Genomic DNA, 57,671 nt, shown 5'->3' with positions numbered 1-57,671 from the left:
AAGCGGTTTCATCTGCCAGCCAAAGCAGCGTTCCGAGGAGGTCTTCAGGCTCACCGAAACGGCGCATAGGGGTGTGGGCAATAATCTTGGCCGAACGCTCGGTAAGCGAGCCGTCCTCGTTGGTGAGCAATTGTCGGTTCTGCTCTGTCAGGAAAAATCCGGGGGCAATGGCATTCACCCGAATGCCAGATTCGGCTAGATGTACGGCCAGCCACTGGGTGAAGTTGTTGATGGCGGCTTTGGCAGCGCTGTAAGCGGGAACCTTGGTCATTGGGCTGGGAGCGCTCATGGAGGATATGTTAAGGACCACAGCGCCAGGTCGTCCGATCATGCCTTTGGAAAAAACCTGTGTTGGGATTAAAGTCCCGATAAAATTTAAATCAAGCACATTGCGGAAGCCAGGTACACTGAGATCAAAAAAGGTAGTGATTCCAGACTGGTTCAGATCTTCAGGATGAAATGTCTCCAAACTCGTATTCGCACTGGGGTGGTTGCCGCCTGCTCCATTGATCAGAATATCGCACGGACCGAGCAGACGACGGACCGTCTCCTCAGCCTGCTTCACGCTTTCAACATCGGTCACATCGCAGGCAACAGCGATGGATTCTCCACCACTCTCACAAATTTCCTTGGCTATCAATTCGCCCTTATCAGCAGTACGGTTCAAAATAGCGACCTTGGTACCCTGGCGGGCAAGTTCCTTGGCCATGGAGCTGCACAACACGCCGGAGCCGCCGGTTACCACAACTGTTTTTCCAGACAAAGCCGGATGCAGGGGAAGACTAGTCAATTTACATTCCTCTTTTCGTTGGAAGATAAGCCCGCATTACGCTTATACGCGTTCCACAAGCTGTCATGAATTTTAGCCTAAAACTATAACAGATGATCTTATCTAGCTTTCTTTCTAAATTCCCTAGGTGTCATAAATACCGTTTGTTTAAAGATCTTACAAAAATACATGGACGAGTTGAAGCCACATTCGTTACCAATCTCGAGTATCGTTAAGTTTGTATTGATCAGCAAGTTGCAAGCATGTTGAATCTTAATGTTATTTAAATATTGAATAACCGTAAGTCCCGTGGCTTCTTTAAAACGATGACACAAATAATATTTGGACATGTAAAACGACTTTGCAATATCTTCGATTTTGGTGATTTTGTTATAGTTTTGGTTGATGTACGACAGAATAGGTCCAAAGTTAGCGTACTTGGAAGACTGCTGCTCCACTGTTTGGGAATCCTTATTATTATTTAATAGAGATAACAGTTCAGCTAAAAGTATAAAAATACGGTCACTCTCACCCGAGACGTTTTCTTTCTCCAGGGACTTTAATAGTCTTTTCACTTTCGCAAATACTTCTTCTTTCAAAGAGATAATTTCTGTATCAAAGCAGCCTAATAAAGATTTTATTGCCCGTTCCGTAAAATATAATCGCAAGAAACGCTCCGTAAAATAGACACATGTTCTGGCACAACCTTGATTTTGGTAGCTTTTATGGAACAGATTTGGTTTAAACAGTGCAACATCATGCAGCTTAATGTCATAGATGGAGTCCTGGATCAAAATCTGATGATACCCTTTTTCTAGAAAATAAAGTTCATATGCATCGTGATAATGAAAATTGGTCATGTTGTGGTCTGCATCATGGACGACATACTCGATTGAAAATAGGGGGTGCGTATGACTTACATCAGCAACCATTGCTCAACCTCCATCCTATAGCAATATAATATAATAAATCGATAATTCGGCAACATATTAAAAGATTATTGCTTGGTATTCAGGTATAGTTTAGCTACCAGATTTTCTTCCGAATGGAGCACATGAGGAGGTTAGACACTTGAAATCACACCAAGGAACCCAGAATGAATTTGAACTGTTGAAAAGAAATCACGAGGTGCCTGTTTTTGTTTCCGAAACGGAAAACAGCGCGGTGCATCTTGCTTTTTGCAATCTTATGCGAGATATTGATTGGGTTTGCGGTTGTAAGCTAGTGCGAGCAAAAGAAATGGACCAAAGCAGCATCGTGATCGGCACGATCACAGACAATGAGCCGTTACTCGCTTATCTGCAAGATAAAGGGGTATCGCTGAAAAAACTGATGCTGGAGGATGGCTCGTATCGGTGGGAAGCGTTTCTTCAGGAAGTCATTGACGGTGTGTTATATATCATAGGAACCGACAGGCGCGGTACCATCTTCGGAATCTATGACCTGTGCGAGGCGATGGGTGTGTCTCCGTGGTATTACTGGGCGGACGTACCGGTGAAAACCTGCGATGTATTTTGTTTGCCTTTGGACCTCTCCAAAGCAGATTGGCCAGCGGTTCAGTACCGGGGAATTTTCCTGAATGATGAGGAAGAGCTTGATGACTGGACCAAGATTCATACTCAAGATGGCACAATCGGACCTGACGCGTATCAATCTATTTTTGAACTTTTACTTCGTCTGAAAGCCAATTTCATTTGGCCTGCCATGCATGTGAATTATTTTAATGAGAATCCCAAAAATGGAGCACTCGCGGAAAGAATGGGGATTGTAGTAGGCACGTCGCATTGCGATATGTTGCTTCGCAGCAACCAGAATGAATGGGGGCCATGGCTCGCAGCCAAGGGTTATGACGACGTCTCATACGATTATTCCATCGAAGGTCGAAATCGCGAAATTCTACAGGAATATTGGCGGGAAAGTGTCGAGAAGAATAAAAATTACGAGGTGTGTTATACAGTTGGTATGCGTGGAATCCATGATTCCGGATTTCATACGCAGTCCATTGATGAGGATAATTCCATGTCTAAGGAAGAACGGGCAAAAGCCAAGAGTTCTCTCTTAGGAAAGGTTATACAGGATCAAAAGCGAATTCTCAAGGACGTGATCGGCGAGTCAAAAGAAAATGCTTCATTACAGACATTTATCCCGTACAAAGAAGTATTAGAGCTATATGACCGAGGTCTTGATCTACCTGAAGGTGTGACCCTCATTTGGGCAAACGACAATTTTGGGCATATGCGCCGATATCCGAATGAGAAGGAGCGTCAACGCAGTGGAGGCAACGGTTTGTATTATCACAATTCTTACTGGGCAGCTCCAGGAACGGCGATGAGTTATCTTTTTATCAATTCAATTCCATTGGCCCATACAGGGAATGAATTGAAAAAATCGTATGAATCGGGAATCCGGAAATTGTGGATTCTGAATGTTGGCGGGTTGAAGCCCCTTGAACAGGATATGGAATTCTTTTTGCGATCTGGCTGGGAAGCCGGCAAAGAAGAAGGAATGACCAAGAATGCATCTCAATTCGTCGAATCTTGGATAAACGCCAATTTTTCCGGCAACCACGGATCTGAAGCTGCGGAAATATACGAAACATTTGCACAGGTCACTAACGTACGAAAGATCGAACATATGCAATCCAATGTATTTTCACAAACTGTATTAGGTGATGAAGCAGGGCGTAGATTAATGCGGTTGGAGGATGTTTTTCGTCGAGGCAATGCCATAATGTACAGCCTTCCGGTGCAGGAGCGGGTTGCATTTTTCCAGATGTTTCTCATGAAAATTCACGCATCGTATTATACCAACCATGAGTTTTATTTAGCCGACAGAAGCACGCTTTCTTATGAGCGCGGAAACATGCAGGCTGCTGACCTATATGTGGAGCTTTCGGTAAAAATGGCGGACTACAAGCGAAGAATGCTTCATTTCTATAACGCAAAAATGAGTGAAGGCAAGTGGAACGGAATCCTGACACCGGAAAGTTTTCCACCACCGCCTACCGCCTTGTATCCTGCGCGAAAGCCCGCATTGAAAATTGCTCAAGGTGGCATGAGAATCAACCTTTGGAATGAAGAACCAACGCTGCGCTTTTCCATCCATGGTCAGAAACAAAAATGGTTCGAGATTGGAAACCAGGGGAACGGAACCATTCCATTCACGATTGAGGTAATGGAAGACGCAGATTGGATCATTCTTTCCGAAAGTGAAGGATCGATCCAAACGGAGAAAAGAATTCTTGTCTCGGTCATCGATCCGTATAAGCATGCGGGAAAGACTGCGCAACTGACCGTCCGAAACCATAAAGATATGACATCTGTTCCAATAAAGGTGCAAGTTGAGAAAGGTGTAAATGTTCCTGAAACGTTTTACGGACATATAGAGGCAGACGGGTATGTGTCTATCCCAGCAGCCTCCTACGATCATAATGTTCCCGGTGTAGATTCGACCGATAAGTCCGGTTGGGTGGCCATACCGGGGATGGCAAGGTATGAGGGAGCCGCGATGATGGCCTGGAGCGGTGAACTACGACCGCTTGCAAGAGAGCTTAAGAATCATCCATATTTAGGATACGATATTTTTTTGAAAGAGGCTGGACAGTTTACCTTAGAGATTCATCGTTTTCTTACTTTAAATTCGACAGGCAATATTCGTTTCGGTATTGGAGTCGATGATACAGCACCCATTCTGGTAGAATCAGAGACTCGTGACGAGTGGTTGGGGGCTTGGCAGGAAGCCGTCTTTAATAACGGTGAGAAAATGAGAGTGGAGCTGCCCTACCTGGCTTCCGGTATACATGTCTTAAAAATTTATATGGTAGATCCTTATGTCACTATCAACAAGTTCGTGATATATACGAAAGAGCAAAAAACGAGCAATTTAGGACCGATTTCCAGTGAGCATCATCATAGGCTGGTTACCGATCATGGACTGGAAAGTTCTACTGTGAATTGGAATGAAGTCGAACAATTATGTAATCAATTTTACGAAACGGGAGAGCATGAAGTACCTCTTCCCGTCGTCCTTTATGCCACAAGAGATTTTTACGCCACCATCGATGAAATCTTCTTGAAATGTTTTGATGTTCCGCAGACCACGTTAGGGGATAAACGCTATGCAAACATTTGTGATGCTGATGGTACAAAGGATGTTATAAAAGAATTTGGTGCGGGTATGTTTATCGAATCGAACGGCATCGTTGCGATCGAAGCCGAATATGCGTTGGAAAACTCTGAAAATGCATATCTCACGTCCAGTAAAGACGGTACTGCTATTCATTGGAGCCACTTACAGGCAGAAACCAATGGAAGGACAGGTTTCGCCATGCATGTCTCTGAGCCTGGAAGGCAGTGGGATAACCCGGATATTGCTCCAGCGATGCATTACAAAATAAACATCACGAATTCAGGTCTTTACCATATTTGGATTTTGGTTCGACATCATAACGACCAATCCGATTCATGCTACTTATCGCTGGACGGCGTAGTAAGACCGTTATCCGAACAACTGGGCAAGGGCACACTGCATACGTATAACACCGCTAAAGTGTACTATTGGTGTTTACTGTCGGATTTGGAATTGCCCAGTGGTGTTCACCTGTTTTCGATCTTAGCTCGAAAGTCACAACTCAGAGTCGACCGGATATATATGACACAAGGGAGCGAATTACCGCCTGTGGATGCTCTCTGGACGGATTCGATAAGAAAACAGTCCTAAGCTAAAGCAGCGTCTCCATGCTGAAAGAGCGGAATCTAGATACATGTTGAGATTCCGCTCTTTTTTTGATAAATAGTAAAAGAAACAATTCATTCCTGAAGATTCTTTAGTATAAGTTTCAAGTGTTCTCTAGCTGATTGATTCAATGGTTGTAAGGGCAAAGGAAGACTGGGGCTTGAGATTAAGCCACTTATTTCTGCTGCTGCTGAAACAACACGAAGGCTACCATACTGATGAAATAACGTCCAAATAGGTTCAAGTAGTGTCGAGAGTCGTTCTGCTTCGTCAGCAAAACCGTCCTGGGCCAATCGGGTTATTTTTAGACATGCCTTTGGAAACAAACCAGCGAGAACGGAGTACCATGCTTCACAACCTGCATTCAAGCCGGTGACTGCAAATGAATCTCCACTTACTCCTATAGTTACATGGGGAGGAATCGACTCTCGTAGTTTTTTGATGCGTGTCTTGGCTGCTTCGGGATCAGTAGGTACTCCGGGAATCTTAATAGAACCAACATGAGGTAACTCAGCAATTCGGCCGTGCAATTCGTCACTGAAATGAAAATGGGAGGTACCTGGATTATCATAGACACAAAGTGGAATGGAGAGTGAACGGGTTACCTGTTCATAGAGTGAAAATACTTCTTCATTCGTTAGTGCTTGATAGGAGATAGGGGCTAGCAGCACTGCACTTGCTCCTGCTCTTTGTGCATCTTCCGCTAATCGAAGTACTTCTAAGGTACGAATCGCACTTATACTTGTCATCACGGGAATCCCGTCTGCTGAGTGGACAGCAAGTTGAAGAACCCGGAAACGTTCTTCTCGATTAAGATATGCATAATTTCCAGTTGAACCCAATGCCCCAATTGAGTCTACACCAGCTGCAACTAATCGTTGAATCAGTGCTACAAATGCTTTTTCGTCAATGCCTGTCTCATTCACCGGGGTGAGTGGAAAAGCAGATAATCCGTGGAACATAAAGTTACACTCCTTTATGAATTGACCTTCAAAATACAAACACATTATAAAAATGAATTAGACACAATTAAAGTACCAATTAAGAGACAAATAACTGTACCAATTCTTCTAGAGAAACTTAAAACTGAAAACAAAGATTCTGTATTGAAATTAATATAATGATATTATGCCTTCAGATCAGGTCAGTTGAATAAGAAAGATAAAAAGCATTCTACATTGAATGCTTTTTATCTTTATCATGATTTGGTGATGTACCAGAGTGTGTTAATATGCGGTCTAATACTTTTCCAGTGAGGGGCATGAAATAATTGAGTATTACCCCCCCTAAACAAACAGTTAACAAAGTTCCAATGCCAATGGGTCCATTTAAAATGAATGCTATGATCAAGAAGATGAGGTAAATGAATGTTCTCGAAAAAAATAGATTTTTTCCAGTTAATTCTTGTATGATTATGGTTAATCGGTCAACTGGAATGGGTGCAAAGTTTGTCTGTAAATAGGTTGCAGTTCCTAATCCCACAACAACTAAACCAATTCCAAAACAAACAGCTTTGCTGTACCATAGTTCAGGTGTTATTAAATCCTGCAATAAAAAAAGCCACATATCAATACCAATCCCCGTTGTAAATGCTGTTAACAACCCCAAAACTTCTGGTCTTTGTCTTTTTAAAAGTGAATTACAACAGATCAAGATTAAAGCCATTATGATTTCCCAACTTCCTACAGTAAGCCCCACATTTGTGGATAGTCCTACCAATAGTGCATCAAAAGGTGATGTCCCAAGGTCTGATTGTATAGTGAAAGAAATACCAAGGGATAATATAAAAATTCCTATTACAAAAAAAACATATTTCACTTTACTCGACCTCTTTATTATAATTTCAAGTTGCAAATGCAACAAAATTAGGGTAGATTAAATATATACTATGTTTATTGCATTTGCAACAAAATAGGGGCAAAGGAGTTCATTATGAAGGAAGTACTTCGTGAAATTGGAATGATAGCAAGGGCATTAGATTCTATCAGTAATATTGAATTCAAAGAATATGACCTTACAAAAGGACAGTATTTATACCTTGTACGAATATGTGAAAACCCAGGAATTATTCAAGAAAAGTTAGCTGAGATGATAAAAGTAGATCGAACAACAGCATCTCGCGCTATCCAAAAACTTGTAATTAATGGTTTTATTGAAAAGAAAGAGGATCAGCATAACAAAAAAATTAATAAACTCTTTCCAACAGAAAAAGGAAACAGTGTTTATCCTTTCATAAAAAGAGAACATGATTATTCGGACCAAGTTGCATTAGCGGGATTTTCGGAAAGTGAAGTAAACACTATTTTTACTCTTCTTCAAAGAGTAAGAAAAAATATAAGTGATGAATGGGAATTCGTGAAAAAAGGGAACAAAAGAAATTATTAATTGATTTATATGAAGGAGCGATATAGTTATAATGAATGTGAAAATGATCAAATGCAGCCGTGAAGATATACAAATACTCCAAGAAATAAGCATTGAAACATTCAACGATACTTTTAAAGATCAAAATTCACCTGAAAATATGCAAGCCTATCTGGAAAGAGCATTTAACTTGAAACAGCTGGATAAGGAATTGGCTAATGTCTCTTCAGAAATCTTTTTCATCTATTTCAATGAAGAGCTTGCCGGATATTTGAAGATCAATATAAATGATGCCCAATCCGAAAAAATGGGTGATGAGTCACTCGAAGTGGAGAGGATTTATATTAAAAACAAATTTCAAAAACATGGGCTGGGTAAGCATCTGTTAAATAAAGCTATCGAAATTGCACTGGGACATCATAAAAAGAAGGTTTGGCTCGGTGTATGGGAAAAAAATGAAAATGCCATTGCTTTTTATGAGAAAATGGGGTTTGTTCAAACGGGTGCACACTCTTTTTATATGGGGGATGAAGAACAGATTGATTTCATAATGACCAAAACATTAATACTATAATTGAATTTAAAAAGATTTTCTAGGGTTCCGCGATGTCATATCGGCTGGTCCAAGAGAAAACTCACAGTCGTTGTACTGTGTCACGGAGGGATAAGAGCCTGGGAGAAAAACTGCTGTATGCAGTATGATCTCAGGCTTTTTTTCATTGCTGCTTTAGTTCCGCACTACATTTACAGCGTTATCAAAAACTGGTATTGGAGCTTTGGTCGGGGCCATACTGGATATGATCCTTTATGGTGAATCACGTAATACCACGAGAATTTTATTCATTGCGATAGTACTCAGTTCAGCGGTTGGACTGAAGCAGGTAAGCTGAATAATGATGGGATTTGAAGAAAAACTCCCTATACTGCGAAAGCAGCGAGGGAGCTTGCTAATTTAAATATTTAATTCAAAGAGCTGGAAGTTACAGCTTCATCTGACCAACCTCCAGCCTGCCCAGCTCAATGATCCCGTTGCTAAGACCATGATGTCCTTCGTCATTGGGGTAAAGTGACAGACTTGATTTGAGCTGCGGTATTTCCGTAAATATCCTTCGCCAGCACGAGAATATGCAGTGTATCGGCTTGGGAGGCGCCACCCTGCTTGAATTTAGTAGTTGGGAGCGCTGCTGACCAATTAGCTTTATCTTCTGTAATAGCGACACGCATGCCATTGACATAAACTTTGAGCTGCGCGATTTCGCTTTGATCTGTGACTGAACCTTCCAAAGCGAGAACATCGTCTTTGACCGAAGCATTCAACTTAAGTGCAGGGGCTCCTGTTTCCTTGCGTTTAGAGGGTGGAAGAGCAGTTTGCGGGTTATAGGAAAAGGTTTCATCCTCAAGCGCTGGCGTGCGTGTTGCAATAGGACGGTTTTTGGTTGCCTGCTCATAGGAATAAGCGTATCGAAGCAGGTCATTATCGCTATATGCAGCACCTGCCATCGTCAGATTGACGGGCATACCCGTATCCTTCATTGCGCCCATACTCACAGACACACTTGGGATCCCGTACTCGCGTAGAAGGAAATTCGTATTGGAGAAATAGTTGCCATTCTCCCAAGCCTCCTCATAAGACGTTTCATTCACATCGGAATCAGCCTTGCCAATATTCGAATTGGCCGGGAAAGCAATAAAATCAAGGTTGTTTTGCTTCATCCAATTTTCAAAATCTATCTTTCGTACATTTTCCAGCCCCCGCAGCCCTTCATGAAACTGAGGAATTTGTTCGAAAGGGGTGACGCCTTTCTTTATGGTTTCAATGAATACGTCATAGTGACCAAGGTCTCTGCCACGTTTGGCATCTACCGAACCGGGCGGATTCGGGAAGACAGTTGCAGGGTCGATATTAGCCCATGACGGGAAATTCGGATCGCCCACACTTTTAAGGAATTCCTCAGCTGCATAAGGATTAAGCAGCCCGAATTCCTTTTCACTCCATTTTGCCGGCATCAAACCACGTTCTTCAGGTGTTTTCGCTGTTGGTCGGTCCTTCTCGCTGTTCACTTGCAAAGGGAAGTCAACTTCCACAACTTCAGCTCCAAGAGCTGTTAAATCCTTTACAGCTTTTTCCCATAATGCTTGTATTGAAGGTCTGAATTTAATCGGAGTTGTGGTTTCATGGTCCTTACCGATATAGATTTTCGGAACACCGATTCGTTTGCCTTTCAAAGCTTGAGTATCTCGCAGCTCTAGATAGGAATTGGGACGAACACTGTTGACAGAAGGGAGGCGAACGGCTTTCTGTTCTCGCCAGAAATCACCTTTTGTGATTTTATCCTCTACAACAATCACGTCAAGCAAGCGGAGCATGTCCTCGACAGTCCTCGTATGTGGGACCACGACATCCCGTATAGGAAAAAGCGGCCAATTCCCCCGAATGGAGATTAAGCCCCGCGATGGCGTGTAGGCAATTAAACCATTGTTAGATGCTGGTGATCTTCCAGAAGATACTGTTTCTTCCCCCATACCAAAGGCAGCAAGGTTGGCGGCTGTTGACACGCCAGATCCGTTAGAGGAGCCAGAGTACCAGGCTGCAGCCAAATAATTTGGATTGTACGGACTTTCAGCACGGCCATAAACGCCTCTCTGCATTCCTCCTGCTGCCATTGGCGGCATGTTGGTTTTACCAATTAGCACTCCACCGGATTTGCGTATCTTCTCTACAGTAAAGGCATCATCTTTTGCCATCAGGTTTTTAAAAGCCGGAGATCCAGAAGCAACAGTGAGTCCTTTAACCTTGTAACTGTCTTTAACTGTGTAGGGGATGCCTTGCAGAGGCCCGGTATTAATACCCTGTGCCCTTAGCTGATCAGCCTGAGCAGCTTCTTTTAGCACATTGGGATTTAGAACAGGGATTGAATTCAGCCGAATGCCACTAGAATCATAGGCGTATACCCGGTTGAGGTACATGGCTGTGAGCTCGACACTCGACAGTGCTCCTGACTTCATCGCGTCCTGCATCTGAGCAATCGTAGCCTCTTGCAATTGAAATGTAACCAGGGAGGAGGTAGATTCACTAGTTTTACTTGGGGATGAGAGTGAGGGTGAAGGAGCGGCGGATGCAAGCGAGCATCCCGTGAGAGTTACAATCATCCCAGCCGCGATCCATTTGCAATAGCTACCGATTACATTCCTTGTATTCGCTTTTACCATTCGTGCGCGCATAGCATTTTCACTCCTTAAAATAGGATAGATAGAAATAGGGATTTGAATAGAGGGGAATGAGGAAAGGGTTCCTTTTTTTATATAAATCTTTCTAATTATACTACTTATTTTCATCCGAAATGTCAATTTTTGTAATGTTGAGGGTGAGGAAGAACGGTAACGATACAAGTTTTGATTTTTGTTCTCAGCTACTCTCTTTTTCTTTCAGCATCTTTCAGAGTATTGAAGGTGAACATACTATAATCTTTTTGGCATACAGGAGTAAAAATCTAGCAGCGGCCTGATTACCGATAATAAAATTCCCATATACTGCATAAAACAGGTTTGGACAGCAAATAGTATGGGCAGGAGGTGTAGATGATGCCCAGTAATGAAGACCCCTTGATCTCCATGAATTTAGCAAACAACTTGAAGGAAATCAGGTCCCGGCTTGGAAACAGCCCTGATATTATTATTCGTAAATTTGAGCTGGTAACTTCACATATAGAGGTGGCTGCTGTATATCTCAACGGTTTAAATGATAAAAACATCGTCGATGAGTTTATTACGCACATTATGGCCTTTGACACTCCCAACTGGGGAGGTCCGGAAGTCAAATCGGTAAGCGGAATTTATCAATTTATGAAAGACAAAGCCTTGAGTATCGGTGAAGAAAAAGTACTTAATGACTGGAAGGAGCTTTTTGAAGCCATTTTATCTGGAAATACGATAATTCTAGTGGATGGAATGGCCAAAGCTATTAGCGGGAACACCAGCGGGGGCGAGGTCAGAGCGGTCACAGAGGCTTCTACCCAGGTAGCCATCCGCGGTTCCAAAGAAAGTTTTACGGAATCCATTGGGACAAATCTCTCCCTGGTCCGCCGGAGAATAAAAAACGTCAATCTATGGATTGAAACGATGAAAATCGGTGCTGTTACACAAACCGATGTGGCTATCATGTACATAAACGGCATCGCAAAAGAATCGACGATACAGAACCTAAAGCAAAAGTTACAGGGTATCCATATCGATTCCATTCTGGAATCAGGGTACATAGAGCAGCTAATTGAAGAAAACAAATATTCACCTTTTCCAACACTCTATAATACCGAGCGTCCGGACAGTGTAGCAGGTAATCTGCTGGAGGGGCGAATTGCCATTTTTGTTGATGGAACGCCCTTCGTGCTGATTGCGCCTACTACCTTTTTTATGTTTTTTCATGCAGTTGAAGATTACTACCAGCGATATGATATCTCATCCTTGATCCGGTTATTGAGATTTATGTGTCTGGCGATTTCTTTGTTAGGCCCCGGTCTGTTTGTGGCAGCTCTGAACTTTCATCAGGAAATGATCCCGACCCCGCTGTTGATTAATCTGGCCTCCCAGAGAGAAAATGTACCCTTCCCTACTTTTATTGAGATACTCCTGCTTGAAGTGACGTTTGAGATTATCCGTGAAGCTGGCGTTCGAATGCCAAGCCCAATTGGACAGACAGTATCGATTATCGGAGGGTTGGTAATTGGGCAGGCAGCGGTGCAGGCAGGCATTGTTACTCCAGCCATAGTCATCGCTGTCTCTCTCACGGGTATTTCCAGTCTTGCCACCCCGGCGTTCAATATGGCTCTTTCGGTGCGAATTCTTCGATTCGTCATTATGTTCATAGCGGCATTTATGGGGCTCTACGGCGTGTGTGTATTTAGCTTTATAATGATTGCGCATATGTGTAGTCTAAGCTCCTTGGGGGTTCCATATATGTCTCCTATGGGTCCGTTTATAGCCCAGAATCAGCATGATGCCTTCTTCCGATTACCCTTCCAATTCATGAAGACCCGACCGCGCTTAATCAGTCAGAAAAAGCACAATAAACGTATTAGGTAAAGAGGGGGGCAAGCCGAATGAAGGATAAAGGGCTGCTGCGAATCATACTTTGTATCCTTATAATTATGCTGCTGACAAGTTGCTGGAACAGACGGGAACTAAATGAACTGGCGATCGTAACCGGCATTGGAATCGATAAAGCCCCAGATAAAGAGGAATATGAGGTCACTTTTCAAATTGTGAATCCTTCGTCGACGGCCACAAGTACGGGCGCAAATACAGGACAATCTACCACTACGGTCTATTCTACGACGGACAGGACTTTATTTGGCGCATTTCGCAAAACATCAAAAAAGACAGCAAGACAGTTGTTTTTTGCCCACACGCAGCTTGTTGTTATCGGGGAAGCGTTCGCCAGAAGTGGAATAAATGAGATTTTTGATGTGTTTGAAAGGTCTCACGAGCTTAGGTTGAACTCTACTGTTCTGGTTTCAAGAGGTGTTGATGCTAATGCTGTTCTGAAAATCCTGCTACCTATAGAGAGTCTGCCTGCGATAGGCATGGTCAAGAAAGCTAAAAACACGGCGAAAATATGGGGAGAAAACAAGAATATCAATATTTTTGAATTAATTAATGAAATCACTGGGGAAGGAGAAGTGGCTATTAGTGGCATCCGAATTATCGGAGACAGGGAAGAAGGCAAGAAGAAAGCAAGTTTGGAACAGACGGAAGTGAAGGCTATTCTCTCAATAAATGGGCTTGGAGTGTTCAAAAAAGGGAAACTAACAGCGTGGCTGGAAGGCTCCGAGGCCAAGGGTACATTATGGGTTCAGAACAAGATAGATCAAACCATAGTCAACATTGATACAGAAAATATGGAAGCATCGGTCGCAGTCCATATAAATTATTCCAAAACGGATATAAACGTGGAGCTTCAGGAGGGGATACCCGTTTTTCATGTTCACATTCAAGAGGAAGGAAAAGTGAACGAAACACGGGGATTTGTAGACTTCAGTAGTGCGGATGAGATCATGAAGTTGGAAGAGCAATTGGCCAAGCATACGAAAGAAGAAGTAATCCAGTCCATACAAGCAGCTCAGCGGTTAAAAAGTGACATTTTTGGTTTTGGCAATGAACTGAAACGTCTCCGTCCGAAGGAGTGGGAAGCAGTAAAAGAGCAGTGGGACTCCTTGTTTGCCCAAGGCAAGCTGGACATTCGTGTAGAGGCTTATATCCGAGGGACAGGAATGAGGTTAAAGCCGTACATGAATAAGGACCAATTTAACTAAAAGGAAGCGGAGCAGAAGTGATGAAAAAAGAAGTTATTGGTACAAATCAATTGTTTGCCATGATTATTTTATTTGAATTAGGAACGGCCATTGTGATTCCCATCGGGCTTGAAACTGGACATACTATATGGTTATCGATCCTTCTAGCTTTGCCTGGGGGAGTGCTTTTGTATCTGATATTTCATGATTTGTACTGTCAATATCCTAATCTGATCATCAGCGGATATACCCAAAAAATCCTGGGTAAAACTATTGGGTGGCCATTGAGTTTTCTGTACATTCCTGTTTTAGTGTTTAATGGGTCCAGAATCTTGCGCGAATCCGGTGACCTGCTGATCGCTGCTTCCTATGACCAAACGCCGGTATTCATAATCAATGCCATTATGGTCATTGCTGTCATATATATTCTGAATAAGGGGATTGAAGTGTTTTTTAGAACGTCGGAAATTTATCTGATAGTTATTTTTTTCATGGGTTTCATATGTTTTTTTGTCGTGATTGCTGCGGGGCTGGTTGATTTTAAAAATCTGTTTCCGCTGCATGCTGTGGATTGGAAGCAGGCTCTTAGGTCGGCTTTTCCCAATATTTTAACTTTCCCTTTTGGCGAGCTGATCTGCATGACTACAATTTTCCCTCATCTGCAAAAATCTTGTCAGTCCCGAAAAACAGGGATTGCGGCTATCGTATTAAGCGGCATCCTACTTTGTTCTACACATGCTATCGAAATTTCAGTACTTGGAAAAAATATATATGAGAGAAGTACCTTTCCCATGTACACAACGATAACACTGGTTAACCTGGCAAATTTTATCCAGCGGTTGGATGCTCTTGTTATTTTAACTTTAATTATAGGAGTATTCTTTAAAATGACCCTCTATTGTTACGCCGTCATAGCTGTGACTGCGGACTTATTCAAAGTACAAGATACCCGAAGACTGGCCATTCCTGTTGGTGTTGTTGTTCTGTTTGGATCGCTTATCAGTGCGGAGAATTATCCAAGGCATTTGGAAGAGGGAGCATTCTTTTTGCGCTATATCCTGTCTGTTCTATTCACGGCCATTCCCATTATGTTGTTCGTTGTCCACCGGGTACGCAAAAGATTAGGGCTATTGCGATAAGCGATAAGCGTTGAGCTTAGTTATTTCCGCAGACTCCTTTTCCGTACAGCTGCTGTAATGACATTAACAAAAGGAAGAAATAGAAAAAACACCATGACAATTACCTCTGGTATGGCTGTGTTGGCGAAGGCCGCCCGGATAGAGTGAAATGCTTCAAATAGGCTCATTCCTGACAGTAAATCGATTAAGATGGTCATCGACAATGCTAACAAAGCCAAGATGAAATATAAAATTACAATTTTCATGGTTATTAAGTCTCCTTGGTGTGGAACTGAAATTACTACAGTTCTGAAATAGGGAAGCTAATGCTATTATCTCCACCAATACATACCCGTAGTCAGGTATTGAGCGTTCTTGGTCTTTATCTAAAATGCCTTCTTCATTCGTAATAAAACAATGGTTGATGTTCTCTCGCTTGTATTCATCAAAATGGTATGGACCGTCATTGTTGCACACCAGGACAATGTTCTCCTTGACCAAAGAATAATGAATGCATTTTTCCGGATGTATTTCCGGGTAGACCATCAAAGCCACATCTACACGTCCAATAATTAAGTCAACCTGGTTTTGTTCACATGTACCGTTGGTAAGGATGAATTTGACATGAGGATATTTTAAAGAGAACTCCCTAATAATCGGACTTAATCTAGAAATCGTTAAAGACTCTGGTGCAGCCACCCTTATAACGCCTTTAACCTCCTGGTTGCTTCGTATATTTCTAATCTGGTCATGAGTAGCCAGTAGATCTTCTGCTAGAGGTATTAATTCTCTCCCTAATGGGCTGAGCTTCAGATGCCTTCTCTCGTAAGTGAAAAGCTCCCCGCCAATCTCTTGGCGTGAACAGGAAGCATGGCTAAACCGTTCCCCACAGTTTATTGAACAGGTGGACGGCTTCGACATACACTTTGTGCACGTTTGAGGTGAAGGGACATCCGAGCGACCACTGTTGCTGACTCATGGGTGGCCAGGATCATTCGTAGAGATGTTAGAACTAATACCTTATCCTAAATTGTTTGCCGAGCATCTAAATCGTTTTTTTCATTCATTAAGCATCTGATAGTCTCTATCCTTGTGAGGGTTATGAACAACCAGTACAATTGGTTACTGTCTTCACAAAGTTGCCCTCTACCCTAGTCTTCGAAATAACCACAATGAACTGGAAATAAAAATGAAGAAAATTGATGAGCATGTACCATTTAAGAAGTCGCCTAATTGGCGGCTTTTTTGTGTTAACAACCTTTTGTCTTTCAAATCCTTCAGCTAACAGTTCAAAAGAACTATTTTTTAAGATATTACTATTATCAAACATCGAAGTACCGATAAACATAATAGCGCAGAAAAAACAGGTATATATACCAACTCAAAGGAGAATTACATAAAGGAGGGATCGAGAAAAAATAGCAGAGGATTTATTTTAAATACACTAATATAAGGAGAATGTAAATTGTTGAAAAAAACACTATTAGTATCAATTATTTTTTGCCTAGTAATAAGTGCATTTGGATTCACTGAGAAAACATTGCCGAAAGCTGCAGCGTCCACTGGATTTGATCATCCTGGTCTATTACATACGAAAGCAGATTTTGACCGAATGAAGCAGATGATTCATGAAGGCAGACAACCCTATTTGGATGGTTGGAATCAATTGCTGTCCAGCCCACTTTCACAGGCTGGATGGAAACCACGCGCTACTTCTATCATTATCCGGGGAGGAAATGAGCAAAATGTAGCTCTGTTGTATAATGATATAGCTCGTGCTTACCAGAATGCACTTCGTTGGAAAATTACAGGGGACACCGCAAATGGAGATACAGCTCGTGATATTTTGAATGCCTGGTCTTCTAATCTTAAAACGATCTCCGGCAATGCTGATCGCTACTTAGCAGCGGGAATTTATGGGTATGAATTGGCTAATGCAGCAGAACTTATGAGAGATTATCCGGGGTTTAATGTGGAACAAATGCAGAACATGCTTCTTACTGTATTTTACAAACCATTGAACGAGAGATTCCTTATTGGCAATGAATACGGCAATAGTCATAATGATTCATATATACAGAATTACTGGGCGAACTGGGATCTAAGTAATATGGCTGCCACCATTGCAATCGGAATATTCTGTGACCGCCAGGATATTTATGATATCGGTGTTGAATATTTTAAAAATGGTGCAGGAAATGGGTCCATTTATAATGCCATCCCATTCCTTCATCCTGATGGTCTTGCCCAATGGCAAGAGTCTGGAAGGGACCAAGCGCATACTCAATTAGGCGTTGGTTTAATGGCAACAATTGCTGAAATGGCATGGAATCAGGGAGATGATCTTTATGGATGGGCGGACAATCGTTTCCTGCGTGCTGCTGAATATGTTGCCAAATACAACAATGGCGAGGATGTACCCTTTGCAACTTATGAATGGGGATCAGGAAGAAACGGTGCGGTAAATATTCAATCTGGAATATCGCCTGACAAACGTAGCGAAATGCGTCCCATCTGGGCGATGATCTACAACCATTATGTCAATCGGAAAGGTCTGTCTGCACCCAATATTGCTGCCCGAATGGTTTTGGAAGGTACCGAAGGTGGTCCGAATTTGAAGTATCCATCAACGTTTGACCAACTTGGTTTCGGAACTCTTCTCTATACTCGGCCGGCCGGCAGCGGAGATCCGGCAAGCATTCCTGATGGAAATGTTTCTGATGGTACTTATCGTTTCATTGTGCGTTTGGATGGCAAGGCCATGGAAACCGATAATACGATAGAAGGTGCAAGTGTAATTAAATCAACCTATACAGGTGAAGCAAATCAGCAATGGAGTGTTACGCATCTAGGTGGCGGTCAATACAGTATCAAGAATGTGGAAAGTGGACGTTCACTCGAGGTAACAAATGGCTCTCTTGATCATGGCGCTAAATTCCAACTGGCTGCTAGTACTGACCAAGATCAACAAAAATTTGCTTTTATCTCTACAGGAGATGGTTACTATCGCATCACTCCTGTCATTTCCAATAAGCCAGCTGATGTCACAGGCCTATCCACTGCAGAGGGAGTTCCTATCCAGCAATGGCGGTATACATCGAATTATAATCAACAATGGAGGCTTGAATCTGTTGAATAGCACTGATCAATAATTTGCCTAAAAGCATCATTCTAACATCGTTTAATCAATCGGTTGAATCTCATTCAGCATTTTCTTAGTCAAGCCACAATATTGGGAAAAGATGTACGGTCAAAAACTGGTGTCGATATTCCGTTCGGCGCCAGTTTTTCTATAATTGAAAGAGAACAATTCCTGCTTACCCTATTCAAAACGCGATGACCCGGGACATTCGTCAGGCGGCTGCAAAAGCGAACAGCCCCGAGTATATGTCACTTTGGGCGGGACAGGGTCTTCGGTTAGCCAACGACCAACCTGCTGCTTCAATTGTAAAACAAACCATTGATCAAGCCGGTATTCTTGTCCAAAGATTTTCTATCACTGGAGTAGTCGATAATAAATAGGAGAAATTATTGCTGCGAAAATCGCAGCTTTTTTTATTTGTAGCAATTGTGAATAATTTATCCTTCTCCAACCATTCCATATTTTCCCGAATTGACTTTATATCCAGATGTCATTATTATCTTACAGTATAAGATAAATACAGAAGGTGGTACGGCAATGGACTATAAAGCATCGGCAACCGAACTATTCGAGTGTATCGTCAAATCGCGCAAACCGGCATTAGAGGAACGAGTGCATTTCTCTCGTGGTGAAATGGGAATTCTCATTGCTTTGAGTCATCAGGACGGGGTTACTTCGGGCCATTTGAGCGAATACTTGTCCGTCAGTACGGGACGGATAGCAACGGCGCTGAAAAGTTTGGAGAAGAAAGGGTTGGTTGTACGCCGTACGGATGCCAACGACAAACGTAAGGTGATTGTATTCATTACGGATTCAGGCAAGCAATTTATGATTGACAGGTATAACGAAGGAGTCGCATGGAGCGAGAAAATCCTTCGAAAGCTGGACGAACAGGATGCCAAAGAGTTTATCCGACTCATCAAGCTTATTGTCTCTAAAAGCTAAATTCCTATGTAGAGGACGTATGCAGGATACGTTAATTGCACCAAACACCTAAGATTTTCAGATAAAGGAGAACAACAGAATGCTGAAGATATTCAAATATCTCAAGAAAAATGAATGGATGTTCGTGCTTTGCAGCTTGGCCTTCATCGTTGTGCAGGTGTGGCTGGATTTGAAGTTGCCTGATTATATGGCCGAAATTACAACCAAGCTGCAAACTGCAGGAACGCCGATGTCGGAACTGCTGATTCCTGGTATTTATATGCTGTTATGTGCTGTCGGGAGTATGATTGCATCTATTATTGTCGGCTATTTTGCGGCAAAGGTCGCGGCAGGGCTGGCCATGCGCCTGCGTGCGATGGTCTTTGACAAGGCCTTATCTTTTTCGATGGAAGAGATGAACAGCTTTTCAACAGCCAGCCTTATCACCCGTTCCACGAACGATGTTACCCAAATTCAAACGGTGGTTGCGCTGGGGTTGCAGGTGATCATCAAGGCGCCGATTCTGGCCGTGTGGGCCATTGCAAAGATCGCAGATAAAAACTGGCAGTGGACCGCCTCTACAGGAGTGGCTGTGGCTGTCCTGATCCTGATGCTGAGTGTCATTGTTATTTTTGCTCTCCCCAGTTTCCAAAAAATCCAACGTCTCACTGATAATTCTGAACAGGGTAACACGTGAGCATCTGACGGGGCTTCGCGTAGTGCGTGCTTATAATGCAGATCAGTATCAGGAGGAGAAGTTTGGGCAGGCCAATACCGAATTGATGAATACAAACCTGTTTGCGAACCGGTTAATGACAATGGTTGGTCCGGGCATGACCTTTATTATGTCGGGTCTGAGTGTCTCGATCTATTGGATTGGCGCTTACCTGATTAACGGAACGGCCGTGCCGGACCGCATTTCGCTATTCTCTAATATGGTCGTATTCTCATCTTATGCGGTGCAGGTGGTCATGGCCTTTATGATGGTAAGTATGATATTCTTCCTGATGCCTCGAGCTTCGATTTCTGCCAAACGGATTATGGAGGTATTGAATACCGAATCCCGCATCATTGACGGGCATGAGACAGCTGGAGAAGAGGGCGTTATGGGTCAGGTGGAATTCCGTAATGTCAGCTTTAAATATCCGGATGCGGAGGAGCCTGTGCTTCGCAACATTAGCTTTACGGCAAAACAAGGCGAGACGGTTGCCTTTATTGGCGCAACAGGCAGCGGTAAAACCAGCGTAATCAATCTGATTTCTCGTTTCTACGATGTGACTGAGGGAGAGGTACTCGTGGATGGTGTGAATGTCAGAAACTATAAGCAGCAGACACTCCATAACAAAATCGGGTATGTCCCACAGAGAGCCGTACTTTTCAGCGGTACAGTGGCATCCAATGTTTCGTATGGCGATAACGGAAGAGCAGAAGCTTCGGAGAAACTCGTCAAAACAGCCGTGGGGATTGCCCAAGGCACGGAATTTGTTGAAAAAATGGACGGTCAGTATCAAGGACGGATTTCACAAGGTGGAGCGAACGTGTCCGGTGGTCAAAAGCAGCGTCTGTCCATTGCGCGTGCCATCTACCGTCAGCCGGAGATTTATATCTTCGATGATTCCTTCTCGGCATTGGACTACAGAACAGACCGGATTCTGCGCTCGGCGCTTAAACAAGAAACCGGCCATGCTACGACACTCATTGTTGCTCAGCGCATAGGCACCATTAAGGACGCTGACCGGATTATCGTTCTGGACCAGGGCGAGATTGTAGGGAACGGCACACACAAAGAGCTGATGGCGAATTGCAGCACCTATCAGGAGATCGCTTATTCGCAGCTTTCGAAGGAGGAACTCGTACATGGACAAGAATGAACACACCGTCGGCAGTAAGCACATCGAAATGAAACAGCGAGGTCCCATAGGTAGAGGTCCTACGGAAGGGATGGGAACTGGTAAAAAAGCGAATGATTTTAAAAAGAACATTCGCCAGCTCTTATCCTACATCAAGGCCTATATGCCTATGATCATACTCTCAATGGTGCTGGCGCTGGCCGGTTCCGTCTTCAACGTGATTGGTCCAGATAAGCTCAGCGATATTGCCAACCTGATCCAGGAAGGAATCGTAACAGGGATTGATGTGAATGCTGTTCAGAAGATTGTTCTTGTATTGGTAGTTTTGTATGGTCTCGGCCTTATCTTTAATTATTTCCAAGGATTCATTACGGTAACCGTGTCACAGCGTCTTACAAAGAAGATGCGGACAGAGCTGTCCCGAAAAATCAATCATATGCCTTTGAAGTATTTTGATGCTACGAGCTATGGTAATGTGCTTAGCCGTGTGACCAATGATGTCGATACGATTGGACAAACGTTAAACAACAGTCTCGGCACGCTTGTCAGCGCACTGGCAACCTTTGTGGGTGCATTGATTATGATGCTATATACGAACTGGATCATGACCATTACTGGGATTGTAGCTACGCTGATCGGTTTTTCACTGATGACCGTAATTATGAAGCATTCACAGAAATATTTTGTAGCACAGCAAGCAGAGCTTGGCCAGATCAACGGTCATATCGAAGAAACCTATGCTGGGCATAACGTAGTCAAGGTATATAACGGAGAAAAAGCAGCCAAAGAAGTGTTTCATGGCATTAATGGCCGCTTGTATACAAATGCATGGAAATCCCAGTTCATGTCTGGCCTGATGATGCCGGTTATGATGTTCATCGGGAATTTCGGTTATGTTGCGGTCTGTATCGTGGGCGCTTTGCTGGTGAACCAACATGTTATAACGATCGGAACTATCGTGGCCTTTATGGTGTATATTCGTCTGTTTACACAGCCTTTGTCACAGTTGGCGCAGGCTGCAACCAATTTGCAATCGGCGGCAGCTGCTAGTGAACGTGTATTCGAATTTCTGGGTGAAGAAGAATTGGTGGATGAGAGCGACAAGACCATGAAGCTGGATAACGCCAAAGGGGATGTCGAATTTAAGCATGTCCGTTTCGGTTATAATGAAGACCATATGATTATCAAAGATTTCTCTATGAAAGCTGAAGCTGGTCAGAAAATTGCCATTGTTGGCCCTACAGGTGCCGGTAAGACGACGCTCGTGAATTTGCTCATGCGGTTCTATGAGCTGAACGGAGGGGAAATTTATATTGATGGAACTCCGATCAGCCAATTAACACGTGAGAATGTTCATAAATTATTCTGCATGGTACTGCAGGATACATGGCTGTTTGAAGGAACGATTCGTGAGAATATCGTCTTTTCCAAAGAGCATGTTACCGATGAACAGGTAGAAGCCGCATGTAGAGCAGTGGGTCTGCATAGCTTCCTTAAAACTTTACCGCAGGGTTATGATACAGTGCTAGACGACAAAGCTAATCTCTCTGCCGGTCAAAAGCAATTGATTACCATTGCAAGAGCCATGATTGAAGATGCGCCCATGCTCATTCTGGACGAGGCCACAAGTTCGGTCGATACGCGTACGGAGTTACTGATTCAACAAGCGATGGACCGACTTACTGTTGGGAAAACCTCCTTTGTGATTGCCCACCGTCTCTCAACGATTAAGAACGCCGATCTGATTCTGGTTATGAAGGACGGTAACATTATTGAAACGGGTAATCATGAGGAATTGCTAGGTAAAAACGGATTCTATGCCGATTTATACAACAGCCAGTTTGAACATGTATCCTGAAAAGTACAATTTTAGGGAAACACGATAGGAATCATCAATATCATATCAGGGTAAAAATGAAACGTGTTTGGATGACCCCTTCAAAGGGCGACCCAGACACGTTTTTTTATAAACTACTCAGTTGTAAGATATCGCAATTGTAATGTTATCCTCTCTAACCTTTTTGGTATAATGAGTCCAAATTGGAGTTGAGGAGTGAAAACAGATTGTCTGGTGTAATTTCTAAGGCTGTTCAAATTTTGGATTTGCTGCTTCCGCAAGGCACTGAGAAAGATATGAGTGTGACGGAAATAAGCAAAGCGTTAAATATGCCGGTGCAGAGCGTGCATCGCTTGCTTACCTCATTAGCGGAACATGGCTTTGTGGCCCAAAATACAAAGACGAAACGTTACAAGCTTGGTCTGTCCATTATGAAGTACGGTTTTTTAATGTGGGACAGTTTAATGTTGCGTACCATCGCAAGACCTTTTATGGAGGAGATATCGAAACAAACAAAGGAGACTGTATATTTATCGGTTCGAGAAAATGCAGAAGGAATTTACATTGATTCTGTCGACTCACCACAAGTCTTGAAAATATCAGAACCCATTGGGCTGCGTTTGCCATTGTTTATAGGAGCCTCTAATCGAGTTATTCTGGCTTTCCTGAACCCAATGCTGCAAAAAACAATCATGGATTCCTTCGAATGGAGTGAGGCTACTTCTTTAAAAGCATTTTTACGAAAAGATGTCGAACAAGAACTTTTGACGATTAAACAGAATGGATATGCTATTTCAATAAGCGAGGCAACGGAGGGAACCACAGGAATCGGCGCTCCTATCTTCTCATACGAGAACACCGTAATCGGTTCCTTGAATGTTGCTGGACCTTCGATAAGATTTGGGGAAGTTAACATCGAAAAGTATTCAAACATGGTGAAAAAGTATGCTAACCTCATATCCAACGAGCTTGGCTATCGAGGACGTGTTAGGTAGTTTGGCTTGCTTAGAAACACCTATTCATTGCACATCATCTGCCTTATCAATTCCTGTTTCGTTATTCAGGGAAGTGATGGGGAATAGTTATATTTTTTGTTATCATCCCATTATTCGGGATAATCATATTGTTAATACTGAAAAGTGAGATAATATATGATTATTCAACAAGAGGGGTGAGTGTATATGAAGATTGTTGTATTTCGTCACTTTTCATTTGACGATCCATCCGTAATCGCTTCGTGGTCCAAACATGCAGGTCACGAACTAATCGTGCAGGATCCTGCCCAAGGTATTGATAAGAAGTGGCTTAAAACATTAGATCTCCTTGTGATTTTGGGCGGACCCATGAGTGTTTACCAAGAAAAAGAACATCCATGGCTTATTGAGGAGAAGGCGTTTGTAAAAATTGCAATCGAAATGAAGAAAAAAGTACTAGGAATTTGTTTAGGGGCTCAGATGATATCGGAGGTTTTAGGAGGATCCGTATTTCCAAACCGCGAAAAGGAAATTGGCTGGCATGGCTTCCATAGGACGCAAGAATACCATGCATGGTTAGCTAAAATTCCCGAAAAATTCACTTCATTCGCTTGGCATGGAGATACGTTCACGTTGCCTGATGGGGCCCAGCATCTCATTTACTCCGAAGCTTGTGAGAATCAAGCCTTTGCGTATGGAGAACATGTTCTAGGTTTGCAGTTTCATTTGGAATCTACCACTGATTGTATCCAGCAAATGCTTGCAAATTGGTCGCATGAGCTTTGGGATGCACCGTTTATTCAAACCACTTCCTTGATCAGAGAAGGTATAGATCATTGTGAGCAATCAAAAATGTTATTGTGGGGAATTCTGGACCAAATTGCGTTAGCCGCTTAGGAAGCGATAAATCAACATGGGAATGGGATCGGGAGCTGCACGAATACAAATTGCCTTGGGGGTAGTTTCATTACAAGCTTGGCACAAAAACGATTCGATTTGTACAAAGTATCCATCACACGACAAATATGTTCGGTACTTCCACTGTGTCAATATTCACTCCATTATTTAAGGTCAAGTCGCCAAAACTTAAAAAAATAGCAAGTCTTCCTGCCACATGGAGACTTGCTATTTTGTGTTTTCGGGTCAATACATTTTACAAAAGTAATGGTCCAAAAGTTATAAATTCTCTAAAAATCTAAACTTTTAATGAAAAATCAAAACGTTTCTATTAATAAAAAAATAAAATTTATAGCTGAAATGAGAGAATATTTAATTTAAATAGAAATTTCAAGAGAAAATTTAAAGAAAATTCCGCTTGGAAAATAGTTCAAAAGAGCTAAAAAAATCACTATCTATTTAAAAAGTGAAGAGTTATTAATTTTGAATTAATTCAGCTTGAGTAAATAAATACCATGATTTAGGTAGTTAAAGATAATCGCTGAAAAAGTTGAAAATTGTCGGATGGTGTCGGGAACGGTTTGTTACATTTGTGTTAATGATATGTAATGTAAAATTTGTTTTGGTGCAAGGGGTTTGGAGTTTCATGCAAGCATACATCATTTTTATTTTATCGGTTATAAAATCAAAAATTTTGTTCTAAATCACATTAACTTGTCATGCTTAGTATTCAATTTAATAAAAAAGTGCAATTCTTGCATTTAAAGATATAAATATAATAGAATAATATGGGCTGTTTAATAATTTTATGAAATCTATCAATTTGGAACTTATGTCCCATGTTAATTGGTTTTAAAGTTTGTATATTTAAAATAGCTAGAAAGTATTGGGAGTAAAGAAGATATATAAGGATTTATTTCTATATTATGGACAGCAAGAGGATGTTAGAAATTTTTATGGCGACTCGGTCGTGTCTTGGCTTTTGAAAATCGTGTTCCAATCTGACTGAGAAGACCCAGCTATTTTGTTTCACCGGACATGAGAGCATTGCCTAAAATGGCTTCATAAGTACATAAGCTGTTTTCTTTTGTAGACACTGTAGGGAGCACTGACTGTATCCAAAAATCATGGCAGTTGTATAAACAAGACTGCAAGATTATCTGTCCATAGCATCATTCCGGTAAATCTGTCCCATATCTTCTGTATTCCAAAGACAAATCCTATTTATTCAGATTAACCTTTCACCGAAGAGCTTCATTTGATGCAGAAAACACCTGAAGAAGTACTGTAAAATGCACGGTTAGTTCAAATGATTATGCCCGTTTGTGCACAGATTTTGAGGAGTGCGAAACGTTTCCTAGCAGCGTGGAAACTTCGCTAGCTCTTTCGATGACCGTCGCTTTTTTATCCATGTACAAAATCAGGAAGTCATAAGCGCAATCGTGAGTTTTTGCCCCCTTCAACCTAGAATTACGCTCCTAACCACGGTGCAGTAGCTCATGCGTCTCATAGCATCAATACCCTCAAGCTAAGATTCAGACAGCACACATCACGACACACTACGTTGTTAACATTGCGGCAACCGTTCTACAACCCACCACCAAGATGCACTCACAGCATAATTCAAAAATGTCCCCATTCCATGCACATATTCATACATCCAGAGTCAGAGTTTTTTCACCATGTCTGCCCAACTAAAAAAGCTTGCACTGCGAAAGTGTGAGCGAAGAAAAGAAGATGTACTTGTTTTGATCAAAACCAGCTTCTCGAAGCTCCGGGGGCTGAAGGGTACCAGCTTCCTGATAGGAGAAGGAGAAACGGTAACGATTGTCGTCGCGTGCCGTGGCGGCAAAAGCATAATTATCAAACTGCTACAACAAACATGCGCACTCAGATCTTAATGGTGTATCAGGAGTGGTCGCTTTTTACTGACTTCTATTGGCAATTTAATGCCGGAGAAAAGGCTCGCATGACCGTTCCTTGCCAAGGGAGGTCATTTAAGCAGAGTTACTTTTACCCATATCTATTTTGCGAGGAGAGATACGTATGACTCAGCACAATGTTCAATTGTTTACATTAAGCCAGCCACAGCAACGTATTTGGTACACGGAGCTTGTGTATCCCAATCGCAACACATCTACGATTATTACCACTGTTAAAATCAAGGGAACGGTTCGCATAGATGCATTGCAGGAGGCAATGAACCGGGTGGTTGCACAAAACGATTCTTTTCGTATCAAAATCACGGTTCGGGACGGCATTCCCTATCAATATGTTGAGCCGTTTGCTGCTCAAAGCATAGAAACCCTTCAGGTTACTCCAGAGGAAGCTGAGCTATGGGTGAGTCATCATAATGCCCAGCCGTTCCCCTTACTGGATTCGCAGTTGTATCGATTTGTTATTTTGCAGCTGGGGGCAGAAGACACCTGGTTTAGTTTCAAGATGCATCATATTATTTCTGACGGCGTTACCATGGAGCAGGCCATTAATGAAATTACGGGGAACTATATGAATATTGTACATGGTACAGGTTCAGATACGCCGGTCCCAGCGAACTCATATCTCGATTTTATTCAGACGGAGCAAAGCTATGAGCAATCAGAACGCTACCAAAAGGACAAGGTGTACTGGACGGAGAAATTTGCCGACTTGCCGGAGGTTACAGGTTTAAAGTCTTACAATCCGCTCACGATAAGCACGGCTGCACACCGAGAGGTTTATACACTGGAGCACGAATTATATCGTGGTGTCACGGCTTTTTGCGAGGCGCATAACATCAGTATTTTTACATTTTTCCTGGCCGCATTGTATATTTTTTTACATAAAACGACAGGTGAACAAGATTTAACCGTTGGTACATTGTATGCTAACCGCACGTTAAAGAAGGAAAAAAATACAATGGGCATGTTCGTCAGCACTGTGGCTACACGTCTGCAAGTTGAGCCGGAATCCGAGTTGCTCACTTTTCTACACGGTGTTGGCAAGGAGCAGGCGTCCATTTTGCGGCATCAGCGTTATCCGTATAACAAAATCATGCAGGATTTGCGTGAACAGCAAAGCGGCACGGATATTGGCCGCTTGTTTGGCGTTACCATTCAGTACCGTACGCTGAGCTTCTCTCGTTTTGATGAAGCCATTCAGCAGGTACATACTGATTTCTGCGGAGATACGGTGAGCGACTTCGATATTGCCATGATAGACATGCTGGATGACGATAAACTTGTATTGCAACTGGATTATCGGACTGAGCTGTTCAGCGAGCAGGAGATCGCCCGAATTATTCGCCAATTCGTGAGTGTGGTAGAGCATATGGTGAAAGGGCCACAGAAGCGGATTCAGGAGTTGTCACTGATGAGTGACGAAGAGCGGACTCAAATTATGGATGTATTTAATGCGACAGCTGTCCCCTTTCCACAAGATGCGGGTATTCATGAGCTATTCGAGGAACAGGCAGAACGTTCGCCGGATCAGACAGCGGTTGTATTTGGAAATCAGAGTCTAACTTATCGGGAACTGAATGAACGATCGAATTCATTGGCACGAATCCTTCAAGTACAGGGAGTAGGACCTGACAAGCTGGTTGGCCTGATGGTACAACGCTCAGTGGAAATGATTGTAGGTCTGCTGGCCGTTCTAAAAGCAGGCGGAGCTTATGTGCCGATTGATCCCGAATTTCCGTCATCTCGTATTGAATACATGATGGAAGACAGCAAAGCGGCAGTGCTTCTGACCAGTCGTGATCTGGCAGAAGAGCACCCTTGCCATGCCAATGCTATATTTCTTGAGGATGCAGCATTGTATCAGGGAGAAAGCAGCAACCTGCAGGCGATTGCTCGCCCAGAGCATTTGGCCTACGTCATCTATACCTCTGGATCAACCGGAAATCCAAAAGGAGTTATGCTCCAGCATCGCTCGGTCCTCAACTTTATTACCGGGATGCGTGAAATCATTGACTTTGAAGCTGGCAAAACCATTTTGTCACTGACAACCATTTCATTCGATATTTTTGTCTTGGAAACCATCTTGCCGCTGCTGACTGGAATGACGGTTGTGCTTGGCGACCACCAGCATCAAGTGGACCCTCAGGCACTGGGTGAGTTGATTACCCATCATCATATTGAGATGTTGCAAATGACACCATCCCGGCTGCAGATGCTGCTGGATCATGAAGCAGGTTCCCACGCGCTACAGGGTGTGAAGGAAATCATGGTGGGAGGTGAAGCCCTTCCTTCCAAGCTTTTGGGAGCGCTACAAGTAATAAATGGTCTCCGTATTTATAACATGTACGGACCTACAGAAACGACAGTTTGGTCGACTGTACAGGAACTAACTCATGCTCAAGAAATTAATATAGGACGTCCCATCGCGAACACCCAAATATATATCCTAAATACGAGCGGGGAATTGCAGCCAGTCGGTATACCGGGAGAATTATGTATAGCAGGGGAAGGGTTGGCCCGTGGGTATTGGAATCGCGAAGATCTGACGGCCGAGAAATTTGTGGAAAATCCGTTTGCTGGAGGCAAAGCGGGCTATGAACGGATGTATCGTACAGGTGATTTGGCCAGATGGACACTGGACGGCAATATTGAATATTTGGGACGAATGGATCACCAGGTTAAAATCCGGGGCTACCGGATCGAACTGGGCGAGATCGAATCACAGCTTTTGCAGGTGGAGTCGGTACGAGAAGCGACCGTCGTGGCTCGTACGGACGAAACAACGGGCCAAAAACAAATGGTAGCGTACTATGTGGCCAATCAAGCCATGGAAGCTAGTGAACTGAGAAGTGAGCTGGGGCAGGAGCTACCAAGCTATATGGTGCCGTCGTATTTCATTCAGTTGGAGCAGATGCCGCTGACACCGAACGGTAAGATCGACCGCAAGTCCCTACCAGCACCGGAAGGCAGCCAGCAAAGCGGAGCGGATTATGAAGCGCCGCATACCGCGCCAGAACGGGCACTCGTCGCAATCTGGCAGTCCATCTTGGGCGTGCCAACCGTCGGTATTTTGGACAATTTCTTTGACCTGGGCGGCGATTCGATCAAGGCGATTCAAATCGTATCCCGTGCGTTCCAGGCAGGCTACAAGCTGGATATGAAGGATCTGCTTCGGTGTCCAACCATCGCAGTATTGGCACCACTTATGACAAGTCGTATGGCAGATCAGGGAGAAGTGAGCGGGGAAACGGCATTGCTTCCGATCCATCATTGGTTCTTTGAACAGGAGCAAGTGGACGCGCATCATTTTAATCAGGCGGTTATGCTGCACCGGGAGCAGGGCTTTGACGAAGCTGCTTTGCATCAAGCGCTAATCCAGTTGACGGAGCACCACGATGCATTGCGGATGGTGTTCAGGAAGACCGAGCAAGGCTACCAAGCGTGGAATCGCGGAATACAGGAAGGCGAGCTGTATCATCTGGACGTGCTGGACTTTATGGCTCTGACAGATGAAGCCATGTTGAGCACGACGATTGAGGCGAAAGCAACTGAAATCCAAAGTAGCATGAACCTGTCCGAAGGACCGCTGGTAAAGCTGGGTCTGTTCCGTTGCACCAATGGAGACCATTTGTTGGTAGCGATCCACCATTTGGTGGTCGACGGCGTGTCTTGGCGTATTTTGCTGGAGGATTTGGCATCCGGCTATGAGCAGGCTTTACAGGGCGAGTCTGTCCGTTTGCCGAATAAGACGGATTCCTTCCGCCTGTGGGCAGATCAGCTGTCAGCTTATGCGAACAGCACTGCGTTGGAGAAGGAACGGGCATATTGGGAGCAGGTGGAGCGAGCTGGTGCTGCACAAGAGGCATTACCTAAGGATTACACTCGTAAGTCTCAGGCCAAGCCACAGCTTCGCGATGATCGGACACTGACCGTAGCGTGGACGGTCGAAGAAACGGAACAATTTTTGAAACAAGCCCATCGGGCCTACAATACAGAAGCAAACGACCTGCTGCTGACAGCTTTGGGTACGGCCGTTCAGGAGTGGGCAGGCATCGGTCAGGTGCTTGTGAATCTGGAGGGTCATGGACGGGAAGCCATTTTGCCGGATATGGATATTACGCGCACCGTCGGTTGGTTTACCAGCCAATTTCCAGTGGTCCTGGATATGGGCGAGGACCGGAATGTGGGACAGCGTGTCAAGAACGTCAAGGAAGGGCTACGCCGTTTGCCGCATAAAGGGATTGGATACGGAATTTTGAGATATCTTGCTGACAGGGCAGAAGAAGCCACTTTTGTGGCCGAGCCGGAAATCAGCTTTAACTATCTCGGCCAATTCGATCAGGATTTGAAGCAGAATGCATTCCGTATGTCTCCTTATTCCGTCGGAGCTTCCATGAGTGACACGTTGACCAAGCGGTATGCTCTGGATATCAACGGCATGATCACGGACGGTGCCCTGGAACTGACGATCAGCTACAGCAACAAAATGTTTATGAAAAAATCGATTAAAAAACTGGCTGATCTGCTGCAGGAGAGCTTGCGTGAGGTGTTGGCTCACTGTGTGGCCAAAGAGTTGCCGGAGCTGACCCCAAGCGACTTGTCCTTCCAAGGACTGACGGCTGTAGAGCTGGATCATATTGTAGAGCAGACGGCTGCTGCTGGAGAACTGGAAAACATTTATTCGTTAACCCCTATGCAAAAAGGCATCCTGTTCCACGGCTTCATGGAGCCGCAATCCGGGGCATACTTTGAGCAGGCGACATTTGATCTGCAAGGCAGCTTCCAAGTGGAGGCTTTTGCTGAAAGCCTCAATCAGTTGGTGGAACGCCATCAAATATTCAGAACAAATTTTTATAGTGGCTGGAATGAGCAGCCTTTACAGGTAGTGTACCGCCATAAAGCGGCTGGATTCCGGTTTGAAGATATACGTTCAATGGGACAAGAAGAGCAGGCCGCATACCTTGCTGATTTTGCGGAACGTGACAAAGCGGCAGGCTTTCATTTCAGCTCCGGCGAGCTGATGCGGGTGTCTATTTTACGTACAGGTGAGGAGTCGTACCGTTTTGTGTGGAGCTTCCATCATATTTTGATGGACGGCTGGTGCTTGTTCCTGGTTGTCGGGGAAGCGTTTCATACGTACTTTGCCATCCTTGAAGACCGCAAGCCGGAGCTTGCCCCGGTAACGCCATACAGTGAATATATTGAATGGCTGGATCGACAGGACAACGCGGAGGCAGAACGGTTCTGGAGCGATTATTTTGCGGGCTTTGAGCAGCAGACCGTATTGCCGCAGGTCAAACAGCTGGACGGTCACGCTAAAGCATATGAAGCGGACAAGCTTTCATTTACACTGGGCCGTGAAGTGACGGAGCGGATGAACAAGCTGGTTAAGCAAAAGCAAGTGACGGTCAACACATTCCTGCAAGCAGCGTGGGGCGTTGTGCTACAGCGGTATAACAACAGTCGGGATGTGGTATTTGGCAGTGTCGTATCCGGCAGATCAGCAGATATTCCGGGCATCGACAAAATGATTGGGTTGTTCATTAACACCGTTCCTGTACGGATTCACAGTGAGAAAGAGATGACATTTGCTGGGCTGATGAAGCAGATTCAGGAGCAGGCACTGGCTTCCCGTGCCTATGAAACCTATCCGTTATATGAAATTCAGGCCCTGACCGAGCAGAAGCAGGACCTGGTGAACCATATTATCGTGTTTGAAAACTACCCCGTGGAACAGCGCATGGAGCAGATGGGTAGCCGCGGGAACAATGGCTTTACGATTGCCAATGCTTCCATGTCAGAGCAAACAAACTATGATTTCAACATCACCGTGGTGCCAGGCGATGAAATCCATGTCCATTTGGAGTACAACGCGCAGGTGTTGGAACGTACAGCTGTAGAGCAAATCCGTGAGCATTTGCTGCATATGATTGAAGAAGCGATTCACCGACCAGATGCACTGGTGGATGAGCTTGAGCTGGTGACTGCTGCGGAAAAAGCGAAAATCATCGATGGTTTTGGATCAGTAGGCGTAGCTGCATGGAGTGATGAAAAGGAATCGGAATTGTTGTTCCACGCCTATGTGGAAGAACAAGCGCAGCTTGTGCCGGATCATGTGGCCGTTGTATACGAGGAGCGGCAGCTTACGTACCGCGAGTTGAACGAGCGTGCGAACCAACTGGCCCGTAGATTGCGGAATGAGGGCATTGGACGCGAATCGATTGTAGGCATCTTGAGCGAGCGTTCGGTAGACATGCTGGTCGGCGTACTAGCGGTATGGAAGGCTGGAGGCGCCTATGTACCGCTGGATGCAGACTATCCGTCCGAGCGCATTCGTTTCATGCTCGAGGACAGCGGTGCGACGGTGCTGCTCACGCAAATCGGCTTGCAGGAGCGTGCACAAGCATGGCTCGCGGAAAGCCGGCGGGCCTTGGTCGGAGGGCAGACTGAGGTTGAACTGGAAACAGCGGCTGGCGCTGAAACGATGGAAAGAGACCGCCTGACTGAAGGCGTAAGCTTGAAAGCAGATTCGAAGTCTGACAGCGAAGCAGCATCTGAACCGGTAACTGGGCTGCGTCTGCGTACTGTATTGGCACTTGACGATGAGTCGCTGTACACCGGGGATACCACGGATATTGAACGTATCAACGAGCCGCAAGACTTGGCGTATGTGATCTATACGTCGGGGACAACGGGGCGTCCAAAAGGCGTCATGATCGAGCATCGCAGCTTGGTGAACACGGCTGCCGCGTATCGCCGGGATTACCGTCTGAACCAGTTCCCAGTCCGATTGCTGCAACTGGCCAGCTTCTCCTTCGACGTGTTCGTCGGCGATATTGCACGGACCCTTTATAACGGCGGCACGATGGTCATCTGTCCGAAAGAGGATCGCATTGATCCAAGCCGTCTGTACGGCTGGATTCGTGATTATCAAATCACCGTGTTCGAATCGACACCAGCCTTGATCGTACCGTTTATGCAGCATGTGCATGAACACGGGCTGGACATGAGCAGTCTGGAGCTGCTGATCACCAGCTCAGACAGCTGCAGCGTGACGGATTATCGGGTGCTGCAAGAACGGTTTGGTGCGGACATCCGCATCATCAACAGCTATGGTGTCACGGAAGCGGCGATTGACTCCAGCTTCTACGACGAAGAGCTGTCGAAGCTGCCAAGCAGTGGGAATGTGCCGATTGGTCAGGCATGGCTGAACGCACGCTTCTACATCGTGGACAGCCAGCTGAATCCGGTGCCGATTGGCGTACTGGGTGAGCTGTGCATCGGCGGTGCTGGCGTGGCACGGGGATACCTGAACCGTGCGGACCTGACGGCGGAGAAATTCGTAGCGAACCCGTACGTACCGGGTGAACATTTGTATCGCACCGGCGATTTGGCACGGTGGATGCCAGACGGCAATGTAGACTTTATCGGCCGGATGGACTATCAAGTCAAAATCCGGGGATATCGGATCGAGCTGGGCGAGATTGAAACGGCGATCCAGCGGATACCGGGTGTGCGTCAAGCCGTAGTCATCGACCGGACGGACGAGCGTGGACACAAGTATTTGTGTGGATACATCACGGGAGAAACCGAGCTGCGGATCGAGGAAGTACAGGCCGCGCTGGAAGCCGGACTGCCAGCGCACATGGTGCCTGCACGGCTCATGCGACTGGAGACGATCCCGCTGACCAGCAACGGCAAAATCGACCGCAAGGCTTTGCCGGAACCGGAAGGCAGCATTCATACCGGAGCAGCCTATGTGGAACCGCGTACTACGGTGGAGCAAGTACTGGCTGCGGTATGGGCCGCAGTGCTTGGCGTGGATGCCGTAGGCACGCAGGATAACTTCTTTGAGCTTGGCGGCGATTCGATCAAGGCCTTGCAAGTATCCTCCCGCTTGCTGCAAGCAGGTTATCGACTGAACATGAAAGACCTCTTCAGCCATCCGACGGTAGCGGCACTCAGTCCATTACTTCGTACCGATGGCAAGGTGGCCAGTCAGGAAGAGGTCGTAGGCCAGGTGGAACTGACACCTATTCAGCGCTGGTTCTTCGAGCAGCAGCCGGCTGATCTGCACCACAGCAACCAGGCGATGATGCTGTACCGAGCTGGGGGCTTTGACGTCGAAGCGCTGCGCCGTACGATGGACCGTATGGTCCAGCATCATGACGCATTGCGCACGGTATTCCGTGAGACGGAGCAAGGCTATGTTGCTTGGAACCGCAGTGTAGAGGAAGGCGAGCTATACACGCTGGACATTGTAGATTTCAGCAGAGTGGAAGATGAATCCAGCGCTATCGAAGCCAAGGCGAGTGAAATTCAAGCCAGCATTCATTTGAGCGAGGGTCCGCTGGTGAAGCTCGGTCTGTTCCATTGCGCGGAGGGCGACCATGTATTAATCGTCATTCATCATTTGGTGGTGGACGGTGTATCATGGCGTATTTTGCTGGAGGATTTGGCATCCGGTTATGAGCAGGCTGTTGCAGGTCAAACCGGCACAGCTATTCGGCTGCCGCATAAAACAGATTCGTTCCAGGTATGGGCCAAACAACTGTCAGCCTACGCCAACAGTGCAACGATGGAGCAGGAGCTGGCTTACTGGCAGCATATCGAACAAGCCGAAGCAAGCCTTGCGAAGCCTTTGCCGAAGGATTTTGCGAATGATAATGCACGGCTCGGAGACAGTGAGATGGTGACGGTCCGCTGGACGAAGCAGGAGACGGAGCAGCTGCTCAAACAAGCTCATCGCGCGTACAACACGGAAATGAATGACCTGTTGCTAGCCGCGCTCGGAAAAGCGGTGTATGACTGGTCTGGTTCCGAACGGGTGCTGGTCAATCTTGAGGGCCATGGACGGGAAGCCATTGTACCGGATGTGGATATTACGCGTACGGTCGGCTGGTTTACGAGCCAGTTCCCGGTTGTCCTGGATGGAAGTCTGGGACAAGGGGGACATACTGCTCGCCTGATCAAGCGGACCAAGGAAGGGCTGCGTCATATTCCGCAAAAAGGCATCGGATATGGCATTTTACGCTACCTGTCGGGTCTAAATGTGCTAGAGAAAGCAGGCGTGCAGTTAGAGACTCAGCCTGAGATCAGTTTTAACTATTTGGGCCAATTCGATCAGGATTATAAAGGCAACGATTTACAGCCTTCATCCTATTCCATCGGTGTGCCTGTCAGCACGAACGCGACTATGGATTTTGCGCTGGATATCAACGGATTAATCGAGGATGGCGAGTTGGTGTTCACGATCCGCTACGGTACAACGCAGTTCCGTCATGAAACGATTGCACGGCTGGGAGAGCTGCTGGCATCTGGCTTGCGTGAGCTGATTCATCATTGCGTCACCCAAGAAAGAACAGTGCTGACTCCAAGTGATGTGCTGTTAAACCATGTAACGCTGGACGAACTGGAGCAATTGGTGGAAGATACGCGAGATCTGGGCGAGCTGGAAAATGTGTATGCTTTGACACCGATGCAAAAGGGTATGCTCTTTTTCAGCCTGATGGATGAGAATTCGGCGGCTTATTTTGAGCAGGCATCCTTTGAGCTGAATGGGCGCTTCGATGTGGTTACTTTCGGTAAGAGCTTGGATCTGCTCGTACAGCGTCATGAGGCCCTGCGGACGAACTTTATCAACTCATGGAAGGATGAGCCTGTACAGGTCGTCTTCCGCAATCGCAGCGGACAATTATACTATGAAGACCTGCGCGGACTGGAAAGAGAAGAACGTAAAGCACGTGTGGAGGCATTTACCCTTGCCGATAAAGCGAAAGGATTCCGTCTCGCGGAGGACGCACTCCTTCGTATCTCAATCCTACAAACCGGGGATGAAACGTATCACTTTATTTGGAGCTTCCATCACATTTTGATGGATGGCTGGTGCTTGTCCTTTATGACCCAGGAAGTATTCGGTAGCTATCTGGCCCTGCGTGCGGGTCATGAGCCCGTGCTGGAGCCTGTCACGCCGTTCAGTCGTTTTATCGAATGGCTGGAACGTCAGGACCGTGAGGCAGCCCTGCAATACTGGCGTGGGTATCTGGCGGACTACGAGCAGCAAATTACGCTTCCGCAGCAAAAAGCACAGCCGAAATCGATGCAAGCCGGGGAATATATCGCTGAAGATCTGGATTGCGAATTCCAGCCAGAGCTGGTTGACCAGATCGAACGGGTGGCGAAGCAAAATCAGGTGACGATCAACACGCTGATTCAGACCGTATGGGGCGTTCTGTTGCAGAAGTATAACAACAGTACGGATGTCGTGTTCGGCAGTGTTGTATCCGGCCGTCCAGGGGATATTCCAGGTGTGGAGCACATGATCGGGCTATTTATCAATACAATTCCAGTGCGTGTGCAGTCTGAACCAGGCGAAAGCTTTGTTGAGCTGATGAAACGAACACAGCGGCAGGCGCTGGCTTCCAATGCCTACGATGCGTTCCCGCTGTATGAAATTCAAGCGCTGACCGAGCAGAAGCAGGATTTAATCAACCATATTATGATATTTGAAAATTACCCGGTGGAGCAGCAGGTAGAGCAACTGGGCAGTGATGGACAGGATCCCTTCACAATTTCAAACGTGGTGTCTACAGAGGAAACCAACTACGATCTGAACGTTGTCGTGATGCCAGGTGAAGGCATCAAGATTCGTTTTATGTATAACACGCTCAGCTTTGATCAAGCAGGTATTGAGCGTCTGTATGGACATTTTGCACGCCTGCTGGAGCAAATTTCGCTCAACCCGCATGTTCGGGTGGAAGAGCTGGAACTACTCACAGCAGCGGAAAAACAACAGATTACAGCGGCTTTTAATGATACCGCTTGTACATTTCCGTCTCATCAGACGATCCATCAGCTGTTCGAGGCTCAGGTGGAGTGTACACCAGATCAGGTGGCATTGGTATTTGGACATCAGCGTCTGACGTATCAGGAGCTAAATGAACGGGCGAATTCGCTGGCACGAGTGCTTCAAGCACAGGGAGTAGGACCTGACAAACTGGTCGGTCTGATGGTACAGCGCTCCGTGGAAATGATCGTAGGTCTGCTGGCCGTGCTAAAAGCAGGTGGTGCTTATGTGCCGATTGATCCCGAATTTCCGTCCTCACGCATTGCATACATGCTGGAAGACAGCGAGGCCGCAGTGCTTCTGACCCGTCGTGATTTAGCAGAAGAGCACCATTGCCACGCCAATGCCCTATTTCTTGAGGATGCAGCATTGTATCAGGGAGAAAGCAGTAACCTGGAATCGATCTCCAGCCCAGAGCATTTGGCTTACGTCATCTATACCTCTGGTTCAACCGGAAATCCGAAAGGAGTTATGCTCCAGCATCGCTCCGTCCTCAACTTTATCACAGGGATGCGCGAAGTCATTGACTTTGAAACGAGCAAAACGATGTTGTCACTCACGACCATTTCTTTTGATATTTTCGTCTTGGAGACGATCCTGCCACTGCTAGGTGGAATGACGGTGGTGCTTGGCGACCACCAGCATCAGGTGAATCCTCAAGCGCTGGGTGAATTGATTGCTCATCATCATATTGAGATGTTGCAAATGACGCCGTCCCGGTTGCAAATGCTGCTGGGTCATGAAGCAGGTTCCCGGGCGCTGCAAGGCGTGAAGGCCATTATGGTGGGGGGCGAAGCCCTGCCGTCCAAGCTGCTTGCAGCACTGCAAGAAATAAACGGTCCCCGGATTTATAACATGTACGGACCTACAGAAACGACGGTGTGGTCGACCGTGCAGGAACTGACCCATGCTCAACAAATTAACATCGGACGTCCTATCGCGAATACCCAAATATATATCCTGAATGCGAATGGGGAATTGCAGCCCGTCGGTGTGCCGGGTGAGTTATGTATTGCCGGGGAAGGCTTGGCTCGCGGGTACTGGAAACGTGAAGAACTGACGGCCGAGAAATTTGTAAATCATCCGTTCGCTGGTGACAAGGCAGGCCATGAGCGAATGTATCGTACAGGCGATTTGGCGAGATGGATGCCGGACGGTAACATTGAATATTTGGGGCGGATGGATCACCAGATTAAAATCCGGGGCTACCGGATCGAACTGGGCGAGATCGAATCGCAGCTGCTGCAGGTGGAGTCCGTACAAGAAGCAGTCATCATGGCCCGCACGGACGAAACAGGTCAAACCCAGCTCGTGGCGTACTACGTGGCAAGTCAAGAGCTTGGAGCTAATGAGTTGAGACAGAAGCTGGGACAAGCGCTGCCAAGCTATATGGTGCCGTCGTATTTCATCTGGTTGGAGCAGATGCCACTGACACCGAACGGCAAAATTGACCGCAAGTCCCTGCCAGCACCGGAAGGCAGTCTGCACAGCGGTGCAGAGTATGCAGCGCCACGTACGGTAGCAGAACGAGCACTCGTAGCGATCTGGCAGTCCATCCTGGGCGTGTCAACTGTCGGGATTTTGGACAATTTCTTTGATCTGGGCGGCGATTCGATCAAGGCGATTCAAATCGTATCGCGTGCGTTCCAGGCAGGCTACAAGCTGGACATGAAAGATTTGTTCCGCTACCCAACCGTCGCAACACTGGCACCGCATATGCACGAGGTAAGTCGTAGGGTAGATCAGGGAGAAGTGAGCGGGGAAACAACTTTGTCTCCCATCCAGCATGGGTTCTTTGCCCAAAAGCAAGTAGACGCACATCACTTTAATCAGGCGGTGATGCTGCACCGGAAGCAAGGGTTTGATGAGTCCGCTTTGCGTCAGGCACTTGGCAAACTCACAGCGCACCATGATGCACTGCGGATGGTGTTCAGCAAGACCGAGCAAGGCTATGAAGCCTGGAACCGCGGAGTACAGGAAGGTGAGCTGTATCACCTGGACGTGGTGGACTTTACGAACTTGACGGATGAAGCCATGCTCAGCGCAGCCATGGAGGCGAAAGCTAGTGAAATTCAAAGCAGTATCCAGCTGCATGAAGGACCGCTGTTGAAGGCTGGTTTGTTCCACTGTGCAGATGGGGACCATCTGTTGATGGTAATTCACCATTTGGTCGTGGACGGGGGATCATGGCGCATTTTGTTCGAAGATTTAGCTGTAGCCTATGAACAGGCCATCCGTGAAGAGACGCTCCAGTTACCGGACAAAACAGATTCATTCCGTTCCTGGTCACAAAAACTTTCCGTCTATGCGAATAGTGCAGCCATGGACAGCGAATACGCCTACTGGAAGCCATGGAACGCTGCTGCTTTGGCTGACCAAGTACGTTTGCCTGAGGATCAAGCGGAGGTCGAACCGTTTACCTTGGCTGACACGGATACCGTGGTCTTCCAGCTTACGGAAGAAGAGACAGAAAAACTATTGAAGCAAGCACACCGCGCGTACAACACGGAAGTGAACGATTTGCTGCTGACTGCACTAGGCATGACGCTGTACACGTGGACGGGCCATGAACGCAGTCTGATTCATTTAGAGGGACACGGACGGGAGAACATTTTGCCGGATACAGACATTTCTCGTACGGTAGGCTGGTTTACGAGTCCATATCCGGTGCTGCTGGATATCGGTCGTGGTCATGCTTTGTCGGATCGAATCAAACAGGTCAAAGAGAGCCTGCGTCAGATTCCGAATAAGGGAATGGGCTACGGAATCTGGAGATATTGGAGTGAATCTGGTCAAGCGATTCAGCAAGCAGATGTACTGAACCTTGGTCAACATCAAGCTTTTGCCGAGCCACAAGTAAGCTTTAACTATCTCGGACAGTTGGATCAAGACTTGCCAAACAGCGATATCCGGATGTCTCCTTACTCGATGGGATCGGTCGTGAGTGACCGGACGAAGATGAAATATGCGCTCGATGTGTGCGGGATTGTCACGAACGGCATCCTGGAATTCGACATTCGGTATAACGGCAAAGCCTTCCGTAAGGATACGGTCCAAATGTTAGTCAATCTGCTGAAAGCCAATCTGCTTGAAGTGATCGAGCATTGTGTGACACGGGAGCGGACCGAATTGACTCCAAGTGATGTGCTGTTCAAAGGTCTGACCCTGGAGCAATTCGATACGATTAAGGAGCAGACAAAGGCGGTTGGGGAATTGGAAAATGTGTACCCACTGACCCCCATGCAAAAGGGAATGCTGTTCCATAGTTTGATGAATGCAGAAACCGGCGTGTATTTTGAGCAGGCAACCTTTGATCTTGAGGGCCTCTTTGCACCGTCCATATTCGAGGAAAGCCTAAAGCTGCTGGTTAGTCGCCATGCGATATTACGGACGAATTTCTACAGCGGCTGGCATGGACAACCCTTGCAAATCGTCTATCGCCATAAAAATCCGAGCTTCCGTTATGAAGATGTCAGAGGGCGTAAACACGCTGTAGCTGAATTTGTGACTCAGGACAAAGCTCGTGGCTTTGATTTAAGCAAGGATGCGCTCATGCGCGTAGCTGTCTTCCGCACGGATGATCGCTCATACCGGTTTGTATGGAGCTTCCATCATATCGTAATGGACGGCTGGTGCCTGTCCCTGATGACGGACGAAGTGTTTGGTGCATATTTTGCCTTGCTGGAGAACAAGCAGCCAGAACTCGCACCTGTCAAGCCGTATAGTGACTATATCGAATGGTTGGAACACCAAGATGCACAGGAAGCATCTCGTTATTGGAGTGACTATTTGGCAGGTTTTGAGCAGCAAACCTTGTTGCCTGGTGAGAATGCGCAAGTTTCTGTAGCAGAACGGGATGACGACACAAACAGAAGCGGTCAAAGTTCAAATTCCGGCTATGTTTTGGAAAAGCTGCCATTTATGTTGGGTAAAGAACGAAGTGCCGCCTTAAACCAAATGGCCAAGCAACAACATGTAACGATTAACACATTGCTGCAAAGCGTTTGGGGCGTTATTTTACAGAAATACAATAATCATCAGGATGTCGTGTTTGGTAGTGTGGTATCTGGTCGTCCGGCAGAAATTCCAGGTGTGGAGAGCATGATTGGTTTGTTTATCAACACGATTCCGGTACGCATATGCAGTGCACCGGATGCTACATTTGCTGACGTATTGCAGCGTACACAGGAACAGGCTTTGGCCTCCAGTGTCTATGACACGTTCCCGCTCTACGACATTCAGGCACGGACTGAACAAAAACAAGACCTGATCAATCACATCATGGTCTTTGAAAACTATCCCATCGGGCAGCAGATGAAGCAGATGGGCGGTTCCGGCGAAGCGGACGCACAAACAGGCTTCTCTATTGCCAACGTAGCACTTGCAGAGCAAACCAACTACGATTTTAACCTGATTGTGGTGCCTGATGAAGATATCTCTATTCTGCTTGAGTACAATGCGCTGGTGTATAACCGGTCTGCAATGGAGCGTATCTATGGTCATATCAACCACGTCATCGGGCAAATCGTGAACAATCCGCATATCCGTGTGAATGAGCTGGCATTGGTGACACCGGAAGAGCAGGCACAGATCGTTCAGGTGTGGGGAGATACAGCGGCAGCTTATCCGCAGGACCAAACGCTAAGTGCGCTATTCGAGCAGCAGGCAGTGAACACACCAGAGCAAGTGGCGGTGTTGTGCGGAGCGGAGTCGTTGACCTACGCGGAGCTGAACGAACGAGCCAACCGTTTAGCGCGGACGTTGCGTGCGCAAGGGGTTCAGCCGGATCAGCCCGTGGGTATTCTGGTCCACCGTTCACTGGACATGATCGTAGGCATCTATGCGATCCTGAAGGCCGGCGGAGCCTATGTGCCAATTGATCCGGAATATCCGGCTGACCGCATCCGCTTTATGCTGGAGGACTCGGGCGCGAAGCTGGTGCTGACGCAAGCGCATCTGGCGGAGCAAGCGTCGCTGAGTTTCGATGGTCAGGTGCTGGTGCTGGATCGTCAGGAGCAAGATGGCAAGCACATTTACCACGAAGACGGCTCAAATCTGGAGCCCCTAGCTGGACCGCATCATGTTGCCTATGTCATTTATACCTCCGGTTCGACCGGAAAACCGAAGGGCGTGATGGTGGAGCATCATTCCGTGCTGAACCGGATTTTGTGGATGCATGATCGCTATGGCTTGAGTGCAGAAGATACGATCCTGCAAAAGACCGCCTTCACCTTCGACGTGTCGGTGTGGGAGCTGTTCTGGTGGTCGATGGTCGGCTCGAAGGTGAGCTTGCTGCCCGTGGGCGGGGAAAAGAACCCGGAAGACATCGTGGACACGATTGCCCGTGATGGTGTGAGCACGATGCACTTTGTGCCCGCCATGCTGCATGCGTTCCTGGAGTATGTGGAGCAGCAGCCGCGGGAAGTGATGCAGGCGAAGCTGGGCACGCTGCGCCATGTCTTTGCCAGTGGTGAAGCGTTGCCGCCACAGCATGCGGCCCGGTTCCAGCGGCTCGTGTCGAGCCTGGCCGGAGCGAAGCTGGTCAACCTGTATGGACCAACCGAAGCGACGGTGGACGTATCGTATTTTGATTGCGAGCTGGATGAGGAATATACGGTTATCCCGATCGGGAAACCGATTCAAAATATTCGTCTGTACATCGTCAAGGAAGGCACGGAGCAATTGCAGCCGATTGGGGTTGCAGGGGAACTGTGCATCGGTGGTGTCGGCGTAGCCCGCGGTTACCTGAACCGTCCGGAGCTAACGGCAGAGAAATTCGTTGCCGATCCGTTTTCGGGTGGGGAAGCAGGCTATGAACGGATGTACCGGACCGGCGATTTGGCGAGATGGATGCGGGACGGGAACATTGAGTATCTGGGCCGGATCGACCATCAGGTGAAAATCCGGGGCTACCGAATTGAACTGGGCGAGGTCGAAACACAGCTGCTTCAAGTGAAATCGGTACGAGAAGCGGTGGTCATGGCTCGTACGGATGAAACGGGCCAAAAACAAATGGTGGCGTACTATGTCGCGGGACAAGAAATCCGTGCCAGCGAGCTGAGAAGTGAGCTGGGCCGGGAGCTGCCAAGCTACATGGTGCCGTCGTACTTTGTACAGCTGGAGCAAATGCCACTGAGTCCCAATGGCAAAATCGATCGCAAGGCATTGCCGGCACCGGAAGGCAGCCTGCAAACCGGAGCCGATTATGCAGAGCCGCGTACGGCGCAAGAACGCGCGCTGGTCGCGGTCTGGCAGTCCGTACTGGGCCTACAGACGGTCGGCATTTTGGACAATTTCTTTGATCTGGGCGGCGATTCTATCAAAGCCATCCAAATCGCATCTCGTACGTTCCAGGCTGGCTATAAGCTGGACATGAAGGATTTGTTCCAATATCCGACAGTTGCAGCCCTGGCACCGCATATGCATGAGGTCCGTCGTATAGCAGATCAAGAAGAAGTGAGCGGGGAAACGGCGCTACTTCCGATCCAGCATTGGTTCTTTGCGCAGGAGCGCGAGCGTCCACAGCACTTTAATCAAGCGGTCCTGCTCTATCGCGCTGAGGGCTTTGAGGAGACGGCGGTTCGGAAGGCTATGGATCACCTCGTGAAGCATCATGATGCGCTGCGTGCGGTCTTCCGTCAGACTTCCGCTGGTTATACGGCTTGGACACGGGCTGTAGAGGAAGGCACGCTGTATACGCTGGAAACAGTGGACTACCGTAAACAGGAAAACTATGCGGAAGCGCTGGAAGCGAAGGCAACGGAAATTCAAAGCAGCATGGACCTGTCCGCAGGACCGTTGGTGAAGCTGGGATGGTTCCGTACAGCCGAAGGCGACCATCTGCTGATCGCCATTCACCACTTGGTGGTGGACGGAGTGTCGTGGCGGATTCTGTTCGAAGATTTCTCGACAGGCTACGAGCAGGCGAGCAAGGGTGAACCTGTACGATTGCCTTATAAAACAGATTCCTTCCAAACTTGGGCACAGGAGTTATCTTCTTACGCCAACCGTCCAGAGGCGGCAGCGGAGGACATGTACTGGAAGCAGCTGGAACAGGCCAAAGCGGAAGCTACGCCGCTGCCTAAGGATTTTGCCTATGAGGGCTCCTTGAACGCAGACAGCGAAGTGCTGACCGTAGCGTGGACCGAAGCTGAAACCGAGCAACTGCTGAAGCAGGCTCATCGCGCCTACAACACCGAGGTCAATGATTTGCTGCTGACTGCGCTGGGACTCGCGATGCACCGCTGGACAGGCGCAGGCCATGTGCTGGTGAATCTGGAGGGACACGGCCGGGAAACGATCCTGCCAGAGGTGGATATTACGCGTACGATCGGCTGGTTTACGAGCTTGTATCCGGTGTTGTTGGAGACCAGCAAGGAAATGACACTGGCTCAGCGAATTAAAGAAACGAAGGAAGGCTTGCGCCGGATTCCGCATAAAGGGCTGACCTATGGCACCTGGCGCTACCTGTCCCCTGCGTCCGGATCAGGTGAAGCACATGCAATTGCAGCCGAGCCGGAAATTAGCTTTAACTATTTGGGGCAAGTCGATCAGGATCTGCAAAACAGTGGAATCACGTTGTCGTCCTACCATGCAGGGGAGACAGAGGATGCCCATTCCCGCTTGCCGTACACGCTGGATTTAAACGCGATGATCTCGGAAGGCACGCTGCGTTTGACAATTGCTTACAGCCGTAAGCAGTATCGTAAAGAAACGCTGGAGCGTGTGGCGGGACTGCTGCAATCCGCTTTGCAAGAGATCATTGCGCATTGCACCGCTCAGGAACAACCGGAACTGACGCCAAGTGATGTATCCTTCAAAGGCTTAACGACTGGAGAGCTGGAACAGATTGCGGAACAGGCGGCACATATTGGTGAGCTGGAAAATGTATACGCACTGACGCCAATGCAAAAGGGAATGCTCTTTTACAATCTGATGGATTCGCAATCGGGAGCGTATTTTGAACAGGCCTCCTTTGATCTGCGAGGGCATTTTAATATCGCTGCATTTGCGGCCAGTCTGGATGTCTTGGTGCAGCGGCATACGGTACTGCGCACGAACTTCTACAGCGGCTGGAAGGATGAACCGCTTCAGGTTGTGTACCGGAATAAGCGCAGTGAACTGTATGTTGAGGATTTGCGGGATATGGAGGAAGAGCAGCAAAACGAGTACATGCTCGAATTTACACGTAAAGACAAGCAAAGAGGTTTTGATCTAGCAAAAGACGCCTTGATGCGTGTCGCTGTGTTGCGCACAGGTGAGGATACGTACCGTTTTGTATGGAGCTTCCATCATATCGTGATGGACGGCTGGTGCTTGTCACTGGTGACAAACGAAGTGTTTGCAAGCTATTTTGCGATCCTGGCTCATAAACAACCGAAACTGGCCCCTGTAACCCCGTACAGTCAATATATCGAATGGCTGGAGCAGCAGGATCGTCAGGCCTCATCAAGTTATTGGAGCAAGGTTCTGGATGGATATGAGGAGCAGTCCCGTTTGCCACAGGCAAAAATCCAGGGCAAAACAGGGTATCAGGCGGAGCGTCTGGATTTTGATTTGGGCGTAGAGCTAACAACTGGTATTCAGCGTATAGCCAAGCGTTATCAGGTGACCATCAATACGTTGATGCAGACCGTTTGGGGCCTTTTGCTGCAAAAATATAATGGCACCGATGATGTCGTGTTTGGCAGCGTGGTATCTGGACGTCCGGCAGACATTCCGAACGTGGAGCATATCATTGGTCTGTTTATCAATACGATTCCGGTGCGTATCCGCAGTCAAGTGGACAATCTATTCTCCGACGTGATGAAGCAAACCCAGGAGCAATCGATTGCTTCCCATGTGTATGATACGTATCCGCTGTATGAAATTCAGGGGCTGTCAGAGCTTAAGCAGGATTTGATTAATCATATTCTTATTTTTGAGAATTATCCGGTCGAGGAACAAATCGAGCAATTAGGTAGCGGTGAGGCGTCCAGCTTCACCATCACAGGAGCCGAGTCTGTCGAGCAGACCAACTATGACTTTAACGTGGTAGTGCTGCCGGGGAATACCATTCACATGAGCTTTGGCTATAATGCCCTGACCTTTGAACGGGAAAGTGTAGAGCAAATTCGAGGTCATCTGGTGCAGCTACTGGAGCAAGTGACAGCCAATCCGGACATCCGTGTACATGAGCTGGATATGGTTACGGTGCAGGAGCGCGAGCAAATCGTTGAGGTCTGGGGCAATACAGCGGCAACCTATCCAAGCGAGCAAACGATTCACGGCTTGCTCGAGGCGCAAACGGCGCAGACACCGGAGCAGACAGCCTTATTCTTTGAAGGAGAGCAATTGACTTATCGTGAGCTGAATGAACGCGCCAATCAATTGGCTCGTACCTTGCGCAGTCAAGGCGTGACGAAGGATCGTCTGGTGGGTCTGATGACTGAGCGCTCGGTGGACATGATCGTGGGCATCTTTGGGATTTTGAAGGCTGGGGGCGCCTATGTTCCTATCGATCCAACCTATCCGGAGGAACGTATCCGCTATATGCTGGACGACTCGGGAGCGAAGCTACTGTTAACACAAAGCCATCTGGTGGACAAAGCAGTTATCGATGGTCAAGTGCTGGTGCTGGATGGAGCACAAAGTGTGTATCACGAGGATGGCTCCAACCTGGAGCCGTGGTCCGGCCCGAATGATTTGGCGTATGTGATTTATACGTCAGGGACGACGGGGCAGCCGAAGGGCGTGATGCTGGAGCACCATGGGCTGTGCAATCTGAAAACGTATTTTGATCAGACGCTCAAGATCCGTACGTCGGATCATGCGCTACTGTTCGCCAGCTACTCGTTTGATGCAGCTTGCTGGGAAATCTTCCAGGCGCTGTTCTGCGGCGCCACGTTATACGTACCAACGACAGAGACGATTTTGAACTACGAACGGTTTGAGCAGTATATGGCCGATCACCGGATTACGGTGGCCGCTTTGCCGCCGACCTATGCGGTGTACCTGGAGCCGGAGCGGATGCCAAATCTGCGTATTTTGTTCACTGCGGGCTCAGCCTCTTCCACCGAATTGGTATACAAGTGGAAGGATCAAGTGGCGTACTACAATGGCTACGGTCCAACCGAAAACTCGGTGGCGACGTCCATCTGGCCGGTATCCGAGGATGAAAGGGCAGGCCAACTCATTTCCATCGGTCGTCCTATGCCGAATCACCGGGTGTACATGCTGGATGTGCATGGACATTTGGCTCCGGTCGGCGTAGCAGGTGAACTGTGCGTATCTGGTCCGGGTCTGGCGCGTGGATATTTGGATCGTCCAGAACTGACGGCGGAGAAATTTGTACCGAACCCGTTTGCGGCTGGCGAAGCAGGCTATGAACGAATGTACCGTACGGGGGACTTGGCGAGATGGATGCCCGACGGCAACATCGAGTACTTGGGCCGGATCGATCATCAAGTGAAAATCCGGGGCTACCGGATCGAACTGGGCGAGGTCGAAGCACAAATATTGAAAGTGGAGGACGTGCAAGAGGTCATCGTCCTGGCCCAAGCGGACGAGCAGGGACAAAACCAACTGGTGGCGTACTATGTCGCTGAAAGAGAAGTCAGCGCGGGTGAGCTACGCAGCTTGCTGGGTGAGGAACTGCCCAACTACATGGTGCCTTCGTACTTCATCCAGCTGGAGCAGATGCCGCTGACACCGAACGGAAAAATCGACCGCAAGGCCCTGCCGACACCGGAGGGCAGCCTGCAAAGCGGAGCGGATTATGTAGAGCCGCGCACAGCACTGGAGCAGACGTTGGTTTCGATTTGGCAGTCTGTCTTAGGAGCGAAGAGAATCGGGATTTTGGATAATTTCTTTGACCTCGGCGGCGATTCGATCAAAGCGATCCAGGTATCGTCCCGCTTGCTGCAAGCGGGCTACAAGCTGGACATGAAGGATTTGTTCCAATATCCGTCCATTTCGCTGCTGAGCGGTCATGTACAAAAAGTGAGTCGTACGGCCGATCAGGGCGTGGTTTCGGGAAGTGTTAAGCTGACCCCGATTCAACAATGGTTCTTTGGACAATCATCAGCAGAGCCGCATTATTTTAACCAGTCGGTGATGCTGTATCGAGCAGAAGGCTTTGATGAAGCCGCGTTGCGTCAAACGATGACCAAGGTGACGGAGCATCATGATGCGCTACGTATGGTCTTCCGTCAGACCGAACAGGGCTATGAAGCGTGGAATCGCGGTGTGAATGAAGGTCAGCTGTACAGTCTGGACGTTGTGGATTTGACAGGCGTCGAAGATGCGGCAGATGTGGCGATGGCGATGGAAACGAAAGCCAATGCCATCCAAAGCTCGATTCGTCTAGACGAAGGACCGCTGGTGAAGCTGGGACTTTTCCGCTGCATAGATGGAGATCATTTACTGATTGCCATTCACCATTTGGTTGTAGACGGCATTTCATGGCGGATTGTGTTTGAGGATTTTGCGACTGGATATGAGCAGGCCGTTCGGGGAGAAGCGATTCGCTTGCCATATAAAACGGATTCGTTCTCCACTTGGGCAGAGCGTTTGTCTCAATATGCCAACAGTCCGGCCATCGACAATGAACGCGAATATTGGGAGCGTCTTGCCCACGCGGAAGTCGCATCGCTACCTAAGGATCAAGAAAGAGCGGCAGGACAGCATTTTGTGGTCAGAGACAGTGAGACGGTGAGCGTGGCGTGGAGCGAACAGGACACCCGACTGCTGCTGCAGGAAGCACATCGTGCGTACCACACCGAGGTCAATGATCTGCTGTTAACCGCACTCGGTACCGCATTGTACAACTGGAGCGGTCAGGAGCGTGTGCTGGTCAATCTGGAGGGCCATGGCCGGGAAGCTATTGTTCCCGATATCGATATCACACGTACCGTGGGTTGGTTTACGAGTCAGTATCCAGTACTGTTGGATGTCGATGGAAAGGCAGAAGTAGGGCAGCGCATCAAACGGGTAAAAGAGGACCTGCGGCATGTACCGCATAAGGGCATTGGCTACGGTATGTTGAAGTATATGTCACAGGATGATGCTACCTCCTCCTGGAGCCTGGAGCCTGAGATCAGCTTTAACTATTTGGGACAATTTGATCAGGACTTGGAGAATGGTGAGATCACGCTGTCTTCACATCCAGGTGGAGAGCCGTTGAGTGACCACACCGTACTGGAGCAGCCGCTGAATGTGAACGGCATGATTACAGCAGGCGTGCTGACCCTGGAAATTCGTTATGACAGCCATGTATACCAACAGCAAAACGTAGAGAAGTTTGCCCGGCTATTGCAGGAAAGCTTGCAGGAAGTCATCAAGCATTGTGCCTCCCAAGAGCGGAGTGAGCTAACGCCAAGCGATGTCTTGTTCAAAGGCTTGACACTGGAGCAGCTGGAGCAATTGACGGAGCAAACAGCTTCTGTGGGCGAGCTTGAAAATGTGTATGCTCTTTCTCCCATGCAGAAGGGGATGCTGTTCCATAGTCTGATGGAGCCGGACTCAGGCGCATACTTCCAGCAAGCGTCGTTTGATCAAAAGGGCAGCTTTGATGTTGCTATTTTCCGTAAGAGTCTGGATCTGCTGACACAGCGTCATGAAGCGCTGCGGACGAATTTCCATCAATTTGAAACAGGACATGGTCTGGAGCCATTGCAAATCGTGTTCCGTCATAAAAATAGCGATCTTTCCTTCAAGGATATACGCGAAATGCCGAAAGCGGAGCAACAGGCATATATCCAGGCGTTTAAGCAGGAGGACCAAGCGAGAGGTTTTAATCTCGGTACGGATGCGCTGATGCGCGTACAGGTATTGCAGACCGATGAAGAAACGTATCACTTGGTCTGGAGCTTCCATCACATTGTCATGGACGGCTGGTGCTTGTCGCTCGTTACGGGCGAGGTGTTTGGTACGTACTTTGCGCTGCTGGAGCAGAAACAGCCGGAGCTTGCTCCGATCACACCGTATGGCCAATATATCGAATGGCTAGAGCGCCAAGATGAACGTGCGGCAAAAGAGTATTGGAGTAGCTATTTGGCGGGCTTTGAACAGCAGACGTTGTTACCTGGAGCAGATACTTCATCGAAAGACCACGTGGCGGATAGCAGCGAAAGTGTTCTGTCTACGACAACAAGCGATACCAGCAAATATGTTTCTGAAAAAATAACGGTAGAGCTGGATCCAACGTGGAGCGAAGCCATGTACCGGATTGCGAAGCAGCAGCAGGTCACGATTAATACGCTGATGCAGAGCGTGTGGGGCCTTATTTTGCAGCAATATAACAACAACGAGGATGTTGTATTCGGTAGTGTCGTATCTGGACGTCCGACGGATATTCCGGGTGTAGAGCATATGATCGGCCTGTTCATTAATACCATCCCAGTGCGGATTCAAAGTGAGCGAAATGCCACGTTTGTGGACATCATGCGCAAAACGCAGGAGCAAGCGCTGGCTTCAGGCGTCTATGACAGCTTCCCGCTGTATGAGATTCAGGCGCTGACCGAGCAGAAGCAAAATCTGATTAACCACATTATGGTATTTGAGAACTATCCGGTCGAGGAACAAGTCGAGCAGCTGGGTGAAGTTCGTCCATCCGCGTTTGACATTACGAATGTAGAGGTTGTCGAGCAAACGAACTATGATCTGGACTTGATTGTGATGCCAGATGAAACCTTCCGGATCATGTTTAGATACAACGCGAATGTGTACGATCGGTCTACGATCGAGCGGATGCAGGGACATGTACTGCATGTCATCGAGCAAATTATTGACAATCCGCATATCCGAGTGAATGAGCTGGCATTGGTGACAGCGGAAGAGCAGGCACAGATCGTTCAGGTGTGGGGAGATACGGCAGCAGCCTATCCGCAGGATCAGACGCTAAGCAGTCTGTTTGAGCAGCAGGTAGCGAATACACCGGAGCAAGTGGCAGTACTGTGTGGTGCAGAGTCGTTGACCTACGCGGAGCTGAACGAGCGGGCTAACCGTTTGGCCCGGACCTTGCGTGCGCAAGGGGCTCAGCCGGATCAGCCGGTGGGCATTCTGATTCACCGTTCGCTGGACATGATCGTAGGCATCTACGCGATCCTGAAGGCCGGCGGAGCCTATGTGCCGATTGATCCGGAATATCCGGCCGATCGTATCCGCTTTATGCTGGAGGACTCGGAAGCGAAGCTAGTGCTAACGCAAGCGCATCTGGCGGAGCAAGCGTCGCTGAGTTTTGACGGCCAGGTGCTGGTGCTGGATCGTCAGGAGCAAGATGGCAAGGATATTTATCACGAAGACGGATCAAATTTGGAGCCCCTAGCTGGACCGCATCATGTTGCCTATGTCATCTATACCTCTGGCTCTACGGGAAAACCAAAGGGCGTGATGGTGGAGCACCATTCCGTGCTGAACCGGATTTTGTGGATGCATGAACGTTATGGCTTGAGTGCGGAAGATACGATTCTGCAAAAGACCGCCTTCACCTTCGACGTGTCGGTGTGGGAGCTGTTCTGGTGGTCGATGGTCGGCTCGAAGGTAAGCCTGTTGTCCGTCGGCGGAGAAAAGAACCCGGAAGACATCGTCGACACGATTGCCAGCGACGGTGTGAGCACGATACACTTTGTACCGGCCATGCTGCATGCGTTCCTGGAGTATGTGGAGCAGCAGCCACGGGAAGTAATGCAAGCGAAGCTGGGCACGCTGCGCCATGTCTTTGCCAGTGGTGAAGCGTTGCCGCCACAGCATGTGGCCCGGTTCCAGCGGCTCGTGTCGAGCCTGGCCGGAGCGAAACTAGTCAACCTGTATGGACCAACCGAAGCAACGGTGGACGTATCGTACTTTGATTGCGAGCCGGATGAGGCATATGCGGTGATTCCGATCGGAAAACCGATTCAAAATATCCGTCTGTACATCGTGAAGGAAGGCACGGAGCAATTGCAGCCGATTGGGGTTGCAGGGGAGCTGTGCATCGGCGGTGTCGGCGTAGCCCGCGGTTACCTGAACCGTCCGGAGCTAACGGCCGAGAAATTTGTTGCCGATCCGTTTGCCGGCGGGGAAGCTGGGTATGAACGGATATACCGCACTGGTGACTTGGCGAGATGGATGCCAGACGGCAACATTGAATACTTAGGCCGGATTGACCATCAGGTGAAAATCCGTGGGTACCGGATTGAGCTGGGCGAGGTCGAAACGCAGCTACTCCAAGTGGAATCGGTACGAGAAGCGGTGGTCATGGCTCGTGCGGATGAAACGGGCCAAAAACAAATGGTGGCGTACTATGTCGCGGGGCAAGAAATCCGTGCCAGCGAGCTGAGAAGTGAGCTGGGCCGAGAGCTGCCAAGCTACATGGTGCCATCGTACTTTGTACAGCTGGAGCAAATGCCGCTGAGTCCCAATGGAAAAATTGACCGCAAGGCATTGCCGGCACCGGAAGGCAGCCTGCAAAGCGGAGCCGACTATGTCGCACCGCGGACGTGGGTGGAAGTGAAGCTGACACAAATTTGGCAGGATGTACTGGGTCTGGCGCAGGTCGGCGTGAAGGAAAACTTCTTCGAGATTGGCGGACACTCGCTGCGGGCGACGACACTGGCCTCGAAGATTCACCAAGAGCTGAACAAGCCGCTTCCTCTGCGCAGTATTTTTGAAGCCCCAACCATTGAGCAGCTGGCAGCTGTGCTGGAGGGGCTGGATCAAGTGGCATATGCATCGATTCCGGTAACGGAAACTCGCACATTCTACCCGTTATCCTCGGCGCAAAAACGACTGTATGTGCTGCATCAGTTCGACCCGCAGGATGTGAATTACAACATGCCGTCGGTGCTGCAAGTGAGCGGTCCGCTGGATGTGAAACGAGTGGAACATGTATTCCGTCAACTGATTGCCCGCCATGCAACCTTGCGTACCCGCTTTGAGCTAATCGACAGCGAGCCGATGCAATGGATTGAGGACGCTGTGCCGTTCGAGGTGGAATATACGAAGGTACAAGCAGCGGGTGCGACTGTGGACACAGATCAGGACACAACTACAGATACGTACACAAGAGTCAACATAGAAGCACAAGAGCTGGTGCGGCACTTTGTCCGTCCGTTTGATCTCAAAGCTGCGCCGCTGCTGCGGGTAGGCTTGGTGGATCTGGGCGTTCAAGGAGCGAAGCAGGAATCCCAGCATTTGCTCATGCTCGACATGCACCATATCGTCTCGGATGGGGTGTCCATGGAGGTCCTGACCGATGAGTTTGTCCGCCTGTATGGCGGTGAAGAGCTAGCGCCTTTGCGGATTCAGTACAAAGATTATGCCGTATGGCAGCAAAGCGAGGCCCATCAGGAATGGATGCAGCGTCAGGAAGCGTACTGGCTTGACACCTTCCAAGGTGAACTACCTGTACTGGATCTCTCTACTGACTTTGCCCGCCCAGCGGTGCAGAGTACGGCAGGGGATACGATCGAATTTGTACTAGAGCGTGAGGTTAGTGAACGCCTGAAAGAACTGGCGGCACACACCGGCGCTACTCTGTATATGGTGTTGTTGGCGGCGTACACCACGCTCTTACACAAATACACAGGCCAAGAGGACATCGTCGTTGGCACACCGATTGCCGGACGACCGCATGCCGAACTGGAGAGTCTGGTTGGTGTATTCATCAACACGCTGGCGATGCGCAATTATCCGTCCAGCGACAAGTCGTTCCTGGACTATCTGCAAGAGGTCAAAGAGCATGCGCTCCGTGCGTATGAGCATCAGGACTACCCGTTTGAAGAACTGGTTGAAAAACTGAATGTAACGCGGGATACGAGCCGGAATGCGCTGTTTGACACGATGTTTGAGCTGAAAACAATGGAGCAGCAGGAGTTCGAGCTGAAAGGTCTGACCTTGAGCTCCTATCCACTGGACAATCATACGGCCAAGTTTGATCTGAGCTTGGAGGCCATAGAGCAGCCAGAAGGTATTCTGTGCAGTCTGGAATACAGCACGGCGCTGTACAAGCCGGAGACCATGACGCGATTGGCACAGCATTTTGCGGAAATCGTTCGAGCTATTGCCTATCATCCACAGCAGCCCCTGGCAGCTTTGAATATGGTAACCGCCGAGGAAAAAGAGCAACTCATCGATGGATTTGGAAATGTGGGGGTATTAGGTGCTGATGCTGTTGAAGCGGGAGCCCTGTTCCATACCTATGTGGAAGAACAAGCCCAGCTTGTGCCGGATCACGTGGCGGTGGTGTATGAGGAGCAACAGCTGACGTACCGCAAACTGAATGAACGTGCAAACCAATTGGCGCGTAAATTGCGAAAGGAAGGCATTGGACGCGAGTCGATTGTCGGCATTTTGAGTGAACGCTCGGTGGATATGTTGGTCGGTGTATTGGCGGTGTGGAAAGCCGGAGGCGCCTATGTGCCGCTGGATGCAGACTATCCATCCGAACGGATTCGTTTCATGCTGGAGGACAGTGGTGCGACGGTACTGTTAACTCAGACGGGATTGCATGAGCGCGCACAAGCATGGCTGGAGGAAAGCCAATGGGCTTTGGGCGATGAAAATGCTAAGGGTGAGCTGGAGACGGCAGTTAGCGCTGAAACGATGGAAAGGGACAATCTGAATGAAGGTTTGAGCTTGAAATCAGATTCGAAGTCTGACAGCGAAGCAGCATCTGAATCGGCAACAAAGCTGCGCCTGCAAACCATACTGGCATTGGACGATGAGTTACTCTACACCGGGGATGCCACGAATATCGAGCCGATCAATGAACCGCACGATCTGGCGTATGTGATCTACACGTCTGGGACAACCGGACGTCCAAAAGGTGTCATGATCGAACATCGCAGCTTGGTGAATACCGCTGCGGCCTATCGTCGGGATTACCGCCTGAGCGAATTCCCGGTACGACTGCTACAACTGGCTAGCTTCTCCTTCGACGTGTTCGTCGGTGATATTGCGCGGACACTTTATAATGGTGGAACGATGGTTATCTGTCCGAAAGACGACCGGATTGATTTTAGCCGTCTCCACGGATGGATTCGTGACTACCAAATCACGGTGTTCGAATCGACTCCAGCTTTGATTGTACCGTTTATGCAGCATGTACATGAACACGTACTAGATATGAGTAGTCTAGAGCTGCTCATCACGAGCTCGGATAGCTGCAGTGTGACAGACTACCGAGTGCTGCAGGAGCGGTTTGGTGCGGAGATCCGCATCATCAACAGCTACGGTGTTACGGAAGCGGCGATTGACTCCAGCTTCTACGACGAAGAACTGTTGAAGCTGCCAAGCAGCGGCCATGTGCCGATTGGTCAGGCGTGGCTGAACGCACGCTTCTATATCGTGGACAGCCAGCTGAATCCGGTCCCGATTGGCGTACTGGGCGAGCTGTGCATTGGCGGTGCTGGTGTGGCACGGGGGTACCTGAACCGTGCGGACCTGACGGCGGAGAAATTCGTAGCGAACCCGTACGTGCCGGGTGAACGACTGTATCGTACCGGCGACTTGGCGCGGTGGATGCCAGACGGCCATGTGGACTTTATCGGCCGGATGGATGATCAGGTCAAAATCCGGGGCTTCCGGATCGAGTTGGGCGAGGTGGAAGCGCAGCTGCTGACTGTGGATGGCATTGAGAAAGCCATCGTCACCGCCTGGGAAAACGAAGACGGAGACAAGGATCTGTGTGCGTATGTCGTAGCCTCGGAGGCGCTGAATTTGCCGGAGCTGCGCAGCATACTCCAGCCCAAACTGCCGGGCTATATGATCCCGACCTACGTCGTACCCCTGGATCGTTTCCCGCTGACACCGAATGGGAAAATCGACCGCAAAGCGTTGCCCGCACCGGAAGCGCGCCTCGAAGGAGGCACGGAGTACGTGGCGCCGCGCACAGAACTGGAAGAGCAGCTGGTACGTATTTGGCAAAGCGTTCTGAATCATCACCAAATAGGCATCCAGGATAACTTCTTTGAAGCGGGAGGACATTCGCTGCGCGCTACTACACTGATGGCGAAAATCCATCAGGAGCTGAATCACAAGCTGGCCTTGCGAGATATTTTCCAATATCCGACGATTGAGCAATTGGTACAGGTGATGGGTGAAGATCAGACCCAGCAAACGTATGTATCCATACCTGTTGCAGAGGAGCGCGAATATTACCCCGTTTCCTCGGCACAAAAACGGATGTACGTTCTGAGTCACCTGGAAGGTGGAGAGGTTAGCTACAACATGCCAGGAGCTTTGATTATCGAAGGTTCCTTGGATAAAAAACGACTGGAACAAGCCTTCCGCCAGCTGATTGCCCGTCATGAGGCCCTCCGAACCCGATTCGATATGGTGGATGGTGAGGTGATTCAGTGGATTGAATCCAGCGCCCCATTCAGCGTGGAGTATGTACAGGCAAGCGAAGAAGAGACACCGCAGTACGTACAAGACTTTGTACGTGCATTTGATCTCGCACAAGCCCCATTGCTGCGGGTTCAGTTGATCGAAAACGGACCGGGGCGTCACGTCATGCTCTATGACATGCACCATATTATTTCGGATGGCGTCACGGAAGGCATTATCGTGCAGGAGTTCTCTCAATTGTATGAAGGCCAGGAACTGCCGCCATTGCGGATTCAGTACAAGGACTATGCGGTTTGGCAGCATGCAGATATGCAAAGTGAACGCCTTCGTGCGCAAGAAAGCTATTGGCTGAAAACCATGTCTGGTGAAATCCCGGCGCTGGATATGCCAACGGATTTTACAAGACCTGCTGTACAGCGTCTGGAAGGAACTCGATTTGAGTTTGCGATCCGTATGGAGGACAGCGAGCAGCTGAAGCAGCTGGCCGCGCAAACTGGCTCTACCTTGTACATGGTGTTGCTGGCAGCGTATAGCACGCTTTTGCATAAATACACGGGTCAAGAGGATATCATCGTCGGCACGCCGATTGCCGGAAGACCACATGCGGAACTGGGGAGCCTGGTAGGCGTATTCCTCAACACGCTGGCGATTCGCAATTATCCGTGTGGCGACAAAACGTTC

At 47.8% G+C, this 57,671-nt stretch carries 18 protein-coding genes, 3 pseudogenes and 1 riboswitch (2 of these 22 cut by a window edge); of the genes and pseudogenes, 15 read left to right on the top strand and 6 right to left on the bottom strand.

Annotation, left to right across the window (positions count from 1 at the left end; genetic code table 11):
* Both ACXHJ1_RS19795 and ACXHJ1_RS19790 read right to left on the bottom strand, forming a co-directional pair.
* Positions 1 to 790 carry the 5' portion of an SDR family oxidoreductase gene (locus tag ACXHJ1_RS19795; RefSeq protein ID WP_017426900.1) on the bottom strand. It extends 65 nt beyond the left edge of the window, so only the first 790 of its 855 coding nucleotides appear in the window; it begins with the start codon at positions 788 to 790; the stop codon falls past the left edge of the window.
* A gap of 98 nt (positions 791 to 888) precedes the next feature.
* A complete protein-coding gene (locus ACXHJ1_RS19790; RefSeq protein ID WP_045245274.1) occupies positions 889 to 1,701 on the bottom strand; it encodes an AraC family transcriptional regulator in 813 nt (270 codons plus the stop codon).
* 139 nt (positions 1,702 to 1,840) lie between these two features.
* Here ACXHJ1_RS19790 and ACXHJ1_RS19785 point away from each other — a divergent pair, with 139 nt between their 5' ends.
* Positions 1,841 to 5,488, top strand: a complete 3,648-nt coding sequence (locus ACXHJ1_RS19785; RefSeq protein ID WP_457905097.1) for a glycosyl hydrolase 115 family protein — start codon at positions 1,841 to 1,843, stop codon at positions 5,486 to 5,488.
* An 89-nt stretch (positions 5,489 to 5,577) separates the two neighbouring features.
* Here the strand turns inward: ACXHJ1_RS19785 and ACXHJ1_RS19780 are convergent, their stop codons facing one another.
* Positions 5,578 to 6,465 (bottom strand): dihydrodipicolinate synthase family protein, encoded by an 888-nt coding sequence (locus ACXHJ1_RS19780; protein ID WP_457905096.1) that lies wholly within the window; start codon positions 6,463 to 6,465, stop codon positions 5,578 to 5,580.
* Between the two features lie 211 nt (positions 6,466 to 6,676).
* On the bottom strand, positions 6,677 to 7,321 hold the full coding sequence (locus ACXHJ1_RS19775) for a YczE/YyaS/YitT family protein (protein WP_457905095.1): 645 nt from the start codon (positions 7,319 to 7,321) through the stop codon (positions 6,677 to 6,679).
* 114 nt (positions 7,322 to 7,435) lie between these two features.
* Between ACXHJ1_RS19775 and ACXHJ1_RS19770 the strand changes: the two genes are divergently transcribed.
* The 3 genes and pseudogenes from ACXHJ1_RS19770 to ACXHJ1_RS19760 all read left to right on the top strand — a co-directional run.
* Positions 7,436 to 7,888, top strand: a complete 453-nt coding sequence (locus tag ACXHJ1_RS19770; protein WP_017426905.1) for a MarR family winged helix-turn-helix transcriptional regulator — start codon at positions 7,436 to 7,438, stop codon at positions 7,886 to 7,888.
* 31 nt (positions 7,889 to 7,919) lie between these two features.
* Positions 7,920 to 8,441, top strand: coding sequence for a GNAT family N-acetyltransferase (locus ACXHJ1_RS19765; RefSeq protein ID WP_151256045.1), 522 nt, complete (start codon positions 7,920 to 7,922; stop codon positions 8,439 to 8,441).
* A gap of 8 nt (positions 8,442 to 8,449) precedes the next feature.
* Positions 8,450 to 8,548: riboswitch (guanidine-I (ykkC/yxkD leader) on the top strand.
* A gap of 80 nt (positions 8,549 to 8,628) precedes the next feature.
* A pseudogene (locus ACXHJ1_RS19760) lies at positions 8,629 to 8,757 on the top strand (QacE family quaternary ammonium compound efflux SMR transporter); the annotation flags it as partial.
* Between the two features lie 163 nt (positions 8,758 to 8,920).
* Here ACXHJ1_RS19760 and ACXHJ1_RS19755 read toward each other — a convergent pair.
* Positions 8,921 to 11,089 (bottom strand): amidase, encoded by a 2,169-nt coding sequence (locus tag ACXHJ1_RS19755; protein ID WP_103042420.1) that lies wholly within the window; start codon positions 11,087 to 11,089, stop codon positions 8,921 to 8,923.
* Between the two features lie 357 nt (positions 11,090 to 11,446).
* On the opposite strand from ACXHJ1_RS19755, the gene ACXHJ1_RS19750 reads away from it, so the two are divergent.
* The 3 genes from ACXHJ1_RS19750 to ACXHJ1_RS19740 are packed head-to-tail and all read left to right on the top strand — an operon-like array spanning position 11,447 to position 15,293.
* On the top strand, positions 11,447 to 12,946 hold the full coding sequence (locus ACXHJ1_RS19750; protein WP_225164881.1) for a spore germination protein: 1,500 nt from the start codon (positions 11,447 to 11,449) through the stop codon (positions 12,944 to 12,946).
* 17 nt (positions 12,947 to 12,963) lie between these two features.
* Positions 12,964 to 14,175: a Ger(x)C family spore germination protein gene (locus ACXHJ1_RS19745; RefSeq protein ID WP_017426908.1), complete on the top strand. Its 1,212-nt coding sequence runs from the start codon at positions 12,964 to 12,966 to the stop codon at positions 14,173 to 14,175.
* A gap of 20 nt (positions 14,176 to 14,195) precedes the next feature.
* Positions 14,196 to 15,293, top strand: coding sequence for a GerAB/ArcD/ProY family transporter (locus tag ACXHJ1_RS19740; protein ID WP_457906190.1), 1,098 nt, complete (start codon positions 14,196 to 14,198; stop codon positions 15,291 to 15,293).
* A 153-nt stretch (positions 15,294 to 15,446) separates the two neighbouring features.
* Here the strand turns inward: ACXHJ1_RS19740 and ACXHJ1_RS19735 are convergent, their stop codons facing one another.
* Positions 15,447 to 16,169, bottom strand: coding sequence for a LysR family transcriptional regulator (locus ACXHJ1_RS19735; protein ID WP_457906189.1), 723 nt, complete (start codon positions 16,167 to 16,169; stop codon positions 15,447 to 15,449).
* Between the two features lie 568 nt (positions 16,170 to 16,737).
* Here ACXHJ1_RS19735 and ACXHJ1_RS19730 point away from each other — a divergent pair.
* The 8 genes and pseudogenes from ACXHJ1_RS19730 to ACXHJ1_RS19695 all read left to right on the top strand — a co-directional run.
* Positions 16,738 to 18,411, top strand: a complete 1,674-nt coding sequence (locus ACXHJ1_RS19730) for an RICIN domain-containing protein (RefSeq protein WP_457905094.1) — start codon at positions 16,738 to 16,740, stop codon at positions 18,409 to 18,411.
* 167 nt (positions 18,412 to 18,578) lie between these two features.
* Positions 18,579 to 18,794, top strand: a pseudogene (locus ACXHJ1_RS19725) (nitronate monooxygenase); the annotation flags it as partial.
* Positions 18,795 to 18,951: 157 nt separating this feature from the next.
* Positions 18,952 to 19,359 (top strand): MarR family winged helix-turn-helix transcriptional regulator, encoded by a 408-nt coding sequence (locus tag ACXHJ1_RS19720; RefSeq protein ID WP_045245283.1) that lies wholly within the window; start codon positions 18,952 to 18,954, stop codon positions 19,357 to 19,359.
* Between the two features lie 79 nt (positions 19,360 to 19,438).
* Positions 19,439 to 21,209: pseudogene (locus tag ACXHJ1_RS19715) on the top strand (ABC transporter ATP-binding protein).
* The gene (locus tag ACXHJ1_RS19710) at positions 21,196 to 23,046 is read left to right on the top strand and encodes an ABC transporter ATP-binding protein (RefSeq protein WP_019687274.1); all 1,851 of its coding nucleotides are present in this window, start codon (positions 21,196 to 21,198) and stop codon (positions 23,044 to 23,046) included. The pseudogene ACXHJ1_RS19715 and the gene ACXHJ1_RS19710 overlap by 14 nt, the downstream one beginning before the upstream one ends.
* Positions 23,047 to 23,252: 206 nt before the next feature.
* Positions 23,253 to 24,020 carry an IclR family transcriptional regulator gene (locus ACXHJ1_RS19705; protein ID WP_016818807.1) on the top strand — a complete coding sequence of 256 codons (768 nt, stop codon included), beginning with the start codon at positions 23,253 to 23,255 and terminating at the stop codon, positions 24,018 to 24,020.
* Between the two features lie 186 nt (positions 24,021 to 24,206).
* On the top strand, positions 24,207 to 24,896 hold the full coding sequence (locus ACXHJ1_RS19700; RefSeq protein ID WP_019687275.1) for a type 1 glutamine amidotransferase: 690 nt from the start codon (positions 24,207 to 24,209) through the stop codon (positions 24,894 to 24,896).
* A 2,046-nt stretch (positions 24,897 to 26,942) separates the two neighbouring features.
* Positions 26,943 to 57,671, top strand: partial view of a non-ribosomal peptide synthase/polyketide synthase gene (locus ACXHJ1_RS19695; RefSeq protein ID WP_457905093.1) — the 5' portion only. 11,562 nt of this gene lie beyond the right edge of the window; 30,729 of the gene's 42,291 nt are visible here — the first part of the coding sequence; the start codon lies at positions 26,943 to 26,945; its stop codon lies beyond the right edge, outside the window.

Source organism: Paenibacillus sp. ALE2, from assembly GCF_054113385.1.
This window is presented reverse-complemented; position numbering and strand designations above follow the sequence as displayed.

Coding starts and splice junctions, on each gene's coding strand:
- ACXHJ1_RS19790 (WP_045245274.1), bottom strand. CDS start 1,701: ATGGTTGCTGATGTAAGTCATACGCACCCCCTATTTTCAATCGAGTAT.
- ACXHJ1_RS19780 (WP_457905096.1), bottom strand. CDS start 6,465: ATGTTCCACGGATTATCTGCTTTTCCACTCACCCCGGTGAATGAGACA.
- ACXHJ1_RS19770 (WP_017426905.1), top strand. CDS start 7,436: ATGAAGGAAGTACTTCGTGAAATTGGAATGATAGCAAGGGCATTAGAT.
- ACXHJ1_RS19765 (WP_151256045.1), top strand. CDS start 7,920: ATGAATGTGAAAATGATCAAATGCAGCCGTGAAGATATACAAATACTC.
- ACXHJ1_RS19755 (WP_103042420.1), bottom strand. CDS start 11,089: ATGCGCGCACGAATGGTAAAAGCGAATACAAGGAATGTAATCGGTAGC.
- ACXHJ1_RS19750 (WP_225164881.1), top strand. CDS start 11,447: ATGATGCCCAGTAATGAAGACCCCTTGATCTCCATGAATTTAGCAAAC.
- ACXHJ1_RS19745 (WP_017426908.1), top strand. CDS start 12,964: ATGAAGGATAAAGGGCTGCTGCGAATCATACTTTGTATCCTTATAATT.
- ACXHJ1_RS19740 (WP_457906190.1), top strand. CDS start 14,196: ATGAAAAAAGAAGTTATTGGTACAAATCAATTGTTTGCCATGATTATT.
- ACXHJ1_RS19720 (WP_045245283.1), top strand. CDS start 18,952: ATGGACTATAAAGCATCGGCAACCGAACTATTCGAGTGTATCGTCAAA.
- ACXHJ1_RS19710 (WP_019687274.1), top strand. CDS start 21,196: ATGGACAAGAATGAACACACCGTCGGCAGTAAGCACATCGAAATGAAA.
- ACXHJ1_RS19700 (WP_019687275.1), top strand. CDS start 24,207: ATGAAGATTGTTGTATTTCGTCACTTTTCATTTGACGATCCATCCGTA.